Annotated in this window: 40 protein-coding genes and 1 pseudogene (1 of these 41 running past the window's edge); 8 read left to right on the forward strand and 33 right to left on the reverse strand. The window is 72.6% G+C overall.

Annotated features, from left to right (window positions below; translation table 11 throughout):
- Nucleotides 1-828 precede the first annotated feature (828 nt).
- Nucleotides 829-1,173, reverse strand: coding sequence for a histone-like nucleoid-structuring protein Lsr2 (locus tag BCD48_RS23205; protein ID WP_071050504.1), 345 nt, complete (start codon nucleotides 1,171-1,173; stop codon nucleotides 829-831).
- Between the two features lie 979 nt (nucleotides 1,174-2,152).
- On the opposite strand from BCD48_RS23205, the gene BCD48_RS23210 reads away from it, so the two are divergent.
- Nucleotides 2,153-2,662: a hypothetical protein gene (locus tag BCD48_RS23210; protein ID WP_071050618.1), complete on the forward strand. Its 510-nt coding sequence runs from the start codon at nucleotides 2,153-2,155 to the stop codon at nucleotides 2,660-2,662.
- Nucleotides 2,663-3,109: 447 nt separating this feature from the next.
- Here BCD48_RS23210 and BCD48_RS23215 read toward each other — a convergent pair whose 3' ends face one another.
- The 4 genes from BCD48_RS23215 to BCD48_RS23230 form a co-directional block, all read right to left on the reverse strand.
- Entirely contained in the window at nucleotides 3,110-3,931 is an 822-nt protein-coding gene (locus BCD48_RS23215) for an ABC transporter ATP-binding protein (RefSeq protein WP_071050619.1), read from the reverse strand.
- Nucleotides 3,932-3,986: 55 nt separating this feature from the next.
- A complete protein-coding gene (locus BCD48_RS23220) occupies nucleotides 3,987-8,543 on the reverse strand; it encodes an ATP-binding SpoIIE family protein phosphatase (protein WP_241841936.1) in 4,557 nt (1,518 codons plus the stop codon).
- Between the two features lie 300 nt (nucleotides 8,544-8,843).
- Nucleotides 8,844-11,483: a bifunctional acetate--CoA ligase family protein/GNAT family N-acetyltransferase gene (locus BCD48_RS23225; protein ID WP_071050505.1), complete on the reverse strand. Its 2,640-nt coding sequence runs from the start codon at nucleotides 11,481-11,483 to the stop codon at nucleotides 8,844-8,846.
- Between the two features lie 76 nt (nucleotides 11,484-11,559).
- A complete protein-coding gene (locus tag BCD48_RS23230) occupies nucleotides 11,560-12,879 on the reverse strand; it encodes an acetoin utilization protein AcuC (RefSeq protein WP_083419068.1) in 1,320 nt (439 codons plus the stop codon).
- Between the two features lie 125 nt (nucleotides 12,880-13,004).
- On the opposite strand from BCD48_RS23230, the gene BCD48_RS23235 reads away from it, so the two are divergent.
- On the forward strand, nucleotides 13,005-14,999 hold the full coding sequence (locus tag BCD48_RS23235; protein ID WP_083419098.1) for an acetoacetate--CoA ligase: 1,995 nt from the start codon (nucleotides 13,005-13,007) through the stop codon (nucleotides 14,997-14,999).
- Nucleotides 15,000-15,464: 465 nt separating this feature from the next.
- On the opposite strand, the gene BCD48_RS23240 is transcribed toward BCD48_RS23235, so the two are convergent.
- The 12 genes from BCD48_RS23240 to phnG form a co-directional block, all read right to left on the reverse strand.
- A complete protein-coding gene (locus tag BCD48_RS23240; protein WP_083419069.1) occupies nucleotides 15,465-16,733 on the reverse strand; it encodes an RNA polymerase sigma factor in 1,269 nt (422 codons plus the stop codon).
- 493 nt (nucleotides 16,734-17,226) lie between these two features.
- Nucleotides 17,227-18,696, reverse strand: a complete 1,470-nt coding sequence (locus BCD48_RS23245; RefSeq protein WP_071050506.1) for an amylo-alpha-1,6-glucosidase — start codon at nucleotides 18,694-18,696, stop codon at nucleotides 17,227-17,229.
- Nucleotides 18,697-18,816: 120 nt separating this feature from the next.
- Nucleotides 18,817-19,431: a GyrI-like domain-containing protein gene (locus tag BCD48_RS23250; RefSeq protein ID WP_071050507.1), complete on the reverse strand. Its 615-nt coding sequence runs from the start codon at nucleotides 19,429-19,431 to the stop codon at nucleotides 18,817-18,819.
- Between the two features lie 23 nt (nucleotides 19,432-19,454).
- Complete coding sequence (gene phnN / locus BCD48_RS23255; protein WP_071050508.1) at nucleotides 19,455-20,048, reverse strand: phosphonate metabolism protein/1,5-bisphosphokinase (PRPP-forming) PhnN; 594 nt, start codon at nucleotides 20,046-20,048, stop codon at nucleotides 19,455-19,457.
- Entirely contained in the window at nucleotides 20,045-21,220 is a 1,176-nt protein-coding gene (locus tag BCD48_RS23260; protein ID WP_071050509.1) for an alpha-D-ribose 1-methylphosphonate 5-triphosphate diphosphatase, read from the reverse strand. Before BCD48_RS23260 ends, phnN begins: the two co-directional genes overlap by 4 nt.
- Nucleotides 21,217-21,993, reverse strand: coding sequence for a DUF1045 domain-containing protein (locus tag BCD48_RS23265; protein WP_116271632.1), 777 nt, complete (start codon nucleotides 21,991-21,993; stop codon nucleotides 21,217-21,219). The genes BCD48_RS23260 and BCD48_RS23265 overlap by 4 nt, the downstream gene beginning before the upstream one ends.
- Nucleotides 21,990-22,757, reverse strand: a complete 768-nt coding sequence (phnL, locus tag BCD48_RS23270; RefSeq protein ID WP_071050510.1) for a phosphonate C-P lyase system protein PhnL — start codon at nucleotides 22,755-22,757, stop codon at nucleotides 21,990-21,992. Before phnL ends, BCD48_RS23265 begins: the two co-directional genes overlap by 4 nt.
- 7 nt (nucleotides 22,758-22,764) lie before the next feature.
- Nucleotides 22,765-23,544 carry a phosphonate C-P lyase system protein PhnK gene (phnK, locus tag BCD48_RS23275; RefSeq protein WP_071050511.1) on the reverse strand — a complete coding sequence of 260 codons (780 nt, stop codon included), beginning with the start codon at nucleotides 23,542-23,544 and terminating at the stop codon, nucleotides 22,765-22,767.
- Nucleotides 23,541-24,506 (reverse strand): alpha-D-ribose 1-methylphosphonate 5-phosphate C-P-lyase PhnJ, encoded by a 966-nt coding sequence (locus tag BCD48_RS23280; protein WP_083419070.1) that lies wholly within the window; start codon nucleotides 24,504-24,506, stop codon nucleotides 23,541-23,543. The genes phnK and BCD48_RS23280 overlap by 4 nt, the downstream gene beginning before the upstream one ends.
- The gene (locus tag BCD48_RS23285) at nucleotides 24,503-25,723 is read right to left on the reverse strand and encodes a carbon-phosphorus lyase complex subunit (protein WP_083419071.1); all 1,221 of its coding nucleotides are present in this window, start codon (nucleotides 25,721-25,723) and stop codon (nucleotides 24,503-24,505) included. Before BCD48_RS23285 ends, BCD48_RS23280 begins: the two co-directional genes overlap by 4 nt.
- Before the next feature lie 4 nt (nucleotides 25,724-25,727).
- Complete coding sequence (gene phnH, locus BCD48_RS23290; RefSeq protein ID WP_071050512.1) at nucleotides 25,728-26,372, reverse strand: phosphonate C-P lyase system protein PhnH; 645 nt, start codon at nucleotides 26,370-26,372, stop codon at nucleotides 25,728-25,730.
- On the reverse strand, nucleotides 26,369-26,899 hold the full coding sequence (gene phnG, locus BCD48_RS23295) for a phosphonate C-P lyase system protein PhnG (RefSeq protein ID WP_083419072.1): 531 nt from the start codon (nucleotides 26,897-26,899) through the stop codon (nucleotides 26,369-26,371). The genes phnH and phnG overlap by 4 nt, the downstream gene beginning before the upstream one ends.
- Before the next feature lie 152 nt (nucleotides 26,900-27,051).
- Here phnG and phnF point away from each other — a divergent pair, with 152 nt between their 5' ends.
- The 3 genes from phnF to BCD48_RS23305 all read left to right on the forward strand — a co-directional run bounded on the left by phnF (nucleotide 27,052) and on the right by BCD48_RS23305 (nucleotide 29,180).
- Nucleotides 27,052-27,807, forward strand: a complete 756-nt coding sequence (gene phnF, locus BCD48_RS23300; RefSeq protein WP_071050514.1) for a phosphonate metabolism transcriptional regulator PhnF — start codon at nucleotides 27,052-27,054, stop codon at nucleotides 27,805-27,807.
- A gap of 32 nt (nucleotides 27,808-27,839) precedes the next feature.
- Nucleotides 27,840-27,983 carry an antitoxin VbhA family protein gene (locus tag BCD48_RS51520; protein ID WP_157910558.1) on the forward strand — a complete coding sequence of 48 codons (144 nt, stop codon included), beginning with the start codon at nucleotides 27,840-27,842 and terminating at the stop codon, nucleotides 27,981-27,983.
- Between the two features lie 408 nt (nucleotides 27,984-28,391).
- A complete protein-coding gene (locus BCD48_RS23305) occupies nucleotides 28,392-29,180 on the forward strand; it encodes a Fic family protein (protein WP_071050515.1) in 789 nt (262 codons plus the stop codon).
- Nucleotides 29,181-29,360: 180 nt separating this feature from the next.
- Here the strand turns inward: BCD48_RS23305 and BCD48_RS23310 are convergent, their stop codons facing one another.
- The 4 genes from BCD48_RS23310 to BCD48_RS23325 all read right to left on the reverse strand — a co-directional run bounded on the left by BCD48_RS23310 (nucleotide 29,361) and on the right by BCD48_RS23325 (nucleotide 36,125).
- Nucleotides 29,361-30,143 carry a DUF1883 domain-containing protein gene (locus BCD48_RS23310; protein WP_071050516.1) on the reverse strand — a complete coding sequence of 261 codons (783 nt, stop codon included), beginning with the start codon at nucleotides 30,141-30,143 and terminating at the stop codon, nucleotides 29,361-29,363.
- Between the two features lie 102 nt (nucleotides 30,144-30,245).
- Nucleotides 30,246-34,334, reverse strand: coding sequence for a vitamin B12-dependent ribonucleotide reductase (locus tag BCD48_RS54005; RefSeq protein WP_083419073.1), 4,089 nt, complete (start codon nucleotides 34,332-34,334; stop codon nucleotides 30,246-30,248).
- Nucleotides 34,335-34,662: 328 nt separating this feature from the next.
- A complete protein-coding gene (locus tag BCD48_RS23320) occupies nucleotides 34,663-35,130 on the reverse strand; it encodes an ATP cone domain-containing protein (RefSeq protein WP_241841949.1) in 468 nt (155 codons plus the stop codon).
- A gap of 659 nt (nucleotides 35,131-35,789) precedes the next feature.
- On the reverse strand, nucleotides 35,790-36,125 hold the full coding sequence (locus tag BCD48_RS23325; protein WP_071050518.1) for a hypothetical protein: 336 nt from the start codon (nucleotides 36,123-36,125) through the stop codon (nucleotides 35,790-35,792).
- A gap of 434 nt (nucleotides 36,126-36,559) precedes the next feature.
- Here BCD48_RS23325 and lexA point away from each other — a divergent pair, with 434 nt between their 5' ends.
- The gene (lexA, locus tag BCD48_RS23330) at nucleotides 36,560-37,408 is read left to right on the forward strand and encodes a transcriptional repressor LexA (protein WP_071050519.1); all 849 of its coding nucleotides are present in this window, start codon (nucleotides 36,560-36,562) and stop codon (nucleotides 37,406-37,408) included.
- Nucleotides 37,409-37,672: 264 nt separating this feature from the next.
- Here the strand turns inward: lexA and BCD48_RS23335 are convergent, their stop codons facing one another.
- The 12 genes and pseudogenes from BCD48_RS23335 to BCD48_RS23385 form a co-directional block, all read right to left on the reverse strand.
- Nucleotides 37,673-38,968 (reverse strand): hypothetical protein, encoded by a 1,296-nt coding sequence (locus tag BCD48_RS23335; RefSeq protein ID WP_083419074.1) that lies wholly within the window; start codon nucleotides 38,966-38,968, stop codon nucleotides 37,673-37,675.
- 234 nt (nucleotides 38,969-39,202) lie between these two features.
- Complete coding sequence (hflX, locus tag BCD48_RS23340; RefSeq protein WP_198543359.1) at nucleotides 39,203-40,780, reverse strand: GTPase HflX; 1,578 nt, start codon at nucleotides 40,778-40,780, stop codon at nucleotides 39,203-39,205.
- A 365-nt stretch (nucleotides 40,781-41,145) separates the two neighbouring features.
- Entirely contained in the window at nucleotides 41,146-42,036 is an 891-nt protein-coding gene (gene dapF, locus BCD48_RS23345; protein WP_083419075.1) for a diaminopimelate epimerase, read from the reverse strand.
- 38 nt (nucleotides 42,037-42,074) lie between these two features.
- The gene (locus BCD48_RS23350; protein WP_083419076.1) at nucleotides 42,075-42,944 is read right to left on the reverse strand and encodes an EAL domain-containing protein; all 870 of its coding nucleotides are present in this window, start codon (nucleotides 42,942-42,944) and stop codon (nucleotides 42,075-42,077) included.
- A gap of 131 nt (nucleotides 42,945-43,075) precedes the next feature.
- Nucleotides 43,076-43,216 (reverse strand): annotated as a pseudogene (locus BCD48_RS54010) (tRNA (adenosine(37)-N6)-dimethylallyltransferase MiaA); the annotation flags it as partial.
- A 10-nt stretch (nucleotides 43,217-43,226) separates the two neighbouring features.
- Nucleotides 43,227-44,114, reverse strand: a complete 888-nt coding sequence (locus BCD48_RS23355) for an alpha/beta fold hydrolase (protein WP_083419078.1) — start codon at nucleotides 44,112-44,114, stop codon at nucleotides 43,227-43,229.
- Nucleotides 44,111-44,923, reverse strand: a complete 813-nt coding sequence (locus tag BCD48_RS23360; RefSeq protein ID WP_083419101.1) for a class III extradiol dioxygenase subunit B-like domain-containing protein — start codon at nucleotides 44,921-44,923, stop codon at nucleotides 44,111-44,113. Before BCD48_RS23360 ends, BCD48_RS23355 begins: the two co-directional genes overlap by 4 nt.
- Nucleotides 44,924-44,927: 4 nt before the next feature.
- Nucleotides 44,928-46,574 (reverse strand): tRNA (N6-isopentenyl adenosine(37)-C2)-methylthiotransferase MiaB, encoded by a 1,647-nt coding sequence (gene miaB, locus BCD48_RS23365; protein ID WP_241841937.1) that lies wholly within the window; start codon nucleotides 46,572-46,574, stop codon nucleotides 44,928-44,930.
- Between the two features lie 169 nt (nucleotides 46,575-46,743).
- Complete coding sequence (gene rny / locus BCD48_RS23370) at nucleotides 46,744-48,423, reverse strand: ribonuclease Y (RefSeq protein ID WP_071050522.1); 1,680 nt, start codon at nucleotides 48,421-48,423, stop codon at nucleotides 46,744-46,746.
- Between the two features lie 464 nt (nucleotides 48,424-48,887).
- Complete coding sequence (gene recX, locus BCD48_RS23375; protein WP_071050523.1) at nucleotides 48,888-49,463, reverse strand: recombination regulator RecX; 576 nt, start codon at nucleotides 49,461-49,463, stop codon at nucleotides 48,888-48,890.
- A 62-nt stretch (nucleotides 49,464-49,525) separates the two neighbouring features.
- Nucleotides 49,526-50,563 carry a recombinase RecA gene (recA, locus tag BCD48_RS23380; RefSeq protein ID WP_071050524.1) on the reverse strand — a complete coding sequence of 346 codons (1,038 nt, stop codon included), beginning with the start codon at nucleotides 50,561-50,563 and terminating at the stop codon, nucleotides 49,526-49,528.
- 235 nt (nucleotides 50,564-50,798) lie between these two features.
- Entirely contained in the window at nucleotides 50,799-50,993 is a 195-nt protein-coding gene (locus BCD48_RS23385) for a DUF3046 domain-containing protein (RefSeq protein WP_071050525.1), read from the reverse strand.
- 669 nt (nucleotides 50,994-51,662) lie between these two features.
- Here BCD48_RS23385 and BCD48_RS23390 point away from each other — a divergent pair.
- Nucleotides 51,663-53,378 (forward strand): HNH endonuclease signature motif containing protein, encoded by a 1,716-nt coding sequence (locus BCD48_RS23390; protein ID WP_397428847.1) that lies wholly within the window; start codon nucleotides 51,663-51,665, stop codon nucleotides 53,376-53,378.
- A gap of 91 nt (nucleotides 53,379-53,469) precedes the next feature.
- A protein-coding gene (locus BCD48_RS23395) for an Lhr family helicase (protein ID WP_083419080.1) crosses the window boundary here: on the forward strand, nucleotides 53,470-57,671 show its 5' portion. Its footprint extends 910 nt past the window's final position; the window shows 4,202 of its 5,112 coding nt (coding positions 1-4,202); the start codon lies at nucleotides 53,470-53,472; the stop codon falls past the right edge of the window.

A 57,671-nucleotide genomic window follows, 5' to 3' on the forward strand; every position in this document is an offset into this window, starting at 1 on the left:
TCCGCGGCGACCGCACGAAACCGACAAAGTCGGCCCAAACTCGTCGACGGCCGGCGCTCCATCTGGCCGGCATGGCCAACCGGGAGAGCCGGTGTGACTCCTTCGGCAACATCGAACAGGTCGCCGGCCGGCGTCGGTGGCTCATCAGTGATCCTGGGGACAACGGCCGCCGGGTGTGCGAAGGAAGATCATTTTCGCACACCCTTTGGCCCTCTAGTGATCCTGGGGACAACGGCCGCCGGGTGTGCGAAGGAAGATCATTTTCGCACACCCTTTGGCCCTCTAGGCCAAAGCGCGGCCACCACCAGAACGCCCAGAGAAGCACAGAAACAGCAACGCCGGCTGGCCCCACCCGCGACCAGCCGGCCCGCCACGATCACACCAAGTCCGCAAGCCCAGGGAGCCCGGGGGCCGGCCCCCCACATTCCTCACGGCCCACCGGCGCCCAACCCCAAGCAACCCATACACCACGCGCAGAAGCCTGACGCGCCGACTCCCTGAATGGCCCACCGCCCCGACTCGTGACCCTCGGCCAAGTCGAGTCGAGTTAGGCCGACGTCCGGATCACGACCGAGCATCGGCCACTTCGCAACGTCCCGGCGAAGCCTCACGAGCCACCCGCCCGATTCGCCGGCCGGCCCGGAAGACAACTCCCACAAACTGCCCTAGAGGTAGAGGGCCCGCTCCGTCGAGCGAAGCTCGACATCGGGGCCCGGGCCACCCCGCGGACCAATATCACGGGCCCACGGGAAGCTGACCGGAGGTCAGCGAACAGGCCTCCCCACCTCGACCACCCGAAGGGCGGCGAGCAAGGTAACCCCAAGCAGACTAGTGGGCCTTCTCGTACGCCTCGACGATGTTGGAGGCGATACGGCCGCGGTCACTCACGGTGTAGCCGTTGCTGCGCGCCCACTCACGAATGTCGGCGGTACGGTCCGTTCCGCCGCCACGGCGAGAAGGCGTCCGGGCCACGACACGACGGCCGCCAGAGGCACGCCCACCGGAACGACGGGCCGCACCCACGAACGGGGCCAGCGACTCACGCAACTTGGTCGCGTTCTTCTCGGAGAGGTCGATCTCATACTGCGCGCCGTCCAGGCCGAACCGGACTGTCTCGTCGGCCTCTTCGCCACTGAGATCGTCAATCAACGAGACGATGGTCTTCTGAGCCATGCCACACTCCTTCAGGTCAGCGGATCCCAGAACTGGATCCCAGAACTCACGCGTCTAGTATTACCACGAGAACACCCGGATGCGTCACGACTGGTTGGATCGAGCCGGCGAGCCGGGCTGGTGGATCCTGTTCGCGCGCGAGCCGATCGACCTGCTTCCCAAGAGCCACAATGTCTGTTGGCGGGACTGTCCTCGTCCGAATGCCGAGCTTCGCACGGCGGACGGACACGCCTCGTGCAAGAGCCCGACTCCGCCAACGACGCCAGCGGGAAGCCGGACAGCCCAACCAGGTGCACGGAAAGGCATGATCGAGGCCCGCTGCCCGCCGCTTGCGCCGAGTCCACCGTTTCAGCCGCGCCCATGGTTCGAACCGGCGGGCCGACGGCACCACGTCGAATCGGTGGACGAGGCGGTTTGGCTGCTTCGGCCCTGGGTGTGATGTCCATCAAGCGGGACAGGGCTCCCCGATGCCCAGCTTCCTCGTTCGGCCGCGATGGCGGTGGCGATGCCGAACCGACGGAAGGCGGGCCGTCAGGAGGATGTGTCAGCGGAACCCAAAGAGTCTGCCGACGCGGGGACGATAGAGGACTGGTCATGTCAACGGAATCTCAGACCCGAAAGTTCGCGGCGATGGGGGCAGATGGGCCACAGGGGCGCATGGGTGCCACCGCCCGCGTGCTCCGCACGGACCGCGCAGGCTGGTCGGTCCGGTCCGATTGCGCGGCAAACGATGGGCCGTGCCAGCGGGCTTTGGCTCGCTACTGTCGGCGCTCCCGGCCCAGCGTGGACGCTATCGGCTGGGCTTTGGCTGCCTCGCGGAGGGCAGGAACCTCATGGCACAAATGGGAAACTGGACCCATCGCCCGCCTGAACCGCACACCAGCGCGCCTTTCGCGCGCATCCGGTGGGCTACTAACAGCTACCAGATGACCTACCGGATGAGTAGTCCGATTCCGCTCCTTCGAGTAGCCACCCGGTGATGGCAGCGCGAACCTGGGTGATCGACGCGGCGAACGTGGTGGGCGCCCGGCCCGACGGATGGTGGCGCGACCGGCCGGGTGCCGCGGCGCGGCTGCATGCGCGCGTTCTGCGGCTCCTCGCCGCCGCCGACTGGCCGGCGGACCTGGCCGGGCAGGACGAGGCGCCGGCGCGGGTCGTGCTGGTCCTGGAAGGCGCCGCGAGGGCAGGCGTCGAACCCGGCACCGTTTCACCCAGGGCGCGCCCGCCCGACGCGCATCCGGATGAGGCGCATCCGGACGGGAACGGCTCGCCAGACGAGGAGACGGATGGCCCACGCGCCGCCGGCGTGACACTGGCCGTGGTTCATGCGCCTGGCGCGGGCGACGACGCGATCGTGGCCGAGGCCGGGGATGCCGAGCCACCGGTCCTGGCCTTCACCTCGGACCGTGCCTTACGGGAGCGGCTCGTCGAGGCCGGCGCGCGCGTTCGCGGCGCCGGCTCCCTCTGGGCTCTCCTGGACGAGACGTAGCGAGCGCCGTCGCCTTTCCCTCCCCCGCCCGCCGAGCCCGCGGTGTCGACGAGGCACAGGGACCCCTTAGTGCTTCTGGGGACGGGGGCCTCCGGAGGTGCGAAGGAGGAGCATTTTCGCACCTCCTTTGGCCCTCTAGTGCTTCTGGGGACGGGGGCCTCCGGAGGTGCGAAGGAGGAGCATTTTCGCACCTCCTTTGGCCCTCTAGGCGAGACACCGCGGCCCGGCATTCAACGAGCACGGGCGGCCAAAGCGGCCCATACGGCCGGCTGGCGCCCTATCAGGGGATGGCGCGGCAGAAAGACCGGGCGGACGCCACCTCGCCGCAGAAGGCGGCGTGGCGGCTCGCGCGGCCGCGCCACAGTCGCCGGCGGGATACCGGAATCAGCATGCGTACGCCGAAGTCCTCTCCGCCGGCCGGCAGCCAGTCGGCTCCCGGTCCGTTCCTCAGGCGGTGGCGGCGGCTCGCGGGCGGGGCGGGCGGGCTGCGAGCCGGGCCGCGTAGCGGCCCGCCGCGGCGGTGATCTCGAGCGGGATTCCGAAGCACTCCGAGAGCGGGCCGGCGGTGAGCGTCTCCTCGACCGGCCCGGCCGCCACGATCCGGCCGTCACGCAGCAGGAGGGCGTGGGTCACGCCCGCCGGGATCTCCTCGACGTGGTGGCTCACCAGCACCATGGCCGGCGCGGTGGGGTCGGCGGCGAACCGGGTGAGCCGGCGCAGCAGCGCTTCCCTGGCACCGAGGTCGAGCCCGGAGGCCGGCTCGTCGAGCAGCAGCAGCTCTGGGTCGGTCATCAGGGCGCGGGCGATCGCGACCCGCTTGCGTTCCCCCTCGGAGAGGGTGCCGTACCGGCGGCCCAACAGCGCCCCACAGCCGAACTGGCGCAGCAGCTCGGCGGCCCTGGTCACGTCGATGTCGTCGTAGTGCTCGTGGCCGCGGCCGAGCACCGACCAGGCCGCCGTGAGCACCGCGTCCAGGACCCGCTCGTCCGCCGGCGGCGTCTCGGTGAGCGCGGGGCTGACCAGACCGACGCGGTAGCGCAGCTCACGCATGTCCACCGTGCCAAGCCGGGAGCCGAACAGGTCGACCGCGCCGCCGGTCGGGAACAGCCGGCCCGCCGCGACCAGCAGCAGCGTCGTCTTGCCCGCGCCGTTCGGGCCGAGCACCACCCACCGCTGACCAGCCGACACCGACCAGTTGACCTCGGACAGCAACGCCGCCCCGTCGCGCCGCACAGTGACAGCCTCGAGGCACACGATCGTGTCCGCCATGGCGCTCACGTTACCGGGCATCTGGCGCCGGACAGCCGGCGGTGGCCGGTCCTCCCTACGGGGCCGACGCGAGCGCCGCCGGGCCGATCTCGGCCCAGACGACCTTGCCGTCCGCGGTCGGGCGGACCCCCCAGCGGTCGGCGAGCGTGGCGACCAGCTCCAGGCCCCGGCCGGCCTCCTGGTCGGCACCGGCGTGCCGGCGCCGGGGCAGCCGCCCGCCGCCGTCCGCGACCTCGACCACGACCCGGTCGGCGAGCCTACGGACCCGGGCGTCGATCGGCTGCCGGCCATGCGCGACCGCGTTGCCGACCAGCTCGGACAGGACGAGCACCGCCGTCTCCAGGGCCTCGGCCGGCAGCGACCAGTCGGACAGCGCGGCGCGGGCCGCGGCGCGGGCCGGCGCGACGTCGGCGGCGCCGCCGTCGACCGCGATCTCCACCGTCGCGCCGGGCGGCGGCGGCGCGGGGAGGCGGGCCAGCAGCAGGGCGGCATCGGCGGCGAGGGCCTCGCCCGCGGGCGAGGCGCCCGGCCGCTGGCCAGGCTCGGCGGGACCGCCAACCGGGCCGAGCACGGCCAACGCGTCATCCGCGAGCTCCGGAAGCGGCGCCCCCGGACGAGCGAGCGCGCCGGCGAGCTGGGACACCCCGGCGTCGAGCTCACGGCCGCCGGCGGCCACTAGGCCGTCGGTGAACAGCGCCAGCAGCCAGTCGGGGCCGAGCCTGACGACGTACTCCTTCACGTCGTCGCGCCGGGAGCCGAGCGGCGGCCCCACCTCCATGTAGAGCCGGGAGACGAGCCCATCCGGTGCGACCACCAGCGGCGGCGGGTGCCCGGCGCTGGCGAGCGTCACCCGGCCGCTGTCGGCCTCGACGACCGCGTAGATACAGGTGGCGAGCTGACCGGGGACGCCGTCCTCCACGGCCCCGCCAGCCGCCTCGGCCCCAGCAGCCGCGACGGCACCGCCGGCCGGGACAGCACTGCGGGCGAGGCCCGCCCGCCCGGACGGCTGGTACTCGTCCGCGAGGTCGGCGAGCACGCCGTCGAGCAGGGTGATCACCTCGTGGGGCGGAAGGTCCAGGCGCGCGCAGGCCCGCACCGAGGCGCGAAGCGCCTCCATCGCCGCCGCGGCGACCTCACCGCTCGCCGCGATGTTGCCGATCACCAGCCCGGCCCGGCCGGCGCCGAGATCCACCACGTCATACCAGTCCCAGCTCGTGTTCCCCTCGCCCGCCTGGTAGCGCGCGGCGACCGCGATACCAGCCGGCGTGAGCGCCCGCCGCGGCGCGGACCGCCGGCTGGCCGCCAGCGCGCGCGGCGCGGCGGCCGCGGCAAGCTCCGCCCGGTCGACCGCCTCGGCGGCGCGCCCGGCCAGCTCGCCGAGCAGGGCGAGGTCCTGCTCGGCCAGCGGTGGGCGTTCCCCCACCGCGGCCAGCAGCACGACCCCCACCGGGCGGCCACGACGCAGGATCGGCGCCGCGGCCACGGTGTGCGCCCCGGCCCTGCGCGCCCAGCGCACCTCGTCCGCCGACGAGGCCGACAGCGCTCGCCTGGCCGGTTCCTCGCCGGCGGCGGCCCCAGGAACAGACCTGCCCGCGTCACGCAAGGTGCTAAGCCGCGGCCCGCCGGCGGCGAACGCCTGGGCGACGGTGCTGGCCGCTGGCCAGCGGACGGGCCGTGGGCTCGGCGGGCCTTCGATGCCCGGCGCGGCGGCGGCCGCCACCCGCAGCAACGCGGGCGCGGCTGGGGCTCCCGCCGGATCGACGGATCCGGCGGGCAGGGCTGAGCTGGTGCCGTTCTTGCCGCCGTCGCCGGGCACGGCGCCGGGCAGGCCGCCGGGCACGCCGCCGGGCACGGCACCCTGCTCGCCGACCGCGGCGTCCCGGCCGTCGCCGGCGGTCGCGGGGTCGGCGAGCAGGTAAACCGCGCACAGGTCGGCGATCTCGCCGACGGCAGCCTCGGCGAGGGCACGCAGAGCCCGGTCCGGAGTGACGGCCGCCGCGGGCGCCGCCTGAGCGGCCGGGTCGGCGACGGCGGCCGCGTTCATGGCGGTGGTGACAGCGGCCAGCACCTCCAGCCTGCGGGCGGCCCGGTCGGCGTCGGCGCGCGCGGAGGCGGTGTGCTCCTGGGCGACGCGGCCGGCGGCGGCCTGCGCGAGCGCCCCTTCGAACAGCGCGGCCCGCTCGAAGGCGAGCGCGCACTGGTCGGCGAGCAGCTCCAGGTAGCCCCGCTCATCCAGGCTGAAGTCCCTGGCGGACGGGAAGCCGAACATCAGCACGCCGGTGGGGGCGTCGCCGCTGGCCAGCGGCAGCAGCGCCCAGGCCCGGTCGTCGGAGGCGCCCACGGCCGCGACCAGGTCGGGGACCGGCCAGCGCGCGGTCAGCTCCTCGCGGCTGGACAGGAAGAGCGGCCGCCGGCCGCGCACCACCTCGGCGGCCGGGTGGACCGCGCCGAGGCTGATCCGCGACCAGCGCGCCGCGTACTCGGCCGAGTAGCCCTGCAGGGCGCGGAAGGTCAGCTGTTCGCGCCCGTCGTCGATGAGCGCGACGCCCCGGCCGGAGGCGCCGAGCGCCCGGCCGGCGTCCATGATGACCGCGACCACGTCGTCGCTGGTCACGGCCCTGGCCAGCGCCGCGGTGATCCGCTGGATCTGCTCGACCCGGTCGGTGGTGACCCGCACCCGTCCGGAGGCCGACTCGCTGGCGGCCTGGGCCGCGCGCAGCTCGGTGATGTCGGTCAGGGCACCCACCCACTCGCCGCCGCCCGCGGCCGCGAGCGCCCGTGCCGTCATGACCCGCTCGGCACCGTCGGCGCCCAGCACCCGGAACTCGGCCTCGAAGCTCTCCCCGCGCTCCACCGCGCTCTGCCAGGCGCGGCGAACCGTGTCCCGGTCACCCGGGTGGACGGCGTCAAGCCAGCCGAGCCCGTCGGACTGGGCGCGCCGCTGACCGGTCACCGCCCGCCAGCGCGGCATGTCGCCGTCGAAGGCACCGTCCGGCCCGGCCCTCAGTACATCGGACGCGACGGCTTCGGCCAGCAGCCGCAGGCGCTCACGCTCGCGCGTCGCCTCCTGCTCGGCCTCCCGGCGGCCACTCACGTCGATCGCGACGAACACCGCGCCCAGCGGCATGCCACCGGGCCCCGCCACCGGGTACCAGCTGGCCTGCCACGTCTGGGTCGGCCCGGCGCCGCCGGTCGCGACGCTCATTTCCAGATCACCGACCGCCTCACCGGAACGCAGCGCGCGGCCGAGCAAGGTGGCCAGCTCGTGGCCGATCTCTCCCAGCAGTTCGGGCGCGGTGCGGCCGATGTGGTCGGCGACCGGCCGGCCGTTGAGCCGGGCCAACACGTCGTTGACGCGTACGTACCGGCCGGAGGCGTCATGGAACGCGAGCGCGATCGGCGCCTGGCTGAACAGCGTCTCGGCGACCGCGGCCGACGTCGGCAGCGCGCCACCGACGGGGCCGCCCGCGGGCGGCACCGCGGGTGGCCCCGTCTGCGCGCCGCCCTGGCCGGGGCCGCCCGATGACGGACCGGACTGACCGGGCTGGCCCATCTGGCTGGCTCCGCCGCCCGGCATTCCCGCCGACGCCACGGCGAGCGCCGAGGGCGGAGCAGGCGGAGGCGGAGGCGGGAACGGCGCGGCTCCGGGGGGCGCCGACGCCGCCTGGCCGGCGAACGGCGGAAGCTCGCCCGGCGGGTAGCTGGGCGGGGGCGGCGGTGTGGTGGCGAGCCCAGGTGACGCCGGGCGAGCCGCCTCGGGCACCGCCGAGCGCGCCGATGGCTCGGCCGGGGCTGCCGGGGGGGCCGAGGTGGGGTGCCGTGCGGCCGGGCCGTACGAGTCCTGTCCAAAGGCCTGCCGCGCGGCGGACACGTCGCCGTAGCCGCCGGACGCGGCGGGCTGTCCCTGGCCGGCGGGTGCCGCGACGTCGAAGCCGGCGGCGTACCCGGCGTCCGGCCCCCGGTCGTGGCCGCGGGCTTCCTGAGGATGCTCGTACCCGGGCTCCGGGCCGCGGGCGTAGTTAGCGGACTCGTAGCCGCCGGCGTTCCCGCCCGCCGCGGGGGCGCCGTAGCCGCCTTGGCCGGCGCCGCCGTAGCCGCCGGCGGCGTACGAGCCGGCGTCATACGAGCCGTGGTCGTACTGGCCCTCGCCATACGCGCCGGTGCGGTAGGCCCCGTTCTGGTAGGGGTCGTAGGCGTTGGGGGCGTAGGCACCGTTGCTCGGTCCACCGTTGCTGGCGGTGTCGCCACCATGGGCGCCGTTGCTGGGGGCGCCCTCGTACCCGGCCCGCGCGCCGCCGCCGGCGTCGGGATAGGGGGAACCGGCCGGCCGGTTCGGCGGCTGCGCGAGCCCGGCGATGTGTCCCTGCTCCGGGCGGGCCGCGGCGGCCGGCGGCCAGACCGCTGACGTGCTCCAGTCCTGGCCGCCGTTCCAGTGCCGGTCGCTCCACTCCTGGCCACCTGACGGCGTCGCCGGCGGCCACGGCGCCGCGCCGGACCGCGGGTCCGCGTCCTCTGGGGCGACGAATCCGTGTTCCGGCCAAGGCGAGACGTACCCGCCACCCTGGCCCGCTGGCTGGCGTCCGGACGGCTCGGCGGCAGAGGACGACGTCATGGGTCCCGATTGTCGACGGTGGGAACATGTTGTGTGGAACCGGGCCGAACCCTGCGGCCCCCGCGCGACAGGGAACGAGTTCTCGGCGAGCGCCGAAGACGCCCGACCAGCCCGTCAGCCCACCCACGCTGCCGCCATCGGCGACCGGTTGGTCCCGATTCGCACCATCTGGTATCCGCGGCGACATACAGACGTCACAATCCGCGCCGCATGCCGTCGTCGATGCAGGCGGTCCGGTGAAGTGTGAGCCTGCTGACGATGTCGCCGGATGGCGTCAGCGAACGACGTCGACGGACGGCGTCAGCGGTCGGCACCGACGCTCGGCATGGGAGCCGTCCAGTACCGCCGCGGGCCGGCGTCGGCGCGGCGCGACGGCGGCCCGGTGACCACCTCCGCGGACAGGACGGCCACGCCCTCCGCCGACACGATCACCGGATCCAGGACGAGCCGCGCGACGTCGGGCAGGTCGTCGGCGAGCCGGGCGACCCGCAGGATCGTCTCCCGCAGCGCCGCGACGTCCACCGGCCGCGAGCCGCGGTACCCGGACAGCAGCGGAGCTCCCCGTACCGATCCGAGCAGCCGGTCAGCGTCGACATCGGTCAGCGGCAGGATGTGGTGCGCCCGGTCACCGAGCAGGTCCATGGCCGGTCCCGCCAGCCCGAAAGACACCAGCGGCCCGTAGCGGGGGTGCTCCTCGGAGCCGAGCACCACGGCCACGCCGGCGGGCGCCATCCGCTGCACCACCAGCGGTACGTCCGGCCCGACCTGGGCACGCAGGGAGGCCCAGGCCGCCCGCATCGCCGTCTCGTCCGGAAGCGCGAGGCGCTGGCCGCCGAGCTCGGGGCGGTGCCGGTAGGGCCGCGACCTGGCCTTGAGCACCGCGGGCCAGCCCAGCCGGTGGGCGGCGCTGACCGCGGCGTCCTCGTTCTCCGCCCGGATCACCGGCTCCACGGACACCCCATAGCAGCCGAGCAGGGCGGCGCCCTGCGCGTCGTCGAGCCGGCCCACCCGGCCAGCCACCAATGCCCTCGCCGCGTCGACGCGCACGCTGAGCACCGGAACGGCTCCGAGCGGGCGCGACCGCCATTCCGCGTAGGCCACGACGCGGCGAAGCGCCGCGACGGTCCCCTCCGGCGAGGGGTAGGCCGGCACCGGGCCGAGCTCGGGAACCCGCGCGCCGCCGAGCACGCTTGCCAGCACGGGAATGTCGAGACGCGCGGCCGCCGCCGCGACCGCCGCGGCCAGCGGGGCGATCGGCAGTGGCGGCAGCGGGGCGACGGTGACCATCAGCGCGTCCGACCGCTCGGCGGCCGACAGCATCGCCTCGGCGTGCAGCTCCGGGGAGCTGCCGAGCTTGAGCAGGACGGACTCGACCGACAGGCCCACGGCCTCGGCGGCCTCGACCGTGAGACGGACCAGCGCGCGTGAGTCGCCGACGACGGTCACCCGGTCGCCCCGGGGCAGCGGCTGACTGGCGAGCAGCTGCGCGACGTCGAAGCCCGCCGAGACCCGGTCGACGGCGATCACGCCGGCCTGCCGCAGCAGCGCCGCCTCCAGCTCGGAACGCCCCGCGCGCACGACCACGACCGGGAGGGAACGCCCGGCCCGGCGGGCGAGCCGCGCGAACTTGCGCGGGTTGCCGAAGGTCTCCAGATGCAGCAGCGCGACGTCGGTCGCCGGGTCGTCCTCCCAGTACTGCAGCATGTCGTTGCCGCTGACGTCGGCGCGGTCCCCGGCGGAGACGAACACCGACAGCCCCAGGCCGCGGGTCTCCGCGGCGCCCAGCATGGCGGCTCCCAGCGGCCCTGACTGCGAGTAACAGCCAATCCGTCCAGGTGGTGGCATCTGGGTCGTGAGCGAGGCGTTCAGGCCCACCGCCGGGCTCTGGACCCCGAGGCTCGCCGGTCCCACGACCCGCATGCCCGCGGCGCGGGCGGCGCCCGCGAGCGTCGCCTCAGCCGGCTCGTCGCGCAGGTCCGTGATCACCACCAGGCCACGCACACCGTGGCGCCCGCAGGCAGCGACCGCCTCGCTGACCTCCGCCGGCGGCACGCACAGCACCGCGAGGTCCACCGGTCCGTCGACGTCCTCGACACTGGCGAAGGCCCGCACCGACGAGACGGCGCCCGACGCGGCGGCCGCCACCGGGTTCACCGGGTAGACAGGGCCGTCGAACCCGGCGCGCAGCAGGTTGCGCAGCACCGCGTTACCGGTCGCGTCGTGGCGGCGGGAGGCACCGATCACCGCCACCGCGCGGGGGCGCAGCAGCCGTCCGATGGAGGCCGACTCGGCCCGGTGCTCCCGGGCGCGCATCACATCCACCGATCTCTCGGTGGGGGCGATGTCGAACGACAGCCGCACCGCGCCGGATTCCCAGGTTCTGGACACCTTGTAACCGGCATCGAGGAAGACCCGGGTCATCGTCTGGTTCTCGGCCAGCACCTCCGCGTCGAACCGGCGGATGCCGCGTTCCCAGGCCGCGGCGGCGAGGTGCTCCAGCAGCACGGAGCCGAGTCCTCGGCCCTGCTGGGCGTCCTCGACGAGGAAGGCCACCTCGGCGGCGGGGGCCGGACGGATGATCGGCGTGTCCCGGCGCGTCTCGGCGGCCACCGCGGGCGGCGCGGCAGCGGCCTCGTCCGCGGGCAGGCCCTCCCAGTGCGCGAGGGCGACGAGGTCGGTGCCGATGAGCGCGACGAGGGCGCCGCGCACCGACTGGTCAACGATCGTGAACCGATCCACGTCCGCCTGGGTCAGCCCCCGGCGCACCCCGAAGAACCGCAAGTAGATCGAGCGTTCCGACAGCCGCTCCCAGAAGGCCAGGAGCCGCGGGCCGTCGGACGGCAGGATCGGCCGGATGTGCGCGGTCCCGCCGTCGGCGAGGATCACGTCGGCCTCCCAGCCCGCCGGGTATCCCGGTGGGAGGACCGCCTGCTCAGTCACCAGCGTCGCTGAAGGGCAAAGGGCGTGCGAAGATGTTCTTCCCTCGCACGCCCCGAGGGCACTGTTCCCGGGATCACTAACGGTCACGGAGCGGGTCGAGGCCGTTCAGTGGCAGCACCTCGCGACGGGTGGCCGCGACCGCCCGGTCGAGCGGGTCGTCCGGGTCACCCTCGCCGGCGTCCCATGGGTGACAGGCGACCGGCCCGCCGCCGTCGCCGAACGCCGCCGGCATCGCCACGCCCCGCCCGGGCGGGCGCAGCGTGGCCGCGTCCACCCGGCCGGGCGCGCTCTCGCGCCACTGTTCCGGCAGCGGGCGGTCCACCGGCAGCGGTGCGTGCGCCGCGATCGCCAACAGGTGGGTCCAGGCCCGTGGAACGACGGTCTCCAGCGCGTATCCGCCGCCGCCGCAGGCGAGCCAGCGCCCGCCCGCGACCTCGTGCGCCAGCTCGTGCAGTGCCAGGTAGGAGGCGCGCTGGCCGTCGATGGTCAGCCGCAGGTCGGCGAGCGGGTCGAGGCGGTGGGTGTCGCAGCCGTGCTGCGTGACCAGCACGTCCGGGCGGAACTGGCGCAGCAGCACCGGCACCACTCCGGAGAACGCGCGCAGCCAGCCGGCGTCGTCGGTGCCCGGCGGGAGCGCCACGTTGACCGCGGTCCCCTCGGCGTCGCCGGTCCCGACCTCGTCCGGGAACCCGGTGCCGGGGAACAGACTGCGGCCTGTCTGGTGCAGCGAGATCGTGAGCACCCGCGGGTCGTCGTAGAACGCGGCCTGCACGCCGTCGCCGTGGTGCACGTCGATGTCGACGTAGGCCACGCGGCGGGCCCCGGCCGACAGCAGCCAGGCGATCGCCACCGCCGGGTCGTTGTAGACGCAGAATCCGCTCGCGCCGGCGCGCATCGCGTGGTGCAGGCCGCCCGCCAGCGCCACCGCGTGCTGATGGGTGCCCGACCACACCGCTCGCGCGGCGGCCAGCGTGCCCCCGGTCACCGCGGCGGCCGCCTCGTGCATCCGCTGGAACACCGGGTTGTCCGCGGTGCCGAGCGCGAACATCGCGGCCAGCCGCGGGTTGGCCCCGCCGGGGGCACCCACATGGCGGACCGCGGCGACGTAGGCGGGGTCGTGCACCAGCTCGATCAGCTGGTCGGACGCGAGCGACCCGGCGGCGGTCGCGACGCCCGGCGCCTCGAGCACGCCCGCGCGCGTCGCCAGATCCATGGTCAACGCGAGGCGCACCGGGTGCAGCGGGTGATGCGGGCCGAAGTCGTAGCCCAGCATCGCCTCGTCCCAGACCACCAGCGTGTCCTGACCGGTCCCGCCGGGGTGGCGGGGCTCACCGCCACTACCGGGCCGGCCGGCGATGGGGGCAGGCCCGTCGCTCACGCCGCCGATGGTCTCCATAGGGCGAAGGTAGTCCCCCCGGCACGCATCGCGACGCCCATCGCCCGTCTTTGACCGTCACATGGTGGTCGGGGTGGAATGCCGGAACCGATTGATTAGGGTCAGGTCACGTGGCGGGCAACGAGATGGCGCAGACCTCCGACGAGGGCACAACCGGGGTGGTGCGGGCCGGCACGCTGCTGTGGGAGCCCCCGGCCGAGCGGGTGCGCGATGCCGGGGTGACGCACTACCTCGATTTCCTCGCCAGTGAGCACGGCCTGTCGTTCGCTGACCCGCGGGACCTGTGGCGGTGGTCCGCCGCCGAGCCCGGCGCGTTCTGGGAAACGATCTGGAACTTCTGCGGCGTGCGCGGCCAGCGCGGCGACGGCCCGGCGCTGGCCGACGCGCGGATGCCCGGCGCGGTCTGGTTCCCCGGGGCGAAGGTGAACTACGCCGAGAACGCCCTGAGCCGCCGCGGCGGGGAGCCGGCGCTGATCGCCATCAGGGAGGACGCGGCGACCGTCGTGATCTCCTGGGACGAGCTGCGCCGCCAGGTGGCCAAGTGCGCCGGGGGGCTGCGCCGGCTCGGGGTGCACCGCGGTGACCGGGTGGCCGCGGTGCTGCCGAACTGCGCCCACACGGTGATCCTCATGCTTGCCACCGCGAGCATCGGCGCGGTCTTCTCGAGCTGCTCGCCGGACTTCGGCCCGTCGGGGCTCGCCGACCGGTTCAGCCAGATCGCGCCGAAGGTGCTGGTCGCCGTCGACGGCTACACCTACAACGGAGTCCAGCACGACATCCTGCACAACATCGCCGAGCTGGTCGAGGTGCTGCCCGGCCTCGCCGCGACCGTCGTCGTGCCGTATGTGGCCGCCGACGTCGTCGAGCGCGCCGAGCGCCTGGCCCTGCCGGGGATGACCTGGTGGGACCAGCTGGTCATCGGCCTGGAGGAGGTGCCCGAGTTCGAGCCGATGCCGTTCGCCGCGCCGCTGTGGATCCTCTACTCCTCCGGCACCACCGGGCTGCCCAAGCCGATCGTGCACAGCCACGGCGGAATTCTGCTGGAGCACCTCAAATCGCTCGCGCTGCACCTGGATCTCGGCCCCGACGACCGCTTCTGCTGGTTCACCACCACCGGCTGGATGATGTGGAACTTCCTCGTCTCCGGTCTGCTCGTCGGGTCGACGATCGTGCTCTACGACGGCAGTCCAAACTTCCCCGATTTGTCGACGCTGTGGCGGCTGGTCGAGGCGCTCGGCCTGACCTGTCTGGGCGTGTCGGCCGCATTCCTGCACAGCTGCCTGGGCCGAGGGCTCTCCCCGTGCGTGGTCGCCGACCTGTCGACGCTGCGGACGCTCGGGTCGACCGGCTCGCCGCTGTCCACCGACGGCTATGCCTGGGTGTACGACTCGGTGAAGCCGGACGTGCTGCTGACGTCGATCAGCGGTGGTACGGACGTGTGCGGGCCGCTCGCCGCCGCGTTGCCCACCATGCCGGTACGCGCGGGCGAGATCGGGCTGCGCGCGCTCGGCTGCGCAGTGGACGTCTTCGACGAGCAGGGCAGGCCGGTCGTCGACGAGGTCGGCGAGCTGGTGGTCACCGCGCCGATGCCGTCGATGCCGCTGCTGTTCTGGGGCGACCGGGACGGCTCCCGGCTGCGGGAGAGCTACTACTCGATGTATCCCGGCGTGTGGCGGCACGGCGACTTCGCGCGGCTCACCCTGAGCGGGGCCGTGGTCATCGAGGGCCGCTCGGACGCGACCCTGAACAGGGGTGGCGTCCGGCTCGGCACCGCGGAGCTGTATCGGGTGGTCGAGCGGTTCGAGGGCATCGCCGACAGCCTGGTCGTCGACACCTCCGGCCCGAGCCAGACCGGCCAGCTGTTCCTGTTCGTCGTCCCGACCAGGCGCGGCAGCCTGACCCGGGAGATGGGCGAGGCCCTCAAGGCCGAGATCCGCGCCGAGCTCTCCCCGCGGCATGTCCCCGACACCGTCATCGAGATCCTCGACGTTCCCCGCACCCTCACCGGCAAGAAGCTGGAGGTCCCGGTGAAGCGCCTCCTGACCGGCGTCCCCCTCGACCGCGCCGTCAGCCTCGCCGCCGTGGCCAACCCGGAGGCCCTCGCGCCGTTCATCCGGTAGGTGTGTTGCTGGTTCGGGTGCGATCCGCTTGAGCGGTCCGACCACCACAGCACGCCTGTGTGGGGAGTATTTCGGTTCGCTCTCGGCCCGGACGATGTAGCGGGCTGGGGTGGAAGGTTGTTGCTGGTTCGCTCCGTGCGGGCGGCGCGCTCCGGCCCCGTACTCGCTTCGCTCCCACGGGACCTCCGCGCGCCGTCCTCCTCCGCTCACGGGCGCTACGGCGACCTCCGCTGCGGCCCACCCACATCGCTTCGCTCGTAGGCAGGCCTCCGCGGAGGCGCGCCTCTGCGCCGCACGGTCACCCGCCGATTTAGCGTCACCAAGCCAAGCCCGGGCCGGCGGACCACTTCGCTTCGCTCGTGGGGGCCTCCACGCCGCGGGCTGTCCGCTGCTGAACGTTGCAGACCGCTACACGAGGAAGGCCCGCCCCCCGTTCGGGGGCGGGCCTTCTACTACCTGTTCTTGCTAGTCCAAGAACTCGCGCAGGCGACCGGCCACGGCCGGCTTGCGCAGCTCCCGGAGAGTGTCGCGCTCGATCTGGCGGATGCGCTCGCGGGTCAGACCGAGGCGGTTGCCGACCTCCGCGAGGGTGTGCTGCTTGCCGTCGGCCAGGCCGAACCGCAGCCGCATCACCTCGCGCTCGCGCGGTGACAGGTTGCCGAGAACGTTGTCGATCTCATCCTGCATGGCGCCGTATGAGGCGGCGTCCGCCGGCGAGGTCGCGTCGGCATCCTCGATGAAGTCGCCGAGCACGGAGTCGCCGTCGTCGCCGACGGTCGTCTCCAGGCTGACCGTGTCCTGCGCGTAGCGGCGCAGCTCCACGACCTGCTCGAGCGGCATGTCCAGCTCCAGCGCGAGCTCCTCGTCGGTCGGCTCACGGCCGAGCGAGGAGACCAGCTGTCGCTGCAGCCGAGTGATCTTGTTGATCTGCTCGACCACGTGGACCGGGATGCGGATGGTGCGGGCCTGGTCGGCGAGAGCCCGGCCGATGGCCTGCCGGATCCACCAGGTCGCGTAGGTGGAGAACTTGTAGCCCTTGGCGTAGTCGAACTTCTCGACCGCGCGGATCAGGCCGAGGTTGCCCTCCTGCACCAGGTCGAGCAGCGTCATTCCCCGGCCGCTGTACTTCTTCGCGACCGAGACGACCAGGCGCAGGTTCGCCGAGACGAGCTGCTGCTTCGCGGCCTCGCCATCGCGGACGAGTCGCTTGAGATCCCGACGCAGGTCGGGCTCGAGCTCCTCGGCCGTGGCCAGCTTGTGTTCCGCGAACAGGCCGGCCTCGACGCGCTTGGAGAGCTCTACCTCCTGAGCGGCGTTGAGTAGCGGGACCCGGCCGATCTCGCGCAGGTACATGCGCACGAGGTCGGCGGTGCCCGCATGCTCGGTCGTGGTCCGGCCGGTCGTCCCCGCGGGCTCGGAGGATCGCTCCTCCTCCTCGAGGACGTCGACACCGGCAGCCGTCAGCCGGGCGACCAGCGCCGGCAGAAGCTCGGTGCCGACGTCGGCGGACTCGAGAGCCTCGCGCAGCTCGGACCGGCTGACCTCGCCGGACTCGCGGCCGCGCGCGATCAGGTCGGCAACCGCGCTGACGTCGAGCTCATCGATGTCCTCAGCAACCGCCGTCAGCGTGCGGCCGGTGGAGGAGCGGGCAGCGGCAGTCGACCGACGCGGGCGCCGCGCGCTGGTACGCGCGCGCGGGGCGTCGTCGTGAAGTTCCAGAGCAGGCAGCGTCATCAGTGATAGATCCGAAGGTCGGTGCGGGTGGGTCGTCGTCCTTGCACGTGGAGGTAACGTCTGACGACGCGAACCAATTCCCCGCGCAGGCACAGCCGGACGGCAGCGAACGCCGGGCCTACGCCGCAGTGTAGACCCTCACCCTCGGAACACTGAACCCGCTTGTCGCGAAGACTACCCCGCAGATCGGCTTCTGTGGTCAGAACAACCAACTATCTAGGTAGCTCTTCCACGGCTCCAGCGCACCTCGGTAGCGTTAAGTAACGCCACGAGGCAAGGCCAACACCCTCGGCACAGAAAGCTACGTCACGCCGTGTGGCCCAGCCCTCCCTCGGACATCCCGTTGCCCGACGCAGACGGAGTACCCGGCGTGCCGCGCATAATCGGGCCAATCGACGTGACCCACGCCACATCTAAGCGACACGCCGTCAGCCCGCCGAGCAGCGCGGGGCCGACCGCGCCGACGCCGGCCGGCCCCGCCTGGCCGCGCGGCCTAGCCGCGCGGCGAGGAGGGCAGCTCGTCGCTGGCGCGCCGGGCGTCCGGCACCCCGGACACCCCCAGCCGGGAGGCCGCGCGCGCCGCGGTCGCCTGGATCTCCGGCAGGTCCGGCCGCGCCAGCAGGTCGACCAGCAGCGCCGCCGTCCAGGAGAAGCTGTTGCTGCCGGCGCCGGAGCCGTCCAGTGGCGAGTAGTACTCGAACATCTGGCCCGAGCTGGAGATCAGGTTCAGCACGCCCGCGCGCAGCTCCCGGGCGGCGTCCAGCCGGCCGTAACGCTCCAGGCCGTCGGCGAGCAGCCAGTTGATGTTGATCCACACAGGACCCTGCCAGTAGCACCGGGGCAGGAAAGCGGGGTCGTCCGCGGGCACGCTCGCCACGCCGTAGCGCGGCCAGTACCGCGGCGACGTCATAGCCTTCACCAACCCGTCGACCCGTTCCTCGGGAACGACGCCGGCATACAGCGGAAGGAAACCGCCGACGGTCTCATGCTGGAGGAGCTCGCCCGTGCGGAAGTCCCGGCTGTAGTACGTCGACTCCGCCCAGAGCCGCTCCATCGCCTCCCGGCAGCGGCGCATCGAGCGGGTCAGCCGCTTCGGCAGCTTCACCCCGACCTCGGCGGCGATCTCGACGAGATGGTCGTTGGCCCGCACCAGGATCGCGTTGAACGCGACGTCCTGGACCAACGGCACGTCGGTCTCGCGGATGCTGCGGAACGAGTAGCTCGACCGGCGCAGCTCACGGACGACGCGGTACAGCGTGAACAGGTCCGCCGAGGTGAGCCGCTCCTCGACCGGCACCTCCTTGGCGTCGCGGCGCAGTGCGTCGAGAGCCTCCGCGGTGCCCAGCCGGCGCAGTACCTTCACCCGGCGCGGGGTGATCGGCAGCGTGGCCTCCATCCACGGCGGCGTGTTGTCCATCCCGGACTCCCATGAGTGCACCAGCGTCACGAGCCCGTCGTCGTCGGGGTCACGCTCGGTGTGCAGGAACTGGTGGAAGCGGATCAGGCCGGGAAGCAGGGCGCGGTAGAAGTCGGCGCGGGACCGCGGGTCGAGCATCTCGCCCACCCGGACCGCAGCCTCGGCGATCATCGGGGGCTGCGTGATACCGGTGCTCTGCGCGCCGGACGCCGTCGTCACGAACCGGTCGCAGCGCCAGCGCTGCGGGCCGGCATGGTAAAAGTCGTCGACCTCGGCGAAGATCACGTGCGGAATCATGCCGTTCGGCCATTGACCGCGCAGCAACGAAAGCACCTCGGCGGCGGCCCGCGCTGGGTCGATGTGACGCAGCCCGATCGCGATGAAGCAGGAGTCCCAGAGCCACTGATGTGGGTAGAGCGTGGGAGATGGCCTGGTGACGTCGCCGAGGTCGTTTCCGCGCAGTACCTCGAGCGCGGTCGCGCGCAGGGTCTGCAGGCTAGGGGACAGCGTGGGAACGGGGGCACCGGTGGACGTCGGAGCGGGCATCGTGCGAGGGTATCCACCTTCTGTTGCGCCGAAGCTTCGTACCGGGTAGAAGCCGGACGGACACGGAGTTTCCTGCCCCGTCCGGACCAGTTCCGCATCTATCAGGTCAAAATGGCAGATTCAGTCCGCGAACGGGCCGATGTGGTGCGCCCGCTCGCGTTGATCCACATCTGGATATGCGGCGCACGCCAACGACCTGTCCCGCTGATGCCCGATCGTCCTGTCGATGACAACCGAGGTCCGCGCGCCGACGATCCGTCGGCGGACTGGCGGTCGCTCGCTGAGAAGGTAGAAGACCGTCGTCTCGAGCCGCGACGGATCATCAGACCAGTCGCCATAGACCTCCCACGAGATTCCCGCAAACGTTCTGCCGGTCCGAGCGCGCCAGGCATGGATCGCGTCATGCGTCCGGCGAAGCCGGTCATAACCGCCCCTATGCACAGCAGTCGCGACCTCACCCGCGGGCGTGTCCGCCGGGACGACCTCCCCCGCGGCGTGGAACACCCGGATCACCTCGACCCCGAACTCGACCTCCATCGCCGCGTCCGTGCCTGTCGGGTGGTGGTACGGGAAGACGTTGTGCCCGTCGGTGCGCAGCCCCGGGCGGGCACGGAGGAACGCCCACACCTTGTCGAGCGCCGGCCCCCACGCCGTACCCACCGAGCCGATCTCCACGCGCCGGCGGACGACAGCCAGTCGACGACCTGGAACGACCTGAACATCGACGTTCGTCATGCGTCCCTCAGCCTTTCCGCCGTTCAGAGGGCGGCCGTCGGGCAGCCCGCCGCGTCGCGGATGATGCGCACCAGCTGAGCGCCGCCGTCCGCGAGTGAGCCGTCGTTCTCGATCACCGCGTCGACCCGGTGGCCTGGGGCCGGGTCGGGACGGGCCAGGCGCTGCCCGATACCGGGTTCGGGCTCGCGGCGGCGGGCGCGCAGCCGCTGCGCGCGTACCTCCTCCGACACGGTCACCCGGACCACGACGAACCGCCGGTAGCGGCCGGCGAGCTCGTCGATCACGGCGCGGGAGACGTTGGCGACGACGACGCGGCCGTCGCGTACCTCAACGTCAGCCGACGCCAGGATGCCGTAGCGAAGCCCGTGCGCGTGCCAGTACACGGCGAAGTCACCGCGTTCGCTGGCCTGGGCGAACTGCTCCTCGCTCACCGGCTCGTGATCCTCGCCGGGACCCGGCGGCCGGGTGATGACGCGTCGGGGGAAGCTGGCGAGGGCCCCGGAATGTTCGCGGGCAAACGACAGCAGGGCATCCTTGCCGACGCCGCTGGCGCCCACGACGGCCACGAAGGCACCGGGGCCGATCAGCGCGGCGTCGGAGCCGATCGGCTCGCTCACGTCACCCGCACCCCCTCCCGGTACACGCCGCGGACGACGGGCACGCGCAGCCCGCGCGGGTGGTGCTCGGTGCCCGGCAGGTCGTGCGCGCCCACCCGCACCAGGTCGGCGCGCCTGCCGACCGTGATCTCGCCGCGGTCGTCGAGGCCGACCGCCCGCGCCGGGTTGCCGCTGACCAGCGCCGCGCCCTCGGGAAGCCCGATCGCGCCGTCGGCGGCCAGCTGGAACACGGCCTGCAGCGGGCTCGACGGCACGTAGTCGGAGGACAGGATGTGCAAGAGCCCAAGTCCGAGCAGCTCGGCCGCGGCCACGTTGCCCGACTGACTGCCGCCGCGGACGATGTTGGGGGCGCCCATGACGATCCGCTGGCCGTGCTTTACGGCCTCGCCGGCGGCGAGCACGGTGGTCGGGAACTCGGAGATGCATCCCCCGAGCGCGACCGACTCGGCGACGTGGTCGGGCGTCGCGTCGTCGTGGGTCGCCAGGGTGATCCCGCGCTCCACGGCGAGCCCCGCGATCGCGCGGCGGTGCTTGTCCGCGTAGAGCGCCGACTGCTCGAGCAGGGGGGCGACGAAGGCGTCGAACTCGGACTCCGCGACGTAGCCCATGCCGACGTGGAACCGCTTGAACACCTCGAGGTCGGCGTACTGACGCTGGCCGGGGGTGTGGTCCATCAGGGAGACCAGCTTCACGTACGGGTCGTCGGCGAACTCGCCGAACGCGTCGAGGCAGTTCGGCGCGGACACCTCACAGCGCACGTGGATCGCGTGCTCGGCGCGTGTCAGGCCGGCGCCGGCCGCCAGCTCGATCGTGTCCGCCAGGTGCCGGGCGGTCGCGGCGGCCGCGTCCCTCTTGTCATCGGCGGAGGAGCCGATGCGCACCGCGTCAAACACCGTGGTCGCGCCGCCGGCCGCCAGCTGCGCGTCGCTGGCGAGCACGGCGGGCAGGGGATCCCACCGCACGCCCGGCCGCGGGGAGAAGTGGTACTCCAGGTGGTCGGTGTGCAGCTCGACCACGCCGGGCAGCAGGTAGTCGCCGTCCAGGTCCTCGCCGGCCGCGGCCGGGTCGGAGCCGATGTCGGCGATCAGGCCGTCGCGGATCAGCACCGAGCCGGACAGGATCTCATCGGCCAGGACGATGTGGGCGTTGCGGAGCACAGTTTCGCGCGTCATCGCGTTCCTTCGCTGACTGTCGAGACTTCGGCGGGTGCGGGTGCGGGTTTGGGTGCGGGTGCGCGGACCGGCCGCAGCGGGTGCAGCGCGCGCAGCGCGAATGGGGCGCCGGGCTCGGCCTCGGTGAACAGGGCGAGTGCGTCGACGGGCACGGTGGCTCCGAGCGAGGCGGCGAACCAGCCGCTCAGGGCACGTTCCACGGCCGGCTGCCGCCCCGGCGCGATGCGGTCGGTGAGGGTGAGGTGGAAGCGGAACTCGTCGAGCACGTACGGGTAGCCCCAGGCCCTGAGCAGTTCGCGCTGGCGCGGCGTGAGCGAGGCCGGCCTGCGGCGGGCAAGCTCGGCCTCGGTCGCCGGGGCGCGGAACCCGTCGAAGCCGGTCACCACCGCCTCGGCGAGTGCGTACAGTTCCGCTGCCTCCGCTCCTGGCACCAGGGCGAAGAAGTCGCCGAGGCGGGTGAGGGACAGGCGCGGGATCATCACTGCGGCGCGGCCCGCGGCAAACCGCGCCAGGGCGTCGTCGAGGTCCTCGGGCGTGCGGCCCTCGGCGAGGCGGAACGGTGCCTTGAGCGTGGCGTGGAAGCCGTATCGGCGCGCGTCGACGGTCATCGCGTCGACGGTCTCGCGGGTCCAGCCGGCGGGGACGCCCGGTGTGACCGGCTCCCCCGAGACGCCGCGGCCCAGCCATTGCTCGGCCTTCTCGCGTAGCTCCCCGGCCACGGCATCCATGGAACCGGTGCCCGGCGCCGCGTAGATCGCGAACCGTGCGGTCACGCCGCCGCTCCGACAGCCGGGGCGAACATCTCGACTCCGACGACGCGGTCGGCGACGGCGTCGCGCACCGCCGCGTCGTGGAAGATGCCGAGCATGGCGACGCCCCGGGCGCGCTTCTCGCGGATCAGCTCGGTGACGACGTCGCGGTTGCGCGCGTCGAGCGAGGCGGTGGGCTCGTCCAGCAGCAGCAGCGGCAGTTCGGTCACGAATCCACGCGCGATGTTGACGCGCTGCTGCTCGCCACCGGAGAAGGTGGCCGGCGGCAGGCTCCACAACCGTTCGGGGATGGCGAGCCGGGTAAGCAGCTCCGCCGTTCGCTCGCGTGCTTCCGCCGCGGGAACGCCGCGCTCGACGAGCGGCTCGGCGACGACCCGCAGGGCGCCCACGCGGGGCACGCAGCGCAGGAACTGGCTGACGTACCCCATCGTGTCGCGGCGGGCGCGGAGCACCTGGCGCGGGTCCGCTGCGGCGATGTCGATGACACTGTCGACGGCACCGTCGACGGCACCGTCAACATCGCCGCCCGGGCGCCTCAGAACAATGGCGCCGCGGTCGGCGGCGTAGTTGCCGTAGACCATCTTGAGGATCGAGCTCTTGCCCGCGCCCGAAACTCCCCCGAGCGCGACGCACTCGCCGGCACGCACCTCGAAGGTGAGCCCCCGCAGCACGGGCAGCCGCTGGCCGCCCTGCAGATACATGGTGAAGGTCTTGTCGACGCCGGAGACGGCGAGGATCGGCGGCGCCGCAACCGCTGGAACAGCCATGGTCGGATCACCCCTGGAGGATCGAGGAGACGAGGAGCTGGGTGTAGGCGGCCTGGGGGTCGTCGAGCACCCGGTCGGTGAGGCCGGACTCGATGACGCGGCCGTCCTTCATCACCAGGGTTCGGTGCGAGATGAGCCGAGCCACCGCCAGGTCGTGCGTGACGATGATCACGGCCAGGCCGAGCTCGGCCACGAGCGAGCGGATCAGGTCGAGAAGGCGCGCCTGCACCGACACGTCAAGGCCGCTGGTGGGCTCGTCCATGAACACCAGGCGTGGCGAGACGACGAGGTTGCGGGCGATCTGCAGGCGCTGGCGCATGCCGCCGGAGAAGGTGACGGGAGCGTCGTCGATGCGATCGACGGGGATCTCCACCCGCCGCAGCCACTCCGCCGCGGCGGCGCGGATGCGGCCGTAGTGGCGCCAGCCCGTCGCCATCAGCGGCTCGCCCACGTTGCCGCCCGCGCTCACATGCATGCGCAGCCCGTCGGCGGGATCCTGGTGGACGAAGCCCCACTCGGTGCGCCACAGCCGGCGCACCGCGCTCTCGCCGATCTCGGACAGGTCCGCCGCCCAGCCGTCGGCGGTGCGGTAGCGGATGCTGCCCTCGGTCAGGCTGAGGCGCTGGGAGAGCGTGCCGAGCAGCGTCGACTTCCCCGATCCTGACTCGCCGACCACGGCGATCACCTCGCCGGGCCACAGGTCGAGGTCCACGCCGCGGCAGCCCCAGCGGTCGCCGTAGCGGTGGCCCGCGTCGCGGACCTCCAGCAGAGGTTGCGCGCCGCTCACGCGGTCACCTCTTCGTCGACGTCGACGTCGATCGCGGCGGCGGCCGCGCGTTCGCAGTGGTCGGTGTCGGAGCAGACGAACATCGATCCGCCGACGTCGTCGGTGATGACCTCGTCGAGGTAGATGCCGACGGAGCCGCAGATCGCGCAGGGCTCGTCGAAGCGCCGCGGTTCGAAGGGGTGGTCCTCGAACCCGAGGCTCTCGACGTCGGTGTAGGGCGGCACGGCGTAGATGCGCTTCTCGCGCCCGGCGCCGAACAGCTGCAACGCCGGATTGCGGTGCATCTTCGGGTTGTCGAAGCTGGGGATCGGGGACGGCGCCATGAGATAGCGGCCCGCGACCATGACGGGGTAGTCGTAGGTGGTCGCGACGTGGCCGTACCTGGCGATGTCCTCGTACAGCTTGACGTACATGAGCCCGTAGTCCGCCAGGGCGTGCAGACGGCGGGTCTCGGTCTCGCGCGGCTCCAGGAACCGCAACGGCTCGGGCCCCGGCACCTGGTAGACGATCGTCTGCCCTTCGGCCAGCGGCGTCTCGGGAATGCGGTGGCGGGTCTGGATAATGCTCGCCTCGTCGGTGCGCGTCGTCGTGCGCACCCCTGCGACGGCGGCGAAGAACGAGCGGATCGACACGGCGTTGGTGGTGTCGTCGGCGCCCTGGTCGATGACCTTGAGCACGTCGTCCGGCCCGATGATCGCGGCGGTCACCTGGACGCCGCCGGTACCCCAGCCGCGCGGCATGGGCACCTCGCGCGAGGCGAACGGCACCTGGAAACCGGGGATGGCGACGGCCTTGAGCAGCGCCCGGCGGATCATCCTCTTCGTCTGCTCGTCGAGGTAGCCGATGTTGTAGCCGCTGGGTCCCGGGGTCCCCGCCGGGTCCGCGACAGGGTTCCCGCCGGAGCGGCGCAGCCCGGGGTCCGTGCCATCTGGGAGGTCCGCGATCGGGGAGGTCTGGCTCATGCTGGTGCCTCCGTGAGGGTGAGCTCTCGGCCGGCGGGTGTCCCGTCAGCCGAGGCCCTGGCTTGGCCCGAGATGACACCGACCGCGCCGGCTGGCGCTGGGTTGATGGGCCCGGCGGCGCCCGGCCCGGCGGCGGCACGCTCGCGGAACTCGGCCTGCAGGCGGCGGACAAGCCCGAGCTCGGCCTGGAAGTCGACGTAGTGCGGCAGCTTCAGGTGCTCCACGAAGCCGGTGGCCTGCACGTTGTCGCTGTGGCTGATCACGAACTCCTCGTCCTGCGCCGGGGCGACGACACGCTCGCCGAACTCGCTGGCGCGCAGCGCCCGGTCGACCAGCGACATCGACATGGCCTTGCGCTCGCCGCGGCCGAAGGCCAGCCCATAGCCGCGGGTGAACTGCGCGGGGGTGTCGGCGTTGCCCTGGAACTGGTTGATCATCTGGCACTCGGTGACCTCGACGCGGCCGAGAGGGACCGCGAACCCGAGCTCGGGTGCCTCGAACTCGACCTCGACCTCGCCCACGCGGATCTCGCCCGCGAACGGGTGCGTGCTCCCGAAGCCGCGTTGCGTCGAATAGCCGAGCGCCAGCAGGAACCCCTCGTCGGCGCGGGCGAGCGCCTGCAGCCGCCCGGCGCGGCTCATCGGGAAGACGGGGGGCTCCCGGGTGAGGTCGGCCGGCTCCGGGTCGCCGGTGCCTGTGCCGGGTGCATGGTCGGGTTCGATGAGCGCGCTCGCGCCGAGCAGGTCGGTCACGCGCGGCATCTCCGGCCGCGGTCCGGCCGCCGGGCCGGCCGCCGGGTCGATCCGCGGGCCCCCGGTGTCGCGATCGGTGAACAGCCGGTGGGTGTAGTCGAAGGTGGCGCCGAGCTGCTGGCCGCCGGGCAGGTCCTTGAAGGCCGCCGAGATGCGGCGCTGCGGGGGCAGCCCGGCCGTGTCCACCGGCAGCGTGTAGCCGAAGCGCGGCAGGGTCGTGCGGTACGAGCGCACCAGCGTGACGGCCTCCAGCACGTCGCCCTGCGCCTGCAGGATGGCGCGCGCCGCCAGCTCCGGGTCGTACAGCGACCCCTCCGTCATGACGCGCGCGACCAGGACCCCGAGCTGGCCGGCGACGGCGGCCCGCTCGATGCGCGGCAGGCCCAGATCCCCGCGCCCCTGCTTGGCGAGCAGAGCGTGGGCGTTGGCGATGGCGCGTTCCCCGCCCTTGACCGCGACGTACATCGACTCAGTCCTCCTGTCCGGTGTCGGCGGCGAGGCGGGTGGTGCGCGGCAGCGCGGCGACCGCGCCGGAGCCGACCAGCAGCAGGTCGACGCCACGCGGGAAGAGCTCCGCGTTGCGGCGCCACGCGTCGGCGAATCCGTCCGGGGCCCAGGGGGCCGCGAGCGTGGCGACCCCATCGATGCCGGGCCCCCGCGCCGTGAACCGGGCCGGCCCCGCGCAGCCGCGGATGTCGAGCACGACCGTGGCCGACAGGTGGGGTGCCTCATCCGTGCCGAGTGCCAGCGACGCGAGCGGCGGCAGCGTCTCCGGGGCGGCAATGACGAAGCCGGCCGCCGCCGGGCCGTCGGCGCGGCGCGCGCCGGTGTGGAACGCGAGCCAGGCGGCGGTCTCGGCGTCGCGGCCGAGCGCCCCGCCGAGCCAGACGGCGCAGTCCTCGTCGAGCAGGGCCAGCGCGACGGCGGCAAGGCCCTGACCGAGCACGGTGGGCGCCTGGGCGGGCCCGGCCAGCGGGTACGAGCGCGTGGGGTGGGCGAGGGCGTCGAGCACGGCGCGGAAGGCGCGCTGCGCGTCACACGTGGGGTCGGCGAAGCCGGGCGCGGGCAGCGTGGGCACAGGAACCGCGGGCACGAAGCCCGCCGCGGGGGTCATTCGTGCTCCCGGGCGACGGAGAAGAAGTCGACGTGCGTGCTGCGCGCCTCGGCGCCGCGGATGCCGTCACGTTCGACGTGTGCCTGCTCGAGCGGCGCGATGACCTCAGCCAGGACCCGCTCGCGCTGCTCCGGGTCGGCCAGCAGGCCGTCGAAGATGGCCGCGAGCCGGGCGTGTTCGAGGTCGGTGCCGAGCACGTAGGAGGTGCCGACGGCGTCGGTGGCCAGCGGCTCGCCGTGCAGGCGCACGGCGGCGCGGGTGACGGTGGCCTCCCCCAGGTTGAAGCGCGCCCCGCCGCCGTCGATGCGCGCCCGCACCATCACGAGCCCCGCCTCGGGACCACGGACCGCCTGCACGGCCGGCTTCGGTGCCCAGCCCCGCCAGGCCGCCGAGAGTGCGTCCCTGCTGGCCATCGCGAGCGTCCGCATCCACCGTTGCCGGGCGGCCACTGCCTCACCGGGAGCCTCAGCCTCACCGGGAGCCTCAGTCTCGCCGGGGGCCTCAGTCGGGAGCGTCTGTGGTGTCACAGCATCCTCCGTCAAGTTGTCCAGCTATCTAGACAACTTGACAGTACCCCAACACGGGGAATTGGCGCTACGACGCATAAGTAGCGATCTGTCCGACAGCAGATGAACGCCCGGGGAACGCGGCGGCGGAGGTGGGTAGAGTTCCGAACGCCATGACGACACAGAGCAGGTCCCCCAGCGGATATGCCACCTGGCGGCTCATCGCCGAGGAGCTGCGCCGGGAGATCGTCGGCGGCGCGCGGGCGGCCGGCGCGAAGCTCCCACCCGAGGGCGAGCTCGCCGAGCGTTTCGGCGTGCACCGCAACACCGTGCGCCAGGCCGTGGCCGCACTGGCCGCCGAGCACCTCGTCGTCTCCCGCCGCGGCAGCGGGACCTACGTCGCCGAGCACACCGTGCTGGTGCACCGCATCGGCGCGCGCACCCGTCTCAGCGACAGCCTGGGCAGCCGCGGCAACGCCTCACGCCGGCTCCTCGCGTCAGCGGTCGAGCCAGAGCCACCCGCCGAGGTCACCGAGCGGCTCGCCCTCGGCGGCGGCGCGGGCCTGCGACTCGAGACCGTGGTCTCCGTCGACGGTCTCCCCATCTCGCGCGGCACGCACTGGTTCGCGGCCGACCGCGTGCCGGGGCTCGCGGAGCGCTTCGACGCCACCGGGTCGATAACCGCGGCGCTGCGGACCGTCGGGATCGACGACTACATACGGGCCGCGACCACGGTCAGCGCGCGGCACGCCAGCGCGGCCGAGGCGGCCGATCTGTCGCTGACGGCCGGATCGGTCGTGCTTGTCACACGGTCCCTCGACACGCTGACGGATGGCACGCCGCTGCAGCTCGGCATCACCCGATTCGTCGCCGCCCGCGTCGAGCTGGACGTCGGCCACCCGGACCTCGACCTCGACGGCTCGGCGTAACAAACCCACGGCATGGCGAACGGGCGCAGGCGGTGATCGAGGCCGCCGCCTCGCTGCGCGCGGAAGGGCTCGATGCTGACCCGGACGTCACCGCGATCACTGGCCGGTGGGCCCGCGGCGAGATCAGCACGACACAGATGCGGGAGTCGGTCCGCCGCCTCTACGGGGCACGGTGACCGATGATCCCTACACCAACCCGGCCGACGGAGTCCTGCGCAACTGCCTCGGCATCACCGACCCGGCGCGGCTCCGCAGGGCCGGGTCGGGCCTGGCTCAGGCAGCCCTCGCGGACCTGGCGATTCCTGGTCTACCTGTAGCTGCGATCTGGACCACCTGCGCAGATTCCACCGCGAGATCGGCGCCTCGGTGTCCAGCACACGGGCGTCGGCATCGACCTGACGAGAATCTTGGCGCGGCGCGCGGGTGGGAGCCACTGCCCGGCCGCGGCCACTCGACTGGGTACTCCGCTTGGGGCGGTGCGTGCGCCGGTCAAGCACCTGGATGTCCCGCCGTCCCCGTATCGTTGGATCACAGGCCGGGTCGCGACGCGCAGCCGGTCCTGCAAGGTCCCGGAAGGTGCGATCATGCCGACGAGCAAGGCCATGCTGGGTGCCCTCGGGTTCACGTGGGACCGGTCCGCGGTGCGCCGAGACATTCCGAGGTTCTCGGTCGAGCGCGCCATCTGGCGCTTCCAACGGTCGCTCCCCGAGTATGTATGGGACGCTGCGGTGCTCGAGGGCAACCCGTTCACCTACCCCGAGGTCCAGACGCTCCTGGACGGGATCACCGTCGGCGGCCGAAAGATCAGCGACGAACGGCAGGTCCTGAACCTCGCCGAGGCGGCAGGCGAGCTTGCCCAGCTCGTCAAGACGCACGAATTCCGCCTGTCCAAGAAGGTCTCCGACCGTCTCCAGCTCCTGCTCGCCCGTGACGAGGCACTGGAGTCGGGCCATTTCCGCGGCGAAGGCAAGGAGACACTCACCCCGGGTGTCAGCCTTGGGGAGTTCGGCCGTTACTTCCCCCCCGCGACCGAGCGCGGCGGCCAGAACCTGCGCCGCATCCACTCTCAGGGGCTGGAGTTCCTCACGGCCGACGTGGACGAAGAGTTCGAGCAGGCGATCGCCTATTTTCTCTTCGGCTCACTACAGCAGTTCTACTACGACGGCAACAAGCGCACCGCGCGCTACATGATGAACGGCCACCTCATGTCCCAGGGCATGGACGCCATCAGTGTCCCGGCCGCGCGCCGCCACGAGTTCAACGCCGAGATGGTGGACTTCTTCCGCCACAAGGACGGCACTGGCATGTTCGGCTTCCTGACATCCTGCCGACTCGCCGCGGACGATGGGGTGCTACCGCCGAGCGGCAGCTAGCGCCTTCCGGACTGCTGGCACAGGACATGGCCGTCCAGCCCGGACATGTACCGGTCGAGGAGCACCTCGGGTTATCGCAGGAACGTGCACCACGACGTTGATATCGACGTCACGGGCGTTGACTTCGATATCGTAGTCACGACTCATGACGTCAATATCGAAGTCGGTATGCCCGCACCGTCACACAGACTTCACTGGCCGCACAACTTCGATGATCTCCGTCGCGATCTCCTCGATCGTAAACTGCCCGGTGCTCCTCGCGATCTTATCCACCAGCGAAGGACTTGCGGCCATTACCTGGTCCTTCGTGATGTTGTGCCAGATCGGCAGCAGGCTCTGCTCCCCAGAGACGTAGCGGGTGACAAGCCCATCCAACTCGTACTGGGGCCAGCCCTTCCTGAAGAAGGACTCCGAAAGTACCACAACGCCGAAGCGACTCCGCGCGAGTCCCCCATCGATCTTGCGCCTCAAACTGTCACCAATCTTGAGTTCAAGCGTGTCGAGCCATACCCTCAGTCCTGCCCGACGCAAGTACTCGGCGAGCGGTGTTGCAACTGCAGCCTTGTCCTCGCTCGCGTGGGAGATGAAGACATCCCACCATTCGTCGTCGTGGACGACCTCCGCGGGAGGTGGGTCGTCGAGCCGGATCCGACTCAACGGAGCGGCGTCGGCGACTGGACGGAGTGGCGCCAAGGGTGGCGGTTCCACGGACACGTTTGCGCGAGTCCTTCCTTGTAGACCCATCAGGTCAATGGTCGCGTACCAGCGACCATTGCTCGGGACAGGAAGTCGTACCGGCGATCGCTTGGCGAGGCCACCCGAATAGCGATGACGGCGGCCACTCTTGAACGCTTGGAAGTTGCTGGAGTCCATGAGTCGGACATTCGCGGCACTGCCCTGCAAAGAAATGACAACTACCGAGCCGCGCTTCAGATGACCAAGATCGTAGTAGTTCAACGCCATCTAGCCGATCTTTCTCGCCGTGGCGATGGGATAAGCCCTGGGTAGGCACGACCGCTAGCGCCTACCCAGGGATTGTTGCATCCGCTGCAATATTGCTTGTACCTAACTGCAGCCGCTGGTGGAGCCGCACTGTTCGCAGACGTAGCAGCTGCCGGCCGGGCGCATCGTCACGCCGCAGGTGAAGCACAGTGGGGCGTCTACCGCCGTCTGCGCGAGCAGCGACTGACCCGGCGCGGCCGCGCGGAGCTCCAGCTCGACGAACTCAGGCCCGTGCGCGCGCGCCGCCGCCGAGGCGGCCGGGCCGGCGGGCGTGGCCGCCTCGGCCCCGGCGGGGCCAGCCGTCGGCACGGTCAGGTCCTCGTCGGCGGAGGCGGCGCCCCCGCCGTACTGGGTGGAGACCTGGCGGGTGCGCTCGGAGGCGGTCAGGATGCCGAGCTCGGCGCGCTGCTCCTCCGAGAGGTAGTCCAGCGCGAGCCTGCGGAACAGGTAGTCCAGCACCGACTGGGCGATCCGGACGTCCGGGTCGTCGGTCATGCCGGCCGGCTCGAACCGCATGTTGATGAACTTCGAGACGTAGGTCTCCAGCGGCACGCCGTACTGCAGCGCTATCGAGATCGCGATCGAGAACGCGTCCATCACGCCGGCGAGGGTGGAGCCCTGCTTCGACATCTTGACGAAGATCTCGCCGAGGCCGTTGTCCGGGTAGGAGCCGGCTGTCATGTAGCCCTCGGCCCCACCGACCGAGAACGACACCGTCTGCGACGGCCGGATCTTCGGCAGGCGTCGCCGCACGGGCCGGTGGTCGGCCGGCGTGGCCGCGAGGGCGGTCCCGCTCGTGCCCGCGATCGACTCGGCGATCGCCTTCGCCTCGTCCGCCGACCGCTTCGCGCCCCGGACGTCGGTCAGCGGCTGGCCGACCTTGCAGTTGTCCCGGTAGATCGCCAGCGCCTTCAGGCCGAGCCGCCAGCCCTCCAGGTAGATCTCCTCGACCTCGTCGACCGTGGCCGACTCCGGCATGTTCACCGTCTTCGAGATCGCCCCGGACAGGAACGGCTGCACCGCGGCCATCATCCGCACATGGCCGATCGGCGCGATCGCCCGCTCGCCGATCGCGCAGTCGAACACCTCGTAGTGCTCGGGGCGCAGGCCGGGCGCGTCGACGACGTGGCCGTGCTCGGCGATGAACTCGACGATCGCCTCGACCGTCTCCTCCGCGTAGCCCAGCGCCCGCAGCGCGGCCGGCACCGTCTGGTTGACGATCTTCATGCTGGCGCCGCCGACCAGCTTCTTCATCTTCACCAACGCCAGGTCCGGCTCGATGCCGGTCGTGTCGCAGTCCATCGCCAGGCCGATCGTGCCCGTCGGGGCGAGCAGGCTGGCCTGCGCGTTGCGCCAGCCGTTCTTCTCGCCGACCGCCAGGCACTTCTCCCATTCCTTGGAGGCGACGGCGAGAATCCGCGCGTCCTCGGCGTGCGAGCTGCGCACCGCGTCGTTGGCGGCGGCGTGCTTGCGCATCACCCGACGGTGGCCGTCGATGTCCCTGGCGTAGCCGTCGTACGGGCCGACGACGCCGGCGAGCTCGGCGGAACGGCGGTAGGCCGTGGCGGTCATCAGTGAGGTGATCGCGGCGGCGAGCGTGCGGCCGCCCTCCGAGTCGTAGGCGCGGGCGCTGGCCATGAGCAGCGCGCCCAGGTTCGCGTACCCGATGCCCAGCTGGCGGTAGGCCCGGGTGACCGCGGTGATCTCCGGTGTCGGGAAGTCCGCGAAGCAGATCGAGATGTCCATCGCGGTGATGATCAGCTCGACGGCGTGGACGAACCCCTCGACGTCGAACGTGCGGTCCGCGCGCAGGAAACGCATCAGGTTCAACGACGCCAGGTTGCAGCTGGAGTTGTCCAGATGCATGTACTCGCTACACGGATTACTGGCCGAGATCCGGCCGGCGTCCGGCGTGGTGTGCCAGTCGTTGATGGTGCCGTCGTACTGGATTCCGGGGTCTGCGCACTCCCAGGCGGCCTTGGCGATCTTTCGCATCAGCTCGCCCGCGTCCACGGCCTCGAGGACCCGGCCATCCAGGCGCGCGCGCAGGTCGAACGTGGCACCGGCCTCGACTGCGCGCATGAAGTCGTCCGTCACCCGCACCGAGTTGTTCGCGTTCTGGTACTGCACCGACGCGATGTCCTTGCCACCCAGGTCCATGTCGAACCCGGCGTCACGCAGCGCGCGGATCTTGTCTTCTTCGCGCGCCTTCGTCTCGACGAACTCGACGATGTCGGGGTGGTCGACGTCCAGTACCACCATCTTCGCGGCCCGCCGCGTCGCCCCGCCCGACTTGATCGTGCCCGCCGACGCGTCCGCGCCGCGCATGAAGCTGACCGGCCCGGAAGCCGTCCCTCCGGAGGACAGCAGTTCCTTCGACGACCGGATCCGCGACAGGTTGAGCCCCGAGCCCGACCCGCCCTTGAAGATGAGCCCTTCCTCGCGGTACCAGTTCAGGATCGATTCCATGTGGTCGTCGACCGCGAGGATGAAGCAGTTGTGCACTCGCACGCCATTCGAGAGGTACTCGCCACTCTCGGTTTGAATGTCGTACACCGGCATACGGCCGAGCGGCTCGACCCGGTCGATCACCAGAGTCTTGACCTCGTCCGCACCGTGGCCGGACAGATCGAACGACCTCTCCAGCTTCGTCGCCTTGGCCGGGTCGATGAAACCAATCTCGTCAGCGAAGATCCGCCGGTCGCCGGCGTTCTGGAGCCGGATCCCCCAGGTGTCGTGCCGGTCGGGGCGCGGGTCCGCCTTGCGTCCGACCCGCGCGAAGATCCCGAACCGGGCGAGCAGCGCCTGTACACCCCGGACCAGTTCCTCACAGATCATGTCGAGGCCGACGAGGGTAGAGCGCTCCCGGGCCGAGACGTAGCCCTCGGCTTGGAAGAGGCTGCGCAGGTAGGCGGCGGCCACGGGCAGCGGGGCGGCGAGCAGCCGCTCCGGCACGCGCATGTCCGCGCCGCGAGTCCGCAGACCCCACCGGGTGACGAACTCGTCCAAGCAGCTGCCGTAGAGCCGAAGACGGCGGCAGTCGAGGGTGTTGTCCTGGGTAACCACCCTCCGCTCGTGGCGGTGGACATCCGGAAACACGACGTCGATGGCAGCTGTCACCCACGCGCGCTCCGCGTCGGTGACCGTCATCGCCTCGATGGTCAGCGAACGGTTCGTTCCCTCGTACTGCCCGACGAAGCCGTCCGACTGCAGCCAGCCGGCAAGGGCCGCCTCGGCAATCTCCCTTGAGGTGATCTCGCGCTCCCCGGGAGCAACGGTCCGGTGCCACTGCAGCTGGTCACCGGCCCGCAGGCCACCGGCGGGAACGAACGCACCGCCGTTGCCCGGGCGTCCGCGCCAGACGAGGTGGTCCCCGGTCACATCGAGAGCGTGGCCGGCCTTCGTCCAGATACGCAGAACTTCTTTGACGCCATTGGACTTCGTGGCGACGACCTTCGTCAGGCCGTGGGCGTCGAAAACCTTGGTGCCGACCCGGTTGTTCTCGACGAGCTCGCCGATCGGAATCAGGCCTTCGGGCGTGCTCACCAGCGCGTCGTAGGGCTGGCACGCCGAGACCTGCTGCGGGGCCGTGGTTCCGACGTTGAACCAGACGGGGCTGTTGAAGCTGAACATCTGGTGCAGGAGCATGTGGGTGAGCTCGTGCTCGAAGATTTCCGCGTCCTCGTCGGAGGCGAAATAGCCGTTCTGGCGGCCGGCCTTCCCGTACGACCCGACGACCCGGTCGATCAGCTGGCGCAGCGACGACTCGCGCTGCGGGGATCCGACCGCGCCGCGGAAGTACTTGCTGGTGACGATGTTCGACGCGTTGATCGACCAGGACTCCGGGAACTCGACGCCACGCTGCTCGAAGTTGATGGAGCCGTCCCGCCAGTTGGTCATGACGACGTCCCGCTTTTCCCAGGTCACCTGGTCGTACGGGTGCACACCGGGCTTGGTGTTGCGGCGCTCGATCCGCGGGCCGGTCGCCCGGCCGGCGCCGGCCGTGCCCGCTCCACTGGCCGGGCCGTCGCCCGCGTCGGGGACGGTCGCGGCTTTGCGCGCCGCCTCGACAGGGACGGCGGGCTTCCCGACGGTCGAGGCGGCCTTACCGTTGGAGCTGGCCTTCTGCTTCGTGCCGCGGGTCTCCGTCATGACGCTCCTCAGCTCTGCTCGTCTCTGGGGCCGATCGCGGGCATGCCGAAGAGGACCGGCGGCCACGCGACCCGGATCCGGCCGGAGGATGCGCGGTCACGTCTTACCGCATATCCGCAGGCCTCTGATACTTCGACCGAAGGACGCGTGATCATGATATCTCGCGCACCCGAAGGCCTTTGCCGATGTTGTGTGGGATCTGATCGCGCCCGACGTGCGACGCGCTGGTGACCCGCCGCGCGCCGGACGCCTTCCGCGCGCTGTTCACGTTGCGGCCGGCGGCTCCGCCGGCTTCCGGTCTTGGGCCTCGGGCCGGGCCGCCCGGGGCCTAGGGTCTGGTCGACACGGGCGACACGGCGGTGACGACGTCGTCCGGCACGTCCTGCCCGGCCAGGTCGGCCCGCAACTGAGCGATCGCCCGCTCGAAGTCGGCGAGCGACTCAAACGACAGGTAGACGGACGCGAACCGCAGATAGGCGACTTCGTCGAGCTCACGCAGCGGGCCGAGAATCGCCAGGCCCACATCCTCGGCCGGGACCTCGGCGGCGCCGGACGAGCGGACCGTGTCCTCCACCCGTTGGGCGAGCCTGGCGAGTTCCTCCGAACTCACCGGGCGGCCCTGACAGGCCTTGCGGACGCCCGCGACGACCTTCGCTCTGCTGAACGGCTCGGCGGCACCGCTGCGCTTGCGCACCCGCAGCGAGGCCTCTTCCATGGTCGTGAACCGCCGCCCGCAGGAGGGACACGCCCGCCGGCGCCGGATGGCCGCGCCCTCATCGGCCTCCCGGCTGTCCATCACTCGGCTGTCGGGATGCCGGCAGAACGGACACCGCACGGCTCCTCCCCTCTTTACGGCCCACCAGGAACAACCACGGGCGCGTGTGAACACGTCCCCGTTTCAGCCCCGCCCCGGGCCTCCCCGGTGCATGGCTGACGCACGACCTGACGACCTGACCTGGAAGCTCCGACGAACGCGCCGCGACGGCCCACCGGGACGGTCGTCCGCGGCTCCGGTGGATCGCCGGCTCTCCCGGCAACAAGCTGTGGACGACTTACAGGTGTGTAACTACCAGATGTTGTGCTACCACAGTAGCGCATGCCCGGATCGCCCGTGAGCATGCCCCACGCGCGTGTCGAATCCCACCCAGCCAGATCCCGGTCGGCCGTGACCGTCCCGGCCGGTGGTCCCACCCGTCGCCGCAGGTCGCGGAGCGCCACGCGCAACCTCGTTCACGAGGCGTGACGTTCCGCTGCCCCACACCTCTGGGTCAGACCACATCAGGGCCCACGCCGCGCGTATCCAGCGCGGCGGTCGCAAGTCTGGCGACGGGCGACCAGGCCGCGCGGGCAGCGGCGGACGATCAGGCGGCGGTGCGCTGGCGGGTGACAACAGCCTGGCGCCCGCGTCGACCATATGGCCAACGTGGGCGCCAGGTAGAGGAGGGCGGCCGCCGGTCAGGCGGCGGCAAGCGCCCAGTGAACGGCCAGCCAGACAGCACTGGTGGCGCCCCAGAGGGCGAGAGCGAGCAGGAGCGCGGCCACAGCCCGGCCGCGGCTGGTCAGCCGCAGCGCGGGCGTCTGCCGGCTCGTCCGCCGGCGGCCGGACCTCGCGCCGGCGACCGGATGCTCGGCCGCCACGGCCCGCGCGAGCGGGCTGGGCACCGGCGGCGGGGCAGCGCTCGCCGGGCGGCGACGTGTTGTCGGTACGGGCAGGGCAATCACGTCGGCGCCGTCCGACTGTCGCGCGGCCGGGCGCCCTGGGACCAGGGTGGCCCCACGCGGGTTCGTCACGCCAACCTCCTAGCGGCCGGGCCGTCACCCGGCACAGCTCGTCAAGCGAAGCTCAACCAACGTCGGGGAGTCCGGGGCGGGAGCCATCGATGAGCCGAGCCGACGGATCACCGAGGGAGTCATCCCCGGCAGACATCTGGGGCCATCGGAAAGCTAGCCCAAGATCTACATATGGCGGCGACCGGCAGCAGTGGCCGGTAGCTGGGGTCAGGACGGGGACAGGGCCCGCTTCGAACTGATGGTCGATTCTTACACGCACAAGGCCGGCAGAACACGCAGACACGCTCGAACGCCTGTTTGAGATTCACGCGCCGCCGGGCTACGGTCGTCACACGATCGGGCGCAACCCGACTCCCCTTATCCACAGGTGAAACCCTGCGGGAGCCGGCGGCCCGGTCCAGCAGCATGACCTCGAGGCGAGGAGAATCTAGGCCATGACCACGCAGGGCAGGGGTCCGCGCAGGGCCGGTCGCCCGTCGGCGAGCCGCGATGAGGAGAGCGGTGGCACCGTGCGCGACTTCCCCGACGGCCCCGTCGACGACGACGGCCTGACTCCCCGTCAGCGCAAGGTGCTCGAGGTGATCCGCAATGCGGTCGAGCGGCGCGGCTACCCGCCCAGCGTGCGCGAGATCGGCGAGGCAGTGGGCCTGACCAGCACCAGCAGCGTCGCGCACCAGCTCAAGATGCTCGAGGACAAGGGCCTGCTGCGCCGCGACCCGAACCGGCCGCGGGCGATCGAGGTGGTCTCCCCCGAGGGCGGCCGGCCGGTCAGGCCGATTCCGAAGACTCGTCAGGCGGCCGGCACGAGCAGGGCCCGGGGCGGCGCGAACCCGCTGCGGGTGCACACGCTCGACCCAGCCGGCGACGCGCTTGCCCGCGAGGGCGACGAGAAGGACGCGTTGACGGCGGCGACGGCCTACGTGCCGCTGGTCGGCCGGATCGCCGCCGGTGGGCCGATCCTCGCCGAGCAGGCGGTCGAGGACGTGCTGCCGCTGCCGCGCGAGATCGTCGGCGAGGGCACGCTGTTCCTGCTCCGCGTCGTCGGTGATTCGATGATCAACGCGGCCATCTGCGACGGTGACCTGGTGGCCGTCCGCCAGCAGCCAGTCGCCGAGAACGGCGAGATCGTCGCCGCGCTGATCGACGGAGAGGCGACCGTCAAGCGGCTGCGCCGCCGCGACGGCCACGTCTGGCTCCAGCCGGAGAACCCAGCCTTCCACGACATCCCCGGCGACGACGCCACCGTCCTGGGACGGGTAGTCGCCGTCATGCGCCGGGTCTAGGGCCGTCCCGCGGCGGACGCTCCGCGCCCGCCGCCGGGCGCGGCCTGTCGGGCGCTGAGCGCCCTCCCCACCTGGTTCCAGGTACAAGCGTATGACGGGGGCTGGTCTGGTCCGGGGCCGACGACGTGGTCCGGTTAGTGCAGCGCTGATGCGCCGTCACCAGCGGTGGTTGGGTTGCGTAGTCGCGCTCCCGTCAGGCAGCTTCGCCTGCGCCCAACGTGACGTCTCGGGGTCGAACTCGGCTGGCCGACGATCCAAAGTTGGCTAGTTGGGTTCGGCCTTGCGGCGTATCGAGTAGTGCAGGACGAGGAACGGCAGGCCGAACACCCAGAACTCGTGTTCGGCCCGCAGTTCGCCGTCCTGGACGTAGACGTCGAGTTGCTCGGCGAAGCCGTGGACCACGGCGGCGGTCAGCTCCTTCGTCTCCGCGTCCACGTAGGTCAGATAGTGCCCGGGCTGGTCCAGGTCGCCGCGACTGGAGAGGACCAGGCCTCCGCCGGCCCGCGCGCTCGGCGCCAGGGTGGCCGTGAAACTGGCCCGCGGCAGCGGGAACCCGACGCTGACGTAGCCCCGGCCATCCCGGCGGTAGGTCGTGTAGATCCCGACGAACAGGGGCTCGTCGTTGTCGACGTAGGACCTGATCCAGCCCCGGACGCTCACCGTGCCGTAGCCCGCACGGCTGATCGTGTCGATCCGGCTGTGAACGCCGCGCTGCGCCTCACGCTGGTTCATGGGCACATTCGCCTGCCCGAGCGGGCGCGCCAGCAGCGTGCGGTAGAGCAGGTAGCCAGGCCGAACCCATAGCCGCCACCGCGGAACGATGTCGAGCGTGAACCGCGTCGTGTGCTCGTAGAACTCGCGTACCAGCGGGGCGACGGCCGCGGGATCGAACTCCGGGCCCGCCAGATCGTCCAGCGAGGCGACGATCCCGACGTCGGGCGCGGCGGCCTGGTAGTCGCCGCCGAGCCCCTCGGCCAGGTCGCGTACATAGCCCGTCCCGACATAGCGGGTCCTGGCCACCAGCGGGACCACGAACGGCAGGTCCTCGGCGCTGACCCGCTCAGCGAGCATCGCCACCTGCGGGTCGCGGAAGATCCCCGCCGACGCGGTCCGGAAGACGAGCACGGTGGCGCTGCCGACGAGCGCGGCCGGGACCCCGCCCCAGAGCAGCCAGCAACCGGAACCGACAGCGAGACCCACCAGCGGGCCGACTACCACCTTCTGGGGACGAAGCCCGAGCGCGCCGGCCAGCCCGCCGATGACCAGGCCCACGACGATCGGCCCGGCCCCGGTCACCGCTCCCAGGGCCCAGGCCAGGGGCGCGGCGATCGCCGTGCTCATCACGATTCGCGACCACAGCGCGGGAATCTGGCCGGGACGTTGTCGCGCCCGCGCGACCGCCTCCGAGACCGTCACCAGCAGGCCGCAGACCACTGCCGCCACGATCATGGGAAGAACGCCCCACCGGGCGGCGAGGGACAGCCCGGCAACCGCGCCGATGACAGCGGCCAGCCCGAGCGAACCGGACCTGTCAGCCTTGCCCGGTTTCTCCACGACCACGTCACGAACCTATCGGCCGCCCGGAGAAACCTCGGCGATATGTCGGTGGGCGATCAGGCGGAGCTCTGCATCCGACCAGCTCTGCATCCGACCGGACGTCACGGTCATCTGATCCCGCTCGGCATGGCCAGGCCGGCGGTCCAGGGACACGGACCCGTGTCCCTGGACCGCCCCGTAATCCTGGACCGCCGAGAACGTCAGGACGCTGCCGGCGCGTCGACGCGGAACGCCGCGCTAAGCGTCGATGCGCTGGCGGAAGGAGTCCAGCTCGGCGGCGAGACCCGCGGAGACGCGAGCGCGAAGCTCGGTGCCCGCCGCGGTGTGGGCCTGGTCGAGGACCTCGCCGGACTTGTGGATCCGGGCGACGAGATCCCCCCGGCTGTACGGAACGAGGACGTCGACCTCGACCTGCGGATGCGGCACCCGCGCGGCCAGGGCCTCCACCAGCTCGGCCAGGCCGGCGCCCGTCCTCGCCGACACACACACCGCGTCGGGCGCGATTCGCTTGATACCCGCGACCGTCGTCTTGTCGGCGATGTCGGTCTTGTTCACCACGACCAGCTCGGGCACGTTGCCGGCGTCGATGTCGTTCAGCACCTCGCGCACGGCCGAGATCTGCCCGATCGGGTCCGGATGCGAGCCGTCGACCACATGGACGATCAGGTCCGCGTCGGCGACCTCTTCGAGCGTGGAGCGGAACGCCTCGACGATCTGGTGCGGCAGGTGGCGGACGAAGCCAACCGTGTCGGTGAGCGTGAACACCCGGCCGTCGGGCAGCGTCGCGCGGCGCACCGTCGGGTCCAGGGTGGCGAACAGCGAGTCCTCCACGAGCACCCCGGCGCCGGTCAGCCGGTTGAGCAGCGACGACTTGCCGGCGTTGGTGTAGCCGGCGATCGCCACCGACGGCACCGCCCCGCGACGCCGGGACGACCGCTTGGTCTGGCGGACGGTCTCCATCTCGCGCAGCTCGCGGCGCAGCCGGGCGATCCGGGCGCGCAGCCGGCGCCGGTCCGTCTCGATCTTCGTCTCACCGGGGCCGCGCGTACCGATCGGGGCGCGGCCACCGGACGCGGCCTGCCGGGACATCGACTCACCCCAGCCTCGCAGCCGCGGCAGCATGTACTGCAGCTGCGCGAGCTCAACCTGCGCCTTGCCCTCCTTGGATGTGGCGTGCTGGGCGAAGATGTCCAGGATGAGCGCCGTCCGGTCGATGACCTTGACCTTGACGACGTCCTCCAGCTGGCGTAGCTGGCCCGGGGTGAGCTCACCGTCGCAGATCACCGTGTCGGCGCCGGCCGCCCGGACGACCTCGGCCAGCTCCTTGGCCTTGCCGGAGCCGACGTAGGTCGCGGGGTCCGGCTTGTCCCGGCGCTGGACGAGCGCGTCGAGCACCACCGAACCAGCGGTCTCGGCCAGCTGGGCAAGCTCCGCCATCGAGGTCGTGGCGTCCCTGATCGTGCCGACGGTCCACACGCCGATCAGGACCACCTGCTCCAGCCGAAGCTGGCGGTACTCGACCTCGGTGACGTCGGTGAGCTCGGTGGCGAGCCCCGGCATCCGGCGCAGCGCGCCGCGTTCCTCGACCGCCAGCTCATCGCCGGCGTCATCGTAAAAACCGAGGCCCGGCAGTGTGATCGCGCCGCCTGCGTCGCTGGCGCCGGTGTTGGCCGCCAGCACCCTGGCGACAGCCTCGGAAGTGTTCCCGTCGCCCCGCGCAGCGCTACGGCCCTCGTCGATCCCGTTCGCGGAATCGGCTGGAGAGCTGAGCCGGCGGGCCGGGTTGGTCAGTGCGGATTCAGCGGGAAGACTCATACCGTCCGTTCCAACACGACCGGCCCGTGCTTCGATTCCGCGCGGCGACCGGTCGGCCTAGTTGTCCGGGATGTGCGTTCGGGACCGCCTGCCCCGGTGCCGGTTCCCCCGCGACCGATGTGCTCCGGTGTTCCGGCCTCGGTCGTCAGGCTCTTCTCGGCCTCTCTGGCGGCCCGGCATTCGGGCCCGAACGCTCGGGCTCTCCGAACGACGGGCACGGGCACAGGATCCCCATCTTCACCCCGCTGGCACGGGAACCGCCGCGCCTCCGGTGAGGGTAGCGTGCCACGTCCCGCCTGCTCTCGCGACGGGATTTCCGCGGAAGACCACGGCCCGGCGGGCTGGCAGGTCCCGCGGCCGGCGGCCTAGACGGAGCCCGCGGCCAGGGCCGGCTGGCTGTCGCGCGCCGCGGCTGCCAGCCAGTCGGGGCGCAGCAGGCCGTCGCTGACCAGCACGGCCGGGCCGCGCAGCCGGACCTGGTCGTCGTCCCACAGCACCGTCAGCAGCCCGCCCGGCACCCCCACCGGCACCGCCACCCCGGGCCCGAGGCCCGCCCGGGTGGCACTGGCCACCGCGACGGCGCAGGCCCCGGTCCCACACGACAGCGTCTCGCCGACGCCACGCTCGTACACCCGCATCGCCACGGCGTCCGGCGCACCGATGACGATCTCGACGTTCACGCCGTCAGGGAAGACATCCGATGACACGTCCGGCGGCCTGGTCAGGTCGAGGGCGGCGAGGTCCGCCGGGCTCAGGCCGTCGGCGAAACAGACGGCGTGCGGGTTGCCCATCGACACCTGGGTGGCCCGGAAGGCCCGGCCGGCGACCGTCACGGTCACCGCGTCGAGGGAGCCGACCGACGGAGGCCCCATCTCGACCGTCACCTCACCCTCGGCGGGCACGTCCGCGCCACGCACCCCCGCCCGGGTCAGGACGGGAATCAGGCCGGGCCGCTCGTAGCCGGCGTCGACGAGGTAGCGGCCGAAGACCCGCAGCCCGTTGCCGCACATCTCCGCCAGCGACCCGTCCGCATTGCGGTAGTCCATGAACCATCGGGCCGCGTCAGGCCGTGCCACCGGCTGAGAGGCCCGCGGCTCGGCCGCGGCCAGCACCACCCGCAGCACGCCGTCGGCTCCGACACCGGTCCGCCGGTCGCACACCGCGCGCACCAGCTCCGGCGTCAGGTCGAGGTCGCCGTCCGGGTCCGGCACGATCACGAAGTCGTTGCCCGTCCCATGCCCCTTGACGAACCGCACCCGGCGATCCTACGGCGGCCGGTCGAGGGCTGGCGCTGTCAGGCGGTGGGTTGCATGTCGTGAGGGGCCGGACGGGGGTTGTCGTGGGCGTGGCGAGGACCGGGGTGGCCGGGGCGGCCGCGGCCCAGGGCGAGGAGCCGGGCGTCGTCGACGGGCAGGGGCGGGCAGAAGACCGGGCCGGCGGCGCGGTCGCAGCCAAGATCGGTGGCGCGGGCGGCGAAACGGGCGGTGTCGACGCCGTCGACGAGGACGGCGGCGCGGCGACGGTGCGCGAGGGTGACCATCGAGGCGAAGACCGCCTCGCCTTCGAGGTCGCGAAGGGTGGCCCGCACGAAACGGTCGTCCATGCGGACCAGGTCAAGGGACAGCAGGTCGAGCGTCGCCGGGGAGCCGATCCAGCTGCCGAACGCCCGGACCGAGACCGCGACACCGCGGGCTCGTAGCTGGTCGAGCAGGCGCGGCGACGACGGGGCCGCCCGGCCGAGAGTCTCCTCGGTGAACGCAAGCCCCAGAGCGCCCGGTGGCAGGGCGCCCCGGTCGCGGACGAGCGCGGTCACCTCGGCGGCGAACGTCGGCCGGGCGAGCTGGCGGGAGCCGACGTGCAGCCATAGCCGGGGCGGGCGGATGTGGGTGCCGGCGGCCATCCGGTGCCAGGTGCGGCACTCGGTGATGGCGGCCCGCAGCGCCCACAGGTCGAGCTGATCGGCGAGGCCGGCGAACCGGGCGACGGCGCGGACGTCCGCCGCGTCGAGCAGGCCCCTTTCGGGGTGCGCCCACTGGAGGCGGGCGGTCATCCCGGGGACGGAACCGGTGCGTAGATCTACCTCTGGTTCGAAGGAGAACCGGAGGGTGCCGTCATCGAAGGCGGCATACAAGGCATGGATGAGCGCTAGGTCGAGCTCGGTCACGCAAGACTCTCCCGGGGGCCGGGATGGACCAGCCACACTCCCACTGGCGCACACAGCGAGCGAGCGGTCGGCACACGTCAGGCCGCAGGGCGCGCAACGAGACGAAGCTCCGCCCAGAGGCCTACCAAGTATCAGCGCGAGCCCACCAGGCGGCGGACGGTGCCGACATCGGGCTGGCCGAGCCAGAATATCCGCGGATCACGCTTGAGCCACGACCTTTGGCGACGCGCGAACCGGCGCGTCGCGACCGCCGCCGCCACCCTGGCGTCCTCGGCTGGCTCGTCAGGCGACCTCGGCGGTGGCTCCCGGGGTGGGGAACGTCGGCGTGGACAGGCCGGCGATGGCGCCGTGGACAAAGGCGATGAGAACGCCGGCCGTGCCGGCGGGATTCTGGGCGGCGGGCGAGTGCAACGCGTCGGGGATGACGGCGTAGCTGGCGCCGAGACGCGTCGCCATCTCGGCCTGCATCCCTGGATGCCAGGCGTCGTCGCCGACGCCGTGGGTGACCAGCAGCGGAATGGCGTGCGCCGCGGCGACGGCGGCCGCGTCCGCGACCCGGTCGGGCTCGGCGAGCAGCGCCGCGCCCATGGCCAGCGTCCCCCGCTCGGAGCTGGCGAAGAAGCGCCGGCGCAGGAACTCGACCTCCTCCGGCGACCGGACGACGGTGTCGACGGCGCGTACGCCCTCCCAGACCGCGGCGAGCCCGGCCTGCGCGTGCAGCGCGATCAGGGCGCGCAGCGCCAGCCGCCGCGGCCCGACGATCGCCGCCGGCCCGGACCCCAGCAGCACGACGGACGCGAGCGCCGTCGGATGGGCGATCAGCGCGGCCCGGGCCACCAGCCCGCCGAAGGAGTGGCCGACGAGGTGCACCCGTCCACCCAGCTCCGCCGCGGCCAGCACCGTGTCGGCGGCGAGCGCGTCGACGGTGAACTGGCTGTCCGGCCCGTCCGCGTCGGGGACGGACTCGTACTGCCCCCTCAGGTCGACCGCCACGGCGCGCAGGCCGGCGGCGGCCAGCAGCGGCAGGATGGTGACGAAGTCCTCCTTGCTGCCGGTGAAGCCCGGCAGCAACAGGACGGCGGGGGCGTCGTCCTGGCCGGCGACGAGCGCCGCCAGACCCGCCACCGTCGTGCGCCGCGGCGCACCCAGCCCGTCAGCCGACGCCGTCACGCGGCACCTCCCCTTTCCCACACGCACACGAAGTAGCCGACGCCGTATGGGGCGTCGGCGTAGAGCGGGTCGGCGGCCCAGCCCGCGGCGCCGACCGCGCGCACGGCGCCGGCGAGCACCTGCCAGGAAGCTCGGCCGGCGACCAGCAGGTCCGCGGCGAGTCCGGGCTCCAGACCGAGCAGGGCCTCGAGGTCCACGTCCGCCAGCGCCCGCTCGACGATCTCGTCGTACGGCTCTGCCCGCTCGTCGAGCGAACCGGGGGCCTTCGCCGTCCGCCGCGCACTCCCGTCACCCATGACCAGCAGCGCGACCCGCTCCCCCGCCGCCGCGGCCTCCGCTTCCAGCCCGGCGCCAAGCGCCGCGGCCTCGGCCGGCTCGGCCTTCGGCGACACGCCGATCCCGCGGCGCTCCACCTCCCAGCCGGTCTCCGCGAGCAGCCAGGCGCCCACCGCCAGCGACAGCGGCAACGCGGGAGCGCCCGTCCCGGCGATCGCCCCGCTGGCCGCGGCCTCGGCCTCGGCAACGACGTCGGCAGCGGCAGCCCCAGCACCGGCCAGCGGCCCGAGGGGGACACGGAAGTCGACGCCGAAGCCGTGGAAGTCGCCGACCGCGTCCGGCCCGTACGCACGGGAGCCGGTCGCGAGCGCCTCCGGGTCGTCGCCGACGACGAGGACGGCGTCCGGGTCCGCGGCGCGCAGCCGGCGGACGGCGGCGAGCGCCGGCTCCCGCGCGCCGACCGGCTCCCCCGCGCCGACCCGGGGTACGAGCAGGGGCGGGTGCGGGCAGATCGCCGCGGCGACGAGCGTCACCTGGCTACCGTGCACCGGCCGTGGCCGCCGCGCCAGCGACCGGCGCCGCCGTGTCGGCCTCGCCGGTGCGGCCCGCCGGAGCGGCGGTGCCGACGGGATCTTCCGAGCATCCGGTCGCCGAACAGCCACAGCCGCCGCCGTGCGTGTCGTGCGCGGTCGAGGCTGACGGCGCGGTCGGCGTGGGCGAGGCGGACGGGGCGCCCAGACTGGGCATTCCGAGGCTGACCGACGGGCGGGCCTGCACCGTTCGGCCGGCCTCCCACAGGTCCGCGGCGCGGGTGCGGCGGGCGGTGACCGGCGCGCCGTCGGCGACCAGGTGGTGCGGGGCGCCGTAGGTCACGACGGTGTTGACGATGTCGCCGGGGCGCAGCCGCGCGAGCTCGGCGAGCACGGCCGCGTCGCCCGCCGCCGAGCCCTGCACCCCCGAGCGGGCCCGGGCGTTGGCGTCGGGGCCGAGGTGGACCAGGCGGCCGTCGCGGGCCCTGCCAGAGCAACGGCCCGTGGCGTCGTCCTTGCGGCCCTCCCCCTCGGCGATGAGTACCTCGGCGACCCGGCCGACCTGGGCGCGGTTCTCCTCCAGCGAGATCTCTTCCTGCAGCGCGACGAGCCGGCCGTAACGCTCGGCGACGACGTCGGGCGGGACCTGGTCTTCCATCGTGGCCGCCGGCGTGCCGGGACGCGGCGAGTACTGGAAGGTGAAGGCCCCGGAGAACCGGGCGGCGCGCACCACGTCGAGAGTGTCGGCGAAGTCGGCCTCGGTCTCCCCGGGAAAGCCGACGATGATGTCGGTAGTGATCGCGGCGTCTGGCAGGGCGGCGCGCACCCGCTCGACGATGCCGAGGTAACGGTCGCGCCGGTAGGAGCGGCGCATCCGGCGCAGCACCGCGTCCGAGCCGGACTGCAACGGCATGTGCAGCTGCGGGCAGACGTTGCCGGTCTCGGCCATCGCGATGATCACGTCGTCGGTGAAGTCGCGCGGGTGCGGCGAGGTGAACCGGACCCGCTCCAGGCCGTCGATCCGCCCGCAGGCGCGCAGCAGCTTGGCGAACGCGGCCGGATCACCGAACGAGCGGCCGTAGGAGTTGACGTTCTGGCCGAGCAGGGTGATCTCGAGGGCGCCCTCGGCGACGAGGGCCTCGACCTCGGCGAGCACGTCACCGGGACGGCGGTCACGCTCCGTGCCGCGCAGGCTGGGGACGATGCAGAAGGTGCACGTGTTGTCGCACCCGACGCTGATGCTCACCCAGGCGGAGGCGTGGCTGGCACGCCGCGCCGGCAGCGAGCTGGGGAAGACCTCCAGCGCCTCGGCGATCTCGACCTGGGCAGAGGCGTTGTGCCGGGCACGCTCGAGCAGCACCGGCAGGCGGTGCAGGTTGTGGGTGCCGAACACGACGTCGACCCAGGGCGCCTTGCGGGTGATCGTCCCGCGGTCCTTCTGCGCGAGGCAGCCACCCACGGCGATCTGCATGCCCGGGTTGGCCTTCTTCGTCGGGTAGAGATGGCCGAGGTTGCCGTACAGCCGGTTGTCGGCGTTCTCCCGGACGGCGCACGTGTTGAACACCACGAGATCCGGCGTCTCGCCGTCCGTCGCCGGGACATACCCGGCGGACTCCAGCAGCCCGGAGATCCGCTCGGAGTCGTGCACATTCATCTGGCACCCAAATGTGCGCACCTGATAGCTACGGCCACTCACCAGCCCAGCCTACGGCGATCGTCGGGAAGGGCGCTGGCGCGCCCTTCCCGACGATCGACCAGAGGGCCAAAGGGTGTGCGAAAATGATCTTCCTTCGCACACCCGGCGGCCGTTGTCCCCAGGATCACTAACGGGCGATTTCGATGGCGCGGGTCTCGCGGACGACCGTGACCCGGATCTGGCCGGGGTAGGTGAGTTCGTCCTCGATCTGGCGGGCCACGTCGCGAGCGAGCAGATGGGCCGCGGAGTCGTCGACCTCCTCGGGGACCACCATGACCCGGACCTCACGGCCGGCCTGCATGGCGAAGACCCGCTCGACACCGGGACGGTCGCTCGCGATCTGTTCGATGCGCTCCAACCGGCGGACGTAGGACTCAAGGCTGTCGCGGCGCGCGCCGGGCCGTCCGCCCGAGATCGCGTCGGCGGCCTGAGTGAGTACCGCTTCGACGGAGCGCGGCTCGACCTCGTTGTGATGGGCCTCGATGGCGTGGACGACGTCCTCGTGCTCGCCGTAGCGGCGCGCGATCTCGGCGCCGACGAGGGCGTGCGACCCCTCGACCTCGTGGGTGAGCGCCTTGCCGAGGTCGTGCAGCAGGGTGCCGCGTTTCGCGATGGCCGTGGGGAGGCGCAGCTCGGCCGCCATCACGCCGGCCAGGTGCGCCGACTCGACGAGGTGGGCCAGCACGTTCTGGCCGTAGCTGGTGCGGTAGCGCAGGCGGCCCAGCAGCACGATCAGCTCCGGGTGCATGTCGCCGATGCCGACGTTGACGAGCGCGTCCTCGCCGGCGCGGACGCAGCGGGTCTCGACCTCGCGCTGGGCGCGTTCGTACTCCTCCTCGATGCGCTGGGGGTGGATCCGGCCGTCGGCGACCAGCGCGGCCAGTGTGATCCGGCCGACCTCACGGCGCACCGGGTCGAAGCAGCTGAGCAGCACCGCTTCGGGGGTGTCGTCGATGAGGACGTTGACGCCGGTGACCGACTCGAAGGCGCGGATGTTGCGGCCTTCCCGGCCGATGATCCGCCCCTTCATCTCGTCGCCCGGCAGGTGCAGCACCGACACCACCGATTCGGCGGTCTGCTCCGCGGCGACCCGCTGGATCGCCAGGGTGACGATGCGCCGCGCCCGGTCCTGGGCCTCCTCCTCGGCGCGGGCTTCGATCTCGCGGGCGAGGGTCGCCGCCTCCAGCCGGGACTGCTGCTCGACGACGGTGAGCAGCTCGGACTTCGCCTCCGCCGAGGTCATGCCGGAGGCCTGTTCGAGGGCAGCCAGGCGACGGGCGTCCAGTTCCTCGGTCTCCTTGGCCCGGCGGGCGAGCGCGGCATCCCGTTCGACGAGCTCACGGTCGCGCGACTCGATCCGGCGGGTCTGGTCCTCGAGGGCGGCCAGTCGTTCCTCGACGCGCGTCTCACGCTGGGCGAGGCGGTTGTCCCAGTCGCGCAGTTCCTCACGCCGGCCGCGCAGCTCGGCGAGGGCCTTGTCTCGTTCCTGCTGTGCCTCGCGCCGGGCGGCCTCGGCCCGGTCACGCTCCGCCTCGGCGAGCTTGCGGGCAAGGGCCTCGGCTTTCTCCCGGGCCGCCGCTTCGGTCTTCTCCGTGGCGGCCGCTTCGGCCTTGGCGACGGCCTCCGCCTGCGCGGCCAACAATGCCGCCGCTGTCTGGCCGTCGTTGGTCGATGGCGAGGCGGAGATCACGCGGGGCGCTTCGACGGCGGGGCGAGCACCCGCTCGGATCAGCCGCGCGGCGACCAGGATGAGGGTGACGACGGCGACCAGCACCACCGCGACGAGTGCCACGAGCACGCCGACCACCGATGCTCCTCCCGGGAGGGGGAGCCGGATCTCCGTCGATATCCGCGCGCGGATGTCGACGAGGAAGCTGCTCCCCGGGCCATCCAGCCCACCAGGAAGGCAGCCACCGGCCGGCGAAAACGAAGCCGACCCGCCAGTTCCCGTAGACCGGACTGGAGCGGCGAAGGACCCACCCCGAACGGCGGCGTCCACCAGGGCGGAAAAGACGTGGCCACGCCTTCCCTGCACAGCCAGCGCTCACTGAACGTCGCAGAGGACCAACGGGGCGCGAACATGTCTCTCCACGCCGTAGTTGGGCCCCGACAGCGCACGAAGCGCCGAAGTTGCCCTCGTGTGTAGTTAGCCAACTATCGCGACCGCGTAGTCCGCGGGAGTCCTCGCACCGTTGCCGAGAGTAGGTCGACCGCTTTTCCCAGGTCAAGAAATACCGGATGCCCGGACCCCCGGCCCTGGTCAGAGACCGGTCAGCCGTCTCCGTGGCCGGGCTCGTCGACGTCACCGAAGCCGGCCGCTCCCGCGGGGTGATCGTCGAGGTCGCTCTCCGAGCCGAGCAGTTCGGTGACGACCCGGACGGCAAGCTCCGTCGGGTAGCCCTTGCGACCAAGCATGGCGACCAGGCGGCGCAGCTGGACCTGCCGGTCCAGCCCGGCCATGGTCCTCAGCCGACGGGCGACGAGCTCGCGAGCGGTGGCCTCCTCGTCCGCGCCGCCGACATCCGCCAACGCGGCGGCGGCGACGTCGTCGTCCACGCCCCGGCGCCGCAGCTCGACCGCGAGCCCCCGCCTGGCCAGTCCGCGGTTCTCCCTGGCCGAGGAGACCACCGCCGTCGCGAACGCGTCGTCGTCGATCAGCCCGACCGCCGTCAGCCGGTCGAGCACCGCCTCCGCGACATCGTCGGCCACCCCTCGCCGCCGCAACGTCCCCGCCAGCTCCGCCCTGCTGCGCGCCCGAACCGCCAGCTGCCGCAGGCAGATCTCCCGCGCCACCCCCACCGGGTCCCGCTCCGCCTCCACGGCCCCCCGCCCGCCCTGCCCGGCCATGCGTTCCTCCTGGACCAAGTAGCTCGACGTTGAGAACCGGGCAGCGCGACAGGGCAGCAAGATCAGAGATCGACCGGGACAGGCGCGAGGACGTCACCGTCGAGGGTGGGGATGATGCCCAGCTTCTCCTTGATGCGCTTCTCGATCTCGTCGGCGAGGTCGGGGTTGTCGCGCAGGAAGTTGCGGGCGTTCTCCTTGCCCTGGCCGAGCTGGTCGCCGTCGTAGGTGTACCAGGCGCCGGACTTCCGGACGATCCCGTGCTCGACGCCCATGTCGATGAGCGAGCCCTCGCGGCTGATGCCGCCGCCGTAGACGATGTCGAACTCGGCGGTGCGGAACGGCGGGGCGACCTTGTTCTTGACGACCTTCACCCTGGTCCGGTTGCCGACCGCCTCAGCCCCGTCCTTGAGCGTCTCGATCCGGCGGACGTCGAGGCGCACGGATGCGTAGAACTTCAGCGCCTTGCCACCGGTCGTCGTCTCCGGCGAGCCGAACATGACACCGATCTTCTCGCGGAGCTGGTTGATGAAGATCGCGGTGGTGTTGGAGTTCGACAGCGCGCCCGTCATCTTGCGCAGCGCCTGGGACATCAGCCTGGCCTGCAGGCCGACGTGGCTGTCGCCCATCTCGCCCTCGATCTCGGCCCGCGGCACCAGCGCGGCCACCGAGTCGATGACGATGATGTCCAGCGCGCCGGAGCGAACCAGCAGGTCGGCGATCTCGAGGGCCTGCTCGCCCGTGTCCGGTTGGGAGACCAGCAGGTTGTCGGTGTCGACGCCGAGCTTGGACGCGTAGTCCGGGTCGAGCGCGTGCTCGGCGTCAACGAAGGCGGCGATGCCGCCGGCCGCCTGCGCGCTCGCCACCGCGTGCAGCGCGACCGTCGTCTTGCCGGACGACTCCGGGCCGTAGATCTCGATGATCCGGCCGCGGGGCAGACCACCGATCCCGAGCGCCACGTCGAGCGCGATCGACCCGGTGGGAATGACCTGGATGGGCATGCGGGTCTCGTCGCCGAGGCGCATGACGGAGCCCTTGCCGAACTGCTTGTCGATCTGCGCGAGGGCGTTGTCCAACGCCTTGGCGCGGTCGGGTCCTGCCATCGGAGCAACTCCTGGCTGAGGTCGTCGAGTCTTGGTGGCCACGAGGCGACGTTAGGGGGTCGGTCCGACAGTTTCGAGGGCCGCCTCGCATCTGTGGACAACCGCGCGCATGTGGACAACCTTAGCCGAACACGCGTTCGACTTCGAACCCAACACGCCGAACCCCGCCAGGTTTTCCCCGACGAGCCGCCCCGTGCTCCGCCGGAGCGGGCCAGGCCGCGGCGAGCGCGGAGAGTCAGTGCTCCCTGGCGGGGACGTCGAACTCCGCGCACACGGCACGCCAGACGGCCTTCGCGTCCTCGCCCCGGGCGAACGCACCTTCGACAGTGACGCCGCCGAGGCTGGCCAGCACATGGTCGCGAGCGACGGACTCCGCGTATTCGGCGCCGAACTGCCTGTTCATCCGGGCCCAGAACTCCGTGAGTCGCACCCGCCCAGTGTGCCTGCCAGCCCACCCGGTGAACCCCGCGGCCCTGGGCCGACAGTCGAAGCCGGCTGAAGCCAGGCGGCGTGGGCCTGGCGGTGGCGACTGGCCGCGACCGGGCGGCCACGCAAGCCCCGCGGCCGACGTCAGCGCGGGTCCAGGGACCGACGAGGCGCGCCGAGGGCCGCTCATCCGGTGATCGGCCCGGACGTGCCGGTCGCCAGTCCCGCGGCGCACGTCCAGCGCCATCTCTCAGGGGCTGGTAACGCGGCCCCGCGGAGAAACACACGTTCCGCGGAACGCGAAGATCACTTTCCAGTCCACGGAACCGGCAAGCCGCCCGACAGCCCCACCTGTCCGTCCGCGGGCCGGCCACCAACGTTGGCCTCAAGGTCCGGCACGCCCCCCGCCAGGCACCGAGTGGCGAGCGAGAACCCGGCGGCGACGCCGGACAGCGGACACGGAGGACAGCGGACGGCAGACACCGGGACACGGATGAGCGCGGAGACAGGAAAGCGCGAGATACGGAGGCGCGGAGATACGGAGATCCGCGCTCGCCTCGCCACCTTCACCAGCCTCGCTCCCCCAGGCTGACCTGCGAAAATGTCGTACCCGAACGCGACCATGGCGGCAGCGGCGGGCGCGGGGCCCGCCACCCCTGTCCCGGCGGTGCCCATGACCACCACGAAGATCGATATCAGCTCCCTCGGCGCCGAGTCGCCCGGCGTCGGTGCATCCACCTCCGTGGTGGACGAGGTCGAAACGGTCCCGCTGACGGAGCTGGAACGCGCCATCTGTGCCTGGGCGGCGCGGATCGCCGCGGCGACCTGCCAGCTGCTGACGATGCTGGCCGCGTTCGACCGGCGGCGAGGCTGGTCGGGGCTGGGAATGGCGACCTGCGCACAGTGGCTGTCCTGGCGGTGTGGCCTGGGAATCCGGACGGCACAGGAACACATGGCCGTCGCCCACGCGCTGGAGGAGCTGCCCGCGCTGCGGGCGGCGTTCGCCGAGGGACGGTTGTCCTACTCCAAGGTGCGCGCCGTGGCGCGCGTGGCCGAGACCGCGACGGAGCAGACCTGGCTGTCGCATGCGCTGCACTGCACCGCAGGCCAGCTTGAGCGGCTCGCGTCGCGCTACCACCAGCTGACTGCGGATCCGGCCGAGCAGCGGGCGACGCGGAAGGTGACCTGGAGTACCCGCGCGGACGGGCTGTTTCGCCTGCAGGCTGTGCTGACGGCGGAGGAGGGCGCCCGGCTGGCCGTCGCGATCGACGCCGCGAGAGCCAGCCTCGACGACTCCAGTCCACCCCGGACCGGCGCCGAGGCCGAGGCGTCGCCGGCGGACGGGCAGATCGTCAACGCCCCGCGAGACCGGAAGGCCGACGCCGACGCGTTGGTGGCGCTGGCTGAGGGCTTCCTTCACCGGCCTGTCCCAGACCTGATGAGCCCGTCCCACACGGTCACCGTGCATGTCGACGCCGAGACTCTGCTGAGCACCGGTCAGCGCGTGGCGGGGGCCCGGAGTCCCGCGGGCGTGGCGGGAGGCCCGACCGGCCTCGCGAGGGATGGGATGGCCCCGACGGGCGAGCCCCCGCGAAGCGCCGGTCGGCCGCCGAACACGCCCAGGGCTCCGGCGCCCAGCGCCGGAGGGCGGACGCGGGAGGCGCCTCGCCAGGTCAGCACCGCTGACACCACCGACGGCCTGGCGAAAGGGCTCGCCCGCTCAGGTGACGGAGGCTGGAGTGACGGAGGCAGGCATGAAGGGCTGGTGGCTTCGGGGGCGACGACGACCGGTTCGGATCCGGTCAGCAGGCTTGCCCGTGGCCTGCTGCGTTGCGACGCGGAGCCCGAGGTCGGCCTGCCCCAGGCGGTGCTGCGCCGGCTCGGCTGCGACGGCCTGATGCGAGCGCTGGTCCGGGACACGGCCGGGAACCCGCTCGCGCTCGGGCGGCGGCGCCGGGTACCGACCCGCCGGCTACGGGAGGCCGTCTACGCCCGTGACCAGGGCACCTGTCGGTATCCGGGCTGCACCCACACCCGCTGGCTTCAGGTGCATCACCTGCTGGAGTGGCTGGCCGATGAGGGCGACACAGATCTGGAGAACCTGACGCTGGTGTGCAGCCGCCATCACCAGCTGATCCATGACGAGGGCATCACCCTGAGCCGCCGTGACGACGGAAGGATCGTCGCGACGCTGCCCGACGGCTTCGTCGTGACCCCGGCACCGTGTCTGGACGCCGGTACCCGGCCCGTCGCCCGCCTCGCCGCGGCGACGCGAGACGTCGCCGCCGACGCGATTCAGACTCACGGCGGCGGACGTCTCAGCTGGGATGACTCGCTCTTCGTCCTCATGCAACATCGTCGGCCACCCGCTGGTAGACCGGCCGCGTAGCCGAACACGGGCACCTGCGTAGCGGACTGGCGCCACAAGCGGCCAGGTCGGACGGAGCGCTGTGTCGGAGGTGGGATGCAGACTGGCCTCCATGTCCTCTTCCGACCCCCTCGCGACGTTCTCGGCGCCGACCAGGGCATGGTTCTCCGCCGCCTTCCCGGCGCCGACCGCGGCCCAGGCCGGCGCGTGGACGGCGGTGCGGGCGGGCGGCAGCGCGTTGGTGGTGGCGCCGACCGGCTCGGGCAAGACCCTCGCGGCGTTCCTGTGGTCGCTGGACGAACTCGTGCGTGCCGGCCTGCCAGACGCCGCGCGCCCGCGCTCCGCGTCATCACCGGCCGCGTCCTCACGACGGGCAACCGCGTCCGCGCCGCGGACCTCGTCACAGACGTCCTCGCCGGTTTCGCCCCCGGACCCCACCCGCCGCTGCCGGGTCCTCTACGTCAGCCCGCTCAAGGCGCTCGCTGTGGACGTGGCTCGCAACCTGCGGGCTCCGCTGGCGGGCATCCAGGCCGCCGCGACCCGGCTGGGCGTGACCGTGCCCGAGGTGACGGTCGCGATGCGCACCGGCGACACCCCGGCCACCGAGCGGCGCGCGTTCGGCCGCACCCCGCCCGACATTCTGATCACCACGCCGGAGTCGCTGTTCCTCATCCTGACCAGCCAGGCGCGCGAGTCGCTGCGCGGCGTGGAAACGGTGATCGTGGACGAGGTGCACGCGGTCGCGAGCACGAAGCGCGGCGCCCACCTGGCGCTCAGCCTCGAACGCCTCGATGCCCTGCTGGAAACCCCGGCGCGGCGGATCGGCCTGTCCGCGACGGTGCGCCCGGTGGAGGAGGTCGCGCGTTTCCTCGGCGGCGCCCGCCCGGTGACGGTGGTCCGCCCACCGACCGAGAAGACCCTGCAGGTCGACGTCGTGGTGCCCGTCCAGGACATGGCCGACCCCGGCGCCCCCGCCGGCCTCGGCCGGGGTCCCTCCCGGATCGGCGAAGCCGATCTGGGAGGTCTGCTGGCCAGCCCCGACAGCTCCGGGGCGCTCGCCGGGCTTCCCGGCCTGGACACCCTGGGCGGCGGGCCGCCCGCCGCCGTGCCGAGCCGGCCGTCGATCTGGCCGGCCGTCGAGGCACGAGTGCTCGACCTGATCGAGGCGCACACGTCGACGATCGTCTTCGCCAACTCGCGGCGGGTGGCGGAACGGCTGTGCGCCAAGCTGAACGAGCTGCACGCGCAGCGGCTGCTGGCGGCCGAGATGGCGGGTGTGGAGCGCGGCTCGGGAATGATCGACCTGGACGATCTCGACGGCCCGGTCATGGCCGCGCCGGAGGCGACCGGCACGCCCGCCGAGGTGATGGGCCAGGCGGGTTCCGCCCGACCGCTCCCGTTCGCCGAGGTGGCCCGGGCGCACCACGGCAGCGTCAGCCGGGAGCAGCGGCTGCTGATCGAGGAGGACCTCAAGGCCGGCCGGCTGCCCGCCGTGGTCGCGACCTCCAGCCTGGAGCTGGGCATCGACATGGGCTCCGTCGACCTGGTGGTCCAGATCTCCTCGCCGCCGAGCGTCGCCGCCGGCATGCAGCGGGTCGGCCGCGCCGGCCACCAGGTTGGCGCGGCCAGCCGCGGGGTGGTGCTGCCCAGCCACCGTGGCGACCTCCTGGAGTGCGCGGTGGTCGCCGAGCGGATGCGCGACGGGGAGATCGAGGAGGCGCGCTACCCGCGTAACCCGCTCGACGTCCTCGCCCAGCAGATCGTCGCGATGGTCGCGGTCGACACGTGGCCGGTCGAGGAGCTGGGAGCGCTGGTCCGGCACGCGGCGCCGTTCGCGACGCTGCCGGCGTCCGCGTTCGAGGCGGTGCTGGACATGCTGGCCGGCCGGTACCCCTCGGACGCGTTCGCCGAGCTGCGCCCGCGGATCGTCTGGGACCGCGCGGCGGGCACGGTGACGGGCCGGCCGGGCGCGCAGCGGCTCGCGGTGACCAGCGGCGGCACGATCCCCGATCGTGGCCTGTTCGGCGTGTTCCTCGTGGGCGAGAAGGCGAGCCGGGTCGGCGAGCTCGACGAGGAGATGGTCTACGAGTCCCGCGTCGGCGACGTGGTGCTGCTCGGGTCGTCGAGCTGGCGGGTCGAGGAGATCACCCCGGACCGGGTGCTGGTCACCCCGGCGCCGGGCCGGCCGGGCCGGCTGCCCTTCTGGCACGGCGACTCCCCCGGCCGCCCCGCCGAGCTCGGCCGGGCGCTCGGCGGGTTCCTGCGCGAGCTCACGAAGAAGACGCCGGACGAGGCCGAGGCACGGCTGCGCGCCGCGGGCCTGGACGAGTGGGCGGCGAGCAACCTGCTCACCTACCTGGACGAGCAGCGGGCCGCCACCGGCCGCCTGTCCGACGACCGCACGCTCGTCGTCGAGCGGTTCCGCGACGAGCTGGGCGACTGGCGCCTGGCCGTGCACTCGCCGTTCGGCGCCCGGGTCAACGCCCCGTGGGCCCTGGCGATCGGCGGCCGCCTGCGCGAGCGCTACGGCGTCGAGGTCCAGATCATGCACACCGACGACGGCATCGTCGCCCGGGTGCCCGACGCCGACGCGCCGCCGACCGCGGCGGACGCCGTCTTCGACCCCGACGAGATCTCCGCCCTCGTGCGGGCGGAGGTCGGCGGCAGCGCGCTGTTCGCCAGCCGGTTCCGCGAGTGCGCGGGGCGGGCGCTGCTGCTGCCGCGCCGCTCCCCCGGGAGGCGCACGCCGCTGTGGCAGCAGCGCCAGCGCAGCGCGGCGCTGCTGTCGGTGGCCGCCGAGTTCGAGAGCTTCCCGGTGGTGCTGGAGACGATGCGCGAGTGCCTGCAGGACGTCTTCGACGTCCCGGGCCTGACCGCGCTCATGCGCGACGTCGACGCCCGCCGGCTGCGGGTCGTCGAGGTCGAGACGCCGGCGCCGTCGCCGTTCGCCCGGTCCCTGCTGTTCGGCTACGTCGCCACCTTCATCTACGACGGGGACGCCCCGCTGGCTGAGCGGCGCGCGCAGGTGCTGTCGCTGGACAGCCGGATGCTCGCCGAGCTGCTCGGCGAGGCGGACCTGCGGGAACTGATCGCCCCGGAGGCGCTCGCCGCCGTCGAGGCGGAGCTCGCGCGGCTGGCACCCGAGCGACAGGCCCGCGACCTCGAGGGGGCCGCCGACCTCCTGCGGGTGCTCGGCGACCTGACGACGCCCGAGGCGCTCGCCCGGGGCGCGACCGAGGAATGGCTCGAGGCGCTCGCCGCCGCGGGCCGGGCACTGCGGGTGCGGATCGCCGGCGAGGAACGCTGGGTCGCGGTCGAGGACGCGGGGCGGCTGCGCGACGCGCTGGGAGTGCCGCTGCCGATGGGGGTGCCGGCGGCGTTCACCGAGCCGGTCCGCGACCCGCTCGGTGACCTGGTCTCCAGGTACGCCCGCACGCACGGCCCGTTCGACGCCGACGAGCTGGCCACGCGGTTCGGCCTGGGTGTCTCGGTGGCCGTGGCGGCCCTGGAACGTCTGGTGGGGGTCGGCCGGCTGGTCAGGGGCGAGCTGCGGCCGGGGCGGCCGGGGGAACAGTGGTGCGACGCCGAGGTGCTGCGCAGGCTGCGACGGCGCAGCCTGGCGGCGCTGCGCCGTGAGGTGGAGGCGGTGCCGCCGCGTGCGCTCGCGGCCTTCCTGCCCGCCTGGCAGGCGGTGACCAGTGGGCGTTCGCGCGGTGTCGACGGGGTGGCCAGGGCCGTCGAGCAGCTGCAGGGGGCGTTGATCCCGGCCAGTGCCTGGGAGCAGCTGGTCCTGCCGGCCCGGGTGTCCGACTACTCGCCCGCGATGCTCGACGAGCTGTGCGCGAGCGGTGAGGTGCTGTGGGCCGGGGCGGGCGGGCTGCCCGGTGACGACGGCTGGTTGACCCTGGTGCTCGCCGACGCCGCCCCCTTGCTGCTTCCTCCGGTCGCGCCGGACCTCGCCACCGACACCACCACCGCGGCGGCCATGGCCGCGGGTGCCGGCGAGGCGGAGAGGAGGGTGGACGAGCCCGCGAGCGGCGAGGTGGTGGATCTGGGCGGCGTCGCCGCCGGGGTGGCGAGCCCGCTGCACCGCGCGGTTCTCGACGCGCTCGCCGACGACCTGGCGCTGTTCTTCCGAACCCTGTCGGACCGGGTCGGCAGCCTGGACGACACGGCGCTCGCGAACGTGATCTGGGATCTCGCCTGGGCGGGTCTGATCACCAACGACACGCTCGCCCCACTGCGCGCCCGCCTCGCGGGAGGCTCGGCCACCGCCCACCGGTCGGCGCCGCGCCCCCGCCGGACGAGCCTCCG

Origin of the sequence: Pseudofrankia coriaricola, from assembly GCF_001854805.1 — a bacterium.
Classification (GTDB): domain Bacteria; phylum Actinomycetota; class Actinomycetes; order Frankiales; family Frankiaceae; genus Pseudofrankia.

Excerpts from the sequence above, each read along its gene's own strand:
- BCD48_RS23305 (WP_071050515.1), top strand. The coding sequence starts at position 28,392 with ATGCCGACGAGCAAGGCCATGCTGGGTGCCCTCGGGTTCACGTGGGAC.
- phnH (WP_071050512.1), bottom strand. The coding sequence starts at position 26,372 with ATGACCCCCGCGGCGGGCTTCGTGCCCGCGGTTCCTGTGCCCACGCTG.
- BCD48_RS54005 (WP_083419073.1), bottom strand. The coding sequence starts at position 34,334 with ATGACGGAGACCCGCGGCACGAAGCAGAAGGCCAGCTCCAACGGTAAG.
- BCD48_RS23230 (WP_083419068.1), bottom strand. The coding sequence starts at position 12,879 with ATGGAGACCATCGGCGGCGTGAGCGACGGGCCTGCCCCCATCGCCGGC.
- BCD48_RS23240 (WP_083419069.1), bottom strand. The coding sequence starts at position 16,733 with ATGACGCTGCCTGCTCTGGAACTTCACGACGACGCCCCGCGCGCGCGT.
- BCD48_RS23210 (WP_071050618.1), top strand. The coding sequence starts at position 2,153 with ATGGCAGCGCGAACCTGGGTGATCGACGCGGCGAACGTGGTGGGCGCC.
- BCD48_RS23390 (WP_397428847.1), top strand. The coding sequence starts at position 51,663 with ATGACCACCACGAAGATCGATATCAGCTCCCTCGGCGCCGAGTCGCCC.
- BCD48_RS23260 (WP_071050509.1), bottom strand. The coding sequence starts at position 21,220 with ATGACGCGCGAAACTGTGCTCCGCAACGCCCACATCGTCCTGGCCGAT.
- BCD48_RS23280 (WP_083419070.1), bottom strand. The coding sequence starts at position 24,506 with ATGAGCCAGACCTCCCCGATCGCGGACCTCCCAGATGGCACGGACCCC.
- lexA (WP_071050519.1), top strand. The coding sequence starts at position 36,560 with ATGACCACGCAGGGCAGGGGTCCGCGCAGGGCCGGTCGCCCGTCGGCG.
- BCD48_RS23220 (WP_241841936.1), bottom strand. The coding sequence starts at position 8,543 with ATGACGTCGTCCTCTGCCGCCGAGCCGTCCGGACGCCAGCCAGCGGGC.
- hflX (WP_198543359.1), bottom strand. The coding sequence starts at position 40,780 with ATGAGTCTTCCCGCTGAATCCGCACTGACCAACCCGGCCCGCCGGCTC.
- BCD48_RS23205 (WP_071050504.1), bottom strand. The coding sequence starts at position 1,173 with ATGGCTCAGAAGACCATCGTCTCGTTGATTGACGATCTCAGTGGCGAA.
- recA (WP_071050524.1), bottom strand. The coding sequence starts at position 50,563 with ATGGCAGGACCCGACCGCGCCAAGGCGTTGGACAACGCCCTCGCGCAG.
- BCD48_RS23245 (WP_071050506.1), bottom strand. The coding sequence starts at position 18,696 with ATGCCCGCTCCGACGTCCACCGGTGCCCCCGTTCCCACGCTGTCCCCT.
- BCD48_RS23310 (WP_071050516.1), bottom strand. The coding sequence starts at position 30,143 with ATGGCGTTGAACTACTACGATCTTGGTCATCTGAAGCGCGGCTCGGTA.
- BCD48_RS23235 (WP_083419098.1), top strand. The coding sequence starts at position 13,005 with ATGGCGCAGACCTCCGACGAGGGCACAACCGGGGTGGTGCGGGCCGGC.
- BCD48_RS23250 (WP_071050507.1), bottom strand. The coding sequence starts at position 19,431 with ATGACGAACGTCGATGTTCAGGTCGTTCCAGGTCGTCGACTGGCTGTC.
- BCD48_RS23285 (WP_083419071.1), bottom strand. The coding sequence starts at position 25,723 with ATGTACGTCGCGGTCAAGGGCGGGGAACGCGCCATCGCCAACGCCCAC.
- BCD48_RS23215 (WP_071050619.1), bottom strand. The coding sequence starts at position 3,931 with ATGGCGGACACGATCGTGTGCCTCGAGGCTGTCACTGTGCGGCGCGAC.
- BCD48_RS23320 (WP_241841949.1), bottom strand. The coding sequence starts at position 35,130 with ATGGACAGCCGGGAGGCCGATGAGGGCGCGGCCATCCGGCGCCGGCGG.
- miaB (WP_241841937.1), bottom strand. The coding sequence starts at position 46,574 with ATGAATGTGCACGACTCCGAGCGGATCTCCGGGCTGCTGGAGTCCGCC.
- phnL (WP_071050510.1), bottom strand. The coding sequence starts at position 22,757 with ATGGCTGTTCCAGCGGTTGCGGCGCCGCCGATCCTCGCCGTCTCCGGC.
- phnF (WP_071050514.1), top strand. The coding sequence starts at position 27,052 with ATGACGACACAGAGCAGGTCCCCCAGCGGATATGCCACCTGGCGGCTC.
- recX (WP_071050523.1), bottom strand. The coding sequence starts at position 49,463 with ATGGCCGGGCAGGGCGGGCGGGGGGCCGTGGAGGCGGAGCGGGACCCG.